We start from the raw sequence: 50,232 nt of genomic DNA, 5'->3' as shown, positions 1-50,232 counted from the left end.
GCACTGACGGCGCCGGCCCTGTGGATCCTGGTCGCGGTGGCGCTCGTCTTCGGTGCCGTGGACGCGCTGTTCGTACCCGCTGTCGGCGCCCTCCCGCCCCGGATCACCACCCCTGACCAGCTGGCCCGGGTCACCGGCATGCGCTCGCTGTCGATGCGCCTCGGCCAGATCGCGGGCCCGCCGATCGGCGGCCTGGCCATGGGACTCGGTGGACCCGCGGCCGCCTTCACCGTCGCCGGACTGCTTTTCGCGCTGTCCCTGCCGCTCCTGCTGACGATACGGACGCAGTCCCTCGTGGCGAGCGACGCCGAGCGGTCGCAGTCCGGCACCGTCCGGCAGGACCTGCTCGACGGCCTGCGCTACATCCGCCGCCACCGCCTCATCGGTCCGCTCGTCGCCGGCGGCGCCGTCTACGAACTCGGGCTCATCGGCACCCTCAACGTCGGCATGGTGCTCCTCAACGCCGAACGCGGCTGGGGCCCTTCCGGCTACGGCTGGATCGCCGGCAGCTTCAGTACAGGAGCCGCGGCCAGCGCCTCGCTGCTCGCCATCGCAGGATGGCTGCCCCGTGCCGGCCTGGTGATGACCGGGACACTGCTCGTGGGCTGCGCGGGCGCGGCCACCATCGCGCTGGCGCCCACCCTGTGGCTCGCCGCGGTGCTGGCTGCGGTCATCGGACTGTGTGCGGGTGTCTTCGGCAGTCTGGACAACGCCCTCATACAGACCGCGGCGGACCCTGCCTATCTCGGCCGGGTCACCTCCGTCGTCATGCTCACCATGGTCGGTATAGCCCCCCTCAGCTACCCGCTGGTCGGCGCTGCCATCGGAGTCTGGGGCTCCGCCCCCGTGTTCGTCGGCTGCGGCATCTTCGCCAGCCTGGGCGTGGTCATCGCCCTGGCCTCCGACGCGGTGCGCCACGCCGAACTGCCCCGGCAGCGGCCGGGCGTGACCGCCTGAGCGACCCGACCGCAGCCCGGGGACCAGCCCTCAGCAAGGGCCGGTCAGCGTCCCCCGATGTTCGCGGCGCTCGCGGCGGTGATCGCGGTGTTCGTCATCGGCGCTGCGGCAACCGGTGCCGCCGCGCGTCAGCCCTTCGGGGGCCGGCACTTGACAGAGCGTCGGGCCGTCCAGGACAGTCCATTACGCAAATGGTTTTCATCTTCGTTAACCATCCCCCAGTGCGCACCCGCGCGCTCCGCGAAAGAGGACACCCATGTCGCTCGACGTCTCCCCCGCCCTCCTCGACCAGGCCCGCACCGGCCACGTGGACGAGGCCGACTTCCTCGACACCGTCCGCAGCTCGCTCCCTTACGCCTACCAGGTCGTCGCCGGGCTCAGCACCGAACTGGCAGCCGGCGAGGCCGAGTTCACCACCGACAACACCACGCCCAGCGACGGGCAGCGCGCCCAGCTGCTGCGTGCGCTGGCCAGCAACGCCATCCGGGGCAGCCTGGAGGACCACTTCGGGGTCAAGCTCGCCTTCGTCAACTGTCACCGCGTCGGCGCCTTCCGGCCCGGTGCCGAGGACAGCGAGGCGTACCGCGAGTTCACCTCGCTGCACAACCAGATCCGCAACCAGAGCCCGGAGCTGCGCAGCTGCTGAGCCCCCGGCGGTCACGGCGGGCCCCCGCCCCACCGGCGGGGGCCCGCCCCGCGCGTGGCCCGGCGTAACGCCCCGTTGCAGTCCGGTGTCCGGATCGCGCGTCGATCCTGTGGCACCGCGCACGGTCTGCGTACGTTCGACGGGCACCACCCGACCGGCCCGCCCCGGGCCGCCCGATCCCACGCGGAGCCGCCACCATGCCGCCCTCCCCCCGCCCGCTGCGGAAACTCGGCTTCCTGACCATCGGGCTCTTCGACGAGGCCGACCCGCGCCGGGGCCACGAGTCCACCCTGGAGCTGATCACCCTCGGCGAGCAGCTCGGCTTCGACAGCGCCTGGCTGCGCCACCGCCACCTCCAGTACGGGATCTCCTCCCCCCTCGCCGTCCTCGCCGCCGCCACCCAACGCACCAGCCGCATCCAGCTCGGCACCGCCGTCACCCCGCTCGGCTGGGAGAACCCGTTGCGCCTCGCCGAGGACCTCGCCACCGTCGACGTGCTCTCCGGCGGTCGGCTCAACCCCGGCTTCAGCGTCGGCCCGCCCGTCCACTACGAGCAGGTGCGCGGCGCCCTCTACCCCGACACCGGCGAGGACGAGGACTTCGGCTACCGCCGGGCCGAACGGCTGCTCGCCCTGGTTCGCGGCGAGGACGCCTCCGACTTCGCCGGCACCGAGGGCATCGAGGAGTACTCGCGCCGGGTCCAGCCGCACTCCCCCGGCCTGGTCGACCGGCTCTGGTACGGCGCCGGCAGCCTGCGCTCGGCACGGTGGGCCGGCGAGCAGGGGCTCAACCTGCTCACCAGCAGCGTGGTCAAGCCCGAACAGACGGACTCCGCACCGGACTTCGCCGAGATCCAGGCCGAGCAGATCCGCACCTTCCGCGCCCTGCACCCCGACGGCGAGCGTGCCCGGGTCTCCCAGGGCCTGGTGCTCATCCCCACCGACAGCGCGACCCCCGAGCAGCGGGCCAAGTACCAGGCCTACGCCCTCGCCCGTACCCCGCGCACCCTCACCCCGCAGGGCCCGAACCGGCTGCTCTTCGCGCCCGACCTGGTCGGCAGCTGCGAGGAGCTCGTCGTGCGGCTGCACGCCCACGCCGGGTTCCGGGAGGTGGACGAGGTCGCCGTCGCACTGCCGTTCACCTTCGAGCGCGAGGACTACGTGCAGATCCTCACCGACCTGGCCACCCGGCTCGGGCCCGCCCTCGGGTGGGCACCGTCGGCAGCCGGGCAGGGCTGAGCGGCTGACCCGTCGGTGCGGCGGAGGGGGCCCCGCCGGCGGGCCCCCTACCGTCGCGGGCACGCATCCGTCGCCGGCCGTGATCCTGCTTTCGCTGACCCCGGCCGGCTTCGAGCGCTTCTTCATCGAGGCGGCCGCCCTCGCCGCCTCCGGGCGCCCGGACCGCCGGCTGATGGAGTCGCTGCCGGCCGGGTACGACCAGGAGCTGGTCGACGGAGAGCCCTGACAAGGCCTGGTCAGATGACTAAGCGCTTGCTTACACTCGGGTCCTTGCCCTGCTGAACCCGAGTACGCCCCAGGAGACGCCATGACCGGAGTGAACCGCCAGATCCGCCTCGCCCGCCGACCGGTCGGGGAGGTCCGGGCGGAGGACTGGGCGCACGGCGAGGAGCCCATGGGCGTGCCGGGCGACGGCGAGTTCCTGGGCCGGACCCGGTACATCTCGCTCGACCCGGCCATGCGGGGCTGGCTGGACGACCGCCCCTCGTACCTGCCGCCGGTGGGCCTGGACGAGGTGATGCGCGCCAACACGGTGGTCGAGGTCGTCGCGTCCAACCACCCGAAGTTCCAGGTCGGCGACCACGTGGTGGGCGCCTTCGGCGTCCAGGGGTACGCGGTGTCGGACGGCAAGGGAGCACTCAAGGTGGATCCCGCGCTCGCGCCGCTGTCGACCTACCTCGGGGCGCTCGGGATGCCCGGGATGACGGCCTACTTCGGGCTGCTGGAGGTCGGGGCGCTCAAGGAGGGCGAGACCGTGGTGGTCTCCGGCGCCGCCGGGGCCGTCGGCACCCTGGTCGGGCAGATCGCCAAGGTCAAGGGCTGCCGGGTGGTCGGGATCGCGGGCGGGCCGGAGAAGTGCGCGCTGCTGACCGACGAACTCGGCTTCGACGCGGCGATCGACTACCGGGCCGAGGACGTCCGCAAAGCGCTGCGCACCCACGCCCCGAACGGCGTCGACGTCTACTTCGACAACGTCGGCGGCCCGGTCCTGGACGCCGCGCTGACCCGGCTGGCGATGCACGCCCGAGTGGTGATCTGCGGCGCGATCAGCCAGTACAACAACGAGAGCGCCGTGCAGGGGCCGTCCAACTACCTGTCGCTGCTGGTGCGCCGGGCCCGCATGGAGGGCTTCGTGGTCTTCGACTACGTCCGCCGGTACGCGACGGCGGCCGCCGAGATCGCGGGCTGGATCGGCGACGGCCGGATCAAGGTCAAGGAGCACCTGGTCGAGGGCACCGTGAACGACTTCCCGGAGACCCTCGGGATGCTGTTCCGCGGCGAGAACACCGGCAAGCTGGTACTGCGCCTGGCGTGAGGACGCTCCTCGGGCGGCGCCACCCCGCGCGGCCGCCCGAGGCCCGATCAGAACAGCGGCCCGACCTCGATCCGACGTCCGGCGCGATCTTCCACTCGTCGTCGCTCTCGGCCAGGCCGCCCAGCAGGCGGAGGATCTCCGCCGCCCCGTGCTCGGCGGCGGCGGCGGCGATCCGGGCGAGGTAGGGGACGGCGTCCGTGCTGGCGGGGAACACCGTGCCCTGGTGGAGGATGCACGAGTACAGCTCGGAGATCGCTTCCTCGGCGTCGCCGCCGCCCTCGGCCAGGGCCCGCAGCAGGTCGGGCAGGTCCTCGGCGGGACCGTAGGCGTGCGAGACGGAGGCCCAGGGGTGGGCGTCGAGGCCGGCGAGGGCGTCAGCGGGATCCATGGGCGTGATCTTCGCAGCCGGTTCTGACAAGCGCCGCCAGCGGCTCGTGATGTGCCGCAGGCAGGCCTCGGGGTGCTCCGGGTAGCGGTGCCGGTGCCCGACCGGCTGCAGGTCCTGCCAGCGGGTGCGGTGGACGCCGTGGTCGTCGAGTTCGAGCACCGCCGAGCCGGGCCTGGCGGCGAGCTCACGACCGTCCGGTCCGGGGCCCCTCACACCTGGGTGACCGGACGCCTCAGCCGCGAGGCGGCAGGACCTCGATGATCTCGGCGATTCCGACGGCAGGCCGGGCCTCGTGCATCGTGATCACGTCACCGGGCTCCAGGTGCCGCCACTGCTCGGGCCGCAGCGGAGCGAGCCGAACGACCGCCGTCTCGCCAGGGCCGAGTTCCGGCGCGAACTCCACCCAGAGCCGCGCGATGTCCAACCCTCGTCGTCCGTCTGCGGTGCGGCTGCCGATGTCCCACAGAGGCCTGAGCCGGCCGTCCCCGGAGAAGGCGCTCCGGCGGCCGCCCTCGTCGGTTCCCGACAGATTCAGCGTCGCGCGGATGGTGCCGTGCCTGACTTCCCAGCCCCGCCACTCACACCAACGGCGGGTGCGGTCCAGCATCATCTGCCGGGCGGCCTCGGCGAGCATCTCCCAGAAGGCGATGGACACGGGCTGGACGTCCGCGATCTCCAGGAGCACGTCGAGCGCCATCTCCCATTCCTGGAAGCCGATCTCCTCGCGGACATCCCCGACTGTCTGGCCGTTCTCTGCCACGGCGTCCTCGGGCAGCAGGTCGACGGCCCGTCGAAGGAGCGTGAATGCGTCATCCATGCGGTGGATTGTGACCTGGGCCCGGGCCCGTTGTCACAGGCGGCAAGGCGGACCTCAACGCACCGGGCCGCTTCGGCTTCGCGTCCTCACGGGCGGACCGCGAGGCCGTCCAGGGTGAGATCGAGCAGGCGCTCTGCCTGCTGTCGGTGTTCGGCTCCCGCCGAGGTGAGGGCGATGCCTTCGAGGGCGGCGCCGATGTCGGTGGGCCTGATGTCGGTACGGATCGTCCCGGCCGCCGCGCACGCGTCCATGAGTGAGGCGATGGCGGCCTGGATCATCTCCCGGCTGTGACCGTAGGGGTTGCCCCCCGTCGCGGCGATGGCACGCAGGGCGTCGATCATGCCGTACTTGGCGGTGACGTAGTCCAGGAAGAGGCGTGTCCACGCGCGCAGGGCTTCGTCAGGCGACTTCTGCGCGAGCAGGGCGGGGGCCGCGTCGCACAGCTGGGCCACCTCGTTGCGGTAGACCGCCTCGACCAGAGCCTCCCGGGTGGGGAAGTTGCGGTACAGGGTCGCGCTGCCCACGCCCGCCTCCTTGGCGATGCGCTCCATCTGGGCGTCCAGTCCCTGCGTCGTGAACACGCGCACGGCAGCGGAGAGGATCTTCTCCCTGTTGCGCCGGGCGTCGGCCCGCAACGGTCGGTGTGCTTCGTCGGCCATCGGTGTTCGCCGTCCCCTCTCAGGTGCCCTTCACGTTGCCAAACGGAGGCACCCCCACTTAGCCTGAAATAACTGGGGTCGCCCCCGTTTTCACTCTAGGTCAACGCACGCGCGTGCGCACACCCAGGAAAGGCAGCTGATCATGTCGGGCATCCGGGGCAAGGTCATCGCGATCACAGGCGCCAGCAGCGGTATCGGTGAAGCAACCGCGACCCACCTCGCCGGAAAGGGCGCCCGGCTCGTGCTCGGTGCCCGCAGGGAGGACCGGCTGACCACGGTCGTGGACCGCATCACGGCCGACGGCGGCACCGCCACCGGCGTCATCGTCGACGTCACGCGCCGCGAGGACCTCCAGCGCCTGACGGACACGGCCGTCGACCGCTACGGCCGGCTCGACGTCCTCGTCTCCAACGCGGGCACCATGGCCGTCTCACCGTTCGACGACCTGCGCCAGGACGACTGGGACGCCATGGTCGCCACCCACATCACCGGCCTGCTCAACGGCATCGGGGCGGCCCTGCCCGTCTTCCGCCGGCAGCGTTCCGGCCACTTCGTCAACGTCGGCTCCACCGCGGCCTACGTCGTCAAGCCCCCGCAGGCCGTCTACGCGGCCACCAAGACGGCGGTGAAGGTGCTCACCGAGGGTCTGCGGCAGGAATCGGGGCCCGACCTGCGCGTCACCCTCGTCTCGCCCGGCTTCACCGACACCGAGGGCATAGGCAAGGGAGCCGGCCCCGAGGTCGCGGCCGCGATGATCCGGCAGCGCGACGCGATCGCCATGCCGCCCTCCGCCATCGCCTCCGCAATCGGCTACGCGATCGAGCAGCCCGACGGCGTCGACGTCAGCGAGATCGTCGTCCGGCCCACCGCGCAGGCCTGACGAGGCCTCGGGAGCCGCACGACGCACGTCGGCCACCTGCTCGCCGAGCTCGCCGCCCGGGACCGCGCCCACCTGGTGATCACGGCCCACCGGGCGGCGCCGGTGGACCAGGGCGTGTCCGACGATTCCCACCGGGCGCGCGGCGCCTATCGTCGGACACGCCCGTACCGAGCGCTCGGGTCGGAACCTGATGCCTCACAGCCGCCGGACGCGCAGCACGCCGGTCATCATCGGCAGGGTGAACTCACCGTGGGCGGTCTCCGGTTGACCCGCGAGGAACGCGCGGATCCGGCCCAGCGCGGCCTCCCGTTCCGGCTCCGGCATGACCAGCATGCCCGCACGCGTCCCGAGGGTCTCGACCAGGGAGTCGGCGGTGCGGCGCTGTCCGTGCGGGAACAGGGCCTGCTCCGGCGAGCCGAACCGGGCAGCCGCACCGTTCTTCGGAAGGTGGGCGCCGGCCGTCTCGACCCGCCAACTCGCGGGCGTGTCACGCGGACCGATGGCCGCGCTCCCGCTGACCCGCGCGAGCCCGGCGACCCACTCGGCCCGGTCGTCCATGACGTTCCACAGGCCGGCCAGGACGCCGCCGGGGGCGAGCACCCGGGCGATCTCCGGTCCCGCGGCGGCCATGTCGAACCAGTGCATGGCGTTGCCGCTCAGTACGGCGTCGACGGAGGCGTCCGGCAGCGGGATCGCCTCGGCGCTGCCCGACAGGGCACGGACGGCCGGCAGCGAGCGGCGCAGCTCGGTCAGCATCGCCGGGTCGGGCTCGACGGCGATGACCTCGACGCCCATCGCGATCAGCGTGGCGGTCAGCTTTCCGGTCCCGGCACCGAGGTCGAGCACGCGCGGGCCGGGCGCGGGGTCGAGCGCCCAACGCACCGCGTCCTGCGCGTAGTCCGGACGGTGCTCCGCGTACGCGGCCGCCGCCGCTCCGAACGACGAGGCGTGAAGTAGCCGTTGATCGTTATCCACACGGTCACGCTAGCGGCGCCGCCGACGGTCGGCCACCCCCTTCCGCACTTCGGTGACGGTCACCCGATGACGCAATCGCCCGCACGACGCCGCCCGGGCCGTAGCAGTCCGGTGACATGGAACGTTCAATTCCGTCAATTGTTCGTACTACCTTCGATTCTGCACGCCGCCCCATGGCTTCCCGGTCCCCGTCCGAGAGGGAGCAGGCAACGCGCGCCCTCACTTGTACTGCGCTCAGGAGAACCCGCATGCCCCTCTCGACGACCCGCCGCACGACCGCTGTCCGCACCCTGGCCGGCACTGTCCTGACCGCCGCACTGCTGGTGCCCGCCGCGACGGCTTGCAGTTCCACGTCCGACGCGCCCAAGAGCACCACATCAGCGGCCGCGCCCGCCACGACCACGCCGGCCACCACGCCGGCCGCGCCCGACACCCACGACACCACCGCCCCGGCCGCCACGCCCAGCGCGCACAGCACCGCCGCACCCACCGCAACTCCCGGCACCCGCAACACCACCAAGCCGGCAACCACGACCAAGCCGGCGGCCTCGGCCCGCACCCAGACCCTGGTGGACGGCAGCACGGCCGAGATCCGCGACCTCGGCGCCCAGCGCTTCCAAGCCAAGATCGTGAACGGCGGCCAGGTCCTCGCCACGCTGGAGACAACCGGCACGGACGCCGGGCTCGACGCCAACGACATGTTCGTCGTGCTCTCGATGGACGGAACGGTCCACTCCTGGATGGGCGGAGGGCACCAAGGACCGGGCACCTTCAACCTCGCGGGCGGCTGGACGGCCAAGGTCACGAAGGTCGGCGACCTCCGGTACCGCGCGGAGATCATCGGCCACGACAACGAGGTGGACGGCACGCTGGAGGCGGACCAGCACGACGCCGGCGGGGTCGCCAACGGCGTCTACCTCGTGCTCACCGCCGGCGGTGAGATCAGCGCGCACACCTGATCGCCTGAGCGCCTAGAGCCAGCCGCGCTCGTCCGCGACGCGCAGGGCCTCGGTGCGGTTGCGGGTACCGGTCTTGGCGATCGCGGAGGAGAAGTAGTTGCGGACCGTGCCCTCGGACAGGTAGAGCTTCCCGGCGATCTCGGTGACACCCGCACCCGAGCGGGAGGCGTCGAGGACGTCCCGCTCGCGGGCGGTCAGCGGGGAGGCGCCGGCGGCGAGGGTGGCGGCGGCGAGTTCCGGGTCCACCACCCGCTCCCCGGCCGCGACCCGGCGGATGGCGTCGGCCAGCACCTCCGCCGGGGCGTCCTTGACCACGAAGCCGAGCGCGCCCGCCTCCATGGCGCGGCGCAGGTAGCCGGCGCGGCCGAAGGTGGTGAGGATCACGACCCGGCAGCCGGGGGCCTGTTGGGCAAGGACGGCGGCGGCCGCCAGGCCGTCCAGCCCGGGCATCTCGATGTCCAGCAGGGCGACGTCCGGGTGGTGCTCGCGGGCCGCGTCCGCGACCTGGTCGCCGCGTCCGACGGCGGCGACCACCTCGAAGTCGTCCTCCAGGTCCAGCAGGGCGCGCAGCGCGGTGCGGACGAGCTCCTGGTCCTCCGCGAGCAGCAGGCGGATCGTCATGTCGTCCTTCCGGGGCGGGAGTCGGGCTGCGGGACGGTGACCAGCAGTCGCCACCCGCGCGGGTCGAGCGGGCCGGCCTCGACCGTACCGCCCGCCGCGGCGACCCGTTCCCGCAGCCCGGTCAGGCCCTTGCCGTCCGCGATACCGCCCCCGCCCCCGCCCGTACCGTCGTCGCGGATCTCCATCGAGGAGGCGGTGAGCACCACCGAGCAGCGGGCGGCCCGGGCGTGCCGGACCACATTGGTGATGCCCTCGCGGAGCACCCAGCCGAACAGCTCCCGGTGCTGCGGCCCGACCGCGTCCGCCGCCCGGGGCAGATCGGCCACCACCCCGGCGGCGCGCAGCAGTTCGCGGGCGCGGGCCAGTTCGCCGGTCACGGTCACCTCGCGGTAGCCGGTGACGGCGGCCCGGACGTCGGCGAGCGCCTGGCGGGACAGCGTCTCGACGGCCGCCATCTCCGCCACCGCCTGGTCCAGATCCTTGCCCGCCATCCGTTGGGCGAGGCGGGACTTGACGGTGATCGCGGTGAGCGAGTGTCCGAGCAGGTCGTGCAGGTCGCGGGCGATCCGGTTGCGTTCGGCCTCGGAGGCGAGCCGCGCGACCTCGGCCCGGGCGGCGACCAGGGCCTGGTTGGTGGCGGCGATCTCGGCGAAGGCGCCGCAGGTGAGCGCGGTGAACAGCAGGGCCAGCGCCTGGAATCCGCCGGGGCCGGTGTGCCAGGCGGGCACGGCCCAGGGCACCAGCAGCGCCGCCAGCGTGCCGACGGTCACCGCCCGGGCGGCGTACTGACGCCACCCCACCGCGACCGCGGAGACGATCACGGTGGCCAGGTAGAAGGCGTCCCCGTGGGCGAACGGCAGCGCGGCCAGGAACAGAACGGTCATCACCGCCAACAGCAGTTTGATCCAGTTCAGTTGACGGCTCCCGAGGGCGACGGCGAGGAGCACGTAGCAGACGCAGAACGCGACCACCACGGCGTACCCGGCGAGCGCGGCCGTCCCGGTGACGTCGCCGGTCAGGGCCACGGCGGTGAGCGCGGGGAAGACCAGCATCCCGGTACCCAGCAGGAGCCGGCGCCAGCCCCCCGCCCAGGTGTGGGCGGGGCTCGGCGTGGACTCACGGTCGAGGTCGGTCACCCTCACGTCCCCCTCTCAGAGCGTGGCGAACAGCGCACGCAGCCGCCGTCCGTTGATCACCACGGCCACACCCAGCAACGCGAGGCCGCACAGGCCCTGTTCGATCTTCATCCAGACCGGGAAGGCGCCCGGCACGGCGATGATCGCGACGATCGCGGCGATCATCACGGCCGAGAGTATCCGCAGCCGCCGGAAGGCGCCGCGGGAGCCCCCGGCCGCGCGGACGGCGAGCAGCAGGGTGACGGCCGCACTCGCCACGACGATCGTGCCGCGGATCCACACCGCCGGGGTCACGACGTCGGTGTGGGAGCGGAAGGCGAAGGCGGCCGCCAGCGTCAGCACGCTGAGGCCGAGGTAGGCGGTGACGAGCCGCCGCACGGTGCGGAAGGCCTGACGGGTGTCGGGGTGGTGCAGGTCGGTGGAGGTCATGCCCTCATCGTGGCCGCCGGCCCGGCCCCCTGGCAGTGTGCCCGCACACCTCCGCACCATGACAATTGTCAGCCCCCGGCCCGGGTCACCTCGGGGTCCAGCAGGCGCACCATGTGCAGCTTGGCGACCGCCTGTCCGGCGACCATGACGGCCCGCGGTTCCCGGCCCCACACCTCGAAGCCGCAGGAGATGTAGAGCCGCAGCGCCGGTTCGTTGCCCTCCGAGACGGTCAGCAGCACCTGGCGCAGCTCGCCGTCCTCGACGGCCAGCCGCAGCACGTGCCGCACCAGGGCGCGGCCGATGCCCCGGCCACCGGCCGCGCGGGCCACCGCCATGCCGTACAGGGTGGCCTTGTGCCGCTCCTGGCCGCGCTGTGTCACCCGGAGTCCGGCGGTGCCCAGCAGTGTGCCGCCGTCGTCGAACGCACCGAGCAGGGCGCCCGGCCCGTTCTCGGCCTCGGCCAGGCGCTGGAGCGTGGCGGCCATCGGCTTGGCGCACTCCTCGGCGTAGCCGGAGGTGAAGGCGCTCGGGGTCTCCCGCAGGGCGGTGAGCCGGAAGGCCCGGTACGGTTCGGCGTCCGCGGGGCCGAGGCGACGGACGGTCACGGGCTCAGCCGAGGCGGACACGGGTGCACCTCGTCAGGTAGGGCATGGCGATCTCGTCCCGGCCGGCCAGGTCGGGGTGGGTGGCGAGCAGCTGCTCGACGTCGGCCAGCAGCCGTGCGCGCTCGGCCTCGGGCAGGGCGATGACGTAGCTGCGCGAGGCGACCATGTCGACGATCCCGGCCGGGGTGGTGGGGTGCTCCCAGCGGATCTCCAGCCGCTCCGGCGGGCCGAACGGGGCCGGCAGGAGCGGTGCGGTGTCGATCTGCTGCCGGGTGGAGCGGTGCATCAGCGCGCCGAGTTCGGCGGCCCAGGGCTGGGACTCGTCCCGGACGTTCCACACCAGGGCGAGGGTTCCGCCGGGGGCGAGCACCCGGGCGATCTCGGGTACGGCCGCCGCCTGGTCGAACCAGTGCCAGGCCTGGGCGACCACGACCGTGTCCACGCTGCCGTCCGGCAGCAGGATCCGCTCGGCCGAGCCGGCCCTCACGGCCGCCTTGGGCACCGCGGCGGCGAGCTGGGCGCGCATGCCCTCGTCGGGTTCGACCGCGACCACGTCCAGACCGGCCTCGACCAGCAACCGGGTCAACTTGCCCGTCCCGGCGCCGAGATCGAGCACCCTGCGGGCTTCGCGCGGCACCGCGGAGCCGATCAGCGCCTGGGGGTAGCCTGGGCGCCCGTGCTGGTAGGAGGCGACGGCGACGCCGAAGGAGCGGGCCCGCAGTCGCCCGGCCCAGCGCCGGGTCGCGCCCTGACGGGTCATGCCGCAGGCCCGGCCGATCTCCTCCCAGGTCGCCTCCCTGCCGCGCCGCAGCTCCTCGACCAGGCCGGTGCGCCGCTGCTCCAGCGCCGCGATCACCCCCGACAGCCGTCGTAGGCCGTCCAGTCCGCCCCCGTCGGCCACGTCATCCGCCACCCGCTGACCGAGATCATCCGTGTTCATGGCCCCGCACTGTAGGGATCGGACACACGAACCGTCAACACTCATTGCCCACCGAGGCAACAGATGTTGCGCCAACCCGACGACGGGCCCCAGGTCCCCCACACGGGTGACGGCGAGCGAACGGGAGCGCCCATTAGCACGAACTCACCGCCACTCGCGGCGACTTGGGCCGGAAACCCTTCACATGAGCGAATCCCGGCCGGGTTGCCGGTGCGGGCGCGCCGAGGCGAGAAACCTGGTGGCCGGGCGGTGGCCGACCCGGACTTCGACAGGCGTGCGAGATGTCTGACATGACCGGCAAGTTGCGACAAGTCGGTTGACGGACAGTATTTTTGAGTTTCGGTCAGACTTGTCCTGAACTTGGCTATGCTGCAGCACCACGCCTCCGGAGCCGGTCGTCGCCCGTCCCCGTTCTGTTCCGATCGTTTGAGGATGCCGAATGCTTCGAGCTGGATCGTCACCCACCAGACGGCGCCCCGCGCCTCTGCTCGGCTGGCTGCTGCCCACCGCCGTCATGGCGGCGGCGGTGGGGGTCGCCGCGGTGGTGGTGTCCGTCGGAGCCCGGGCCGAGGTGCTGTGGTGCGGGGCCACCGCCACCGTCCTGGTGGCCGTGGTGACCGCCGAGTCCGCCCGCCGGGGGCGGGCCCTCGCCGAACTGCGCAACGAACACACCCGCCGGGTGGACGAGTTGCAGCGCAAGCTGGCCGGGCAGGACGACGAGATCGAGCGGCTGGCCGCGGGCGAGCTGCGCAGGCTGGTCCGCGGCGCCCGATACGGCTCCTCGATCGACGTACTGCTCAAGCCCTTCCAGCAGCCGAACGCACTGCTCTCCCGCAAGTTCCGCGAGTCGCTGGAGACGGTGGTCCGCGGCATCGCCCAGGCCGTCGACGACGAGGTCAGCCGGCGCGACTCCGCCGAGCGCGCCTTCGTCAACCTCGCCCGCCGGGTCCAGGCGATCATCCACCGGCAGGCCAAGGACCTGCGGGAGATGGAGGACCGGCACGGCAACGACCCGGCGGTCTTCGACGACCTGCTGCGCCTGGACCACGGCAACGCCCTGGTCGGCCGCCTCGCCGACTCCATCGCCGTGCTCTCCGGCGCCCGGCCCGGCCGCCAGTGGACCCGGCCGATCGCGCTCTACAGCGTGCTGCGCGGCGGCATGTCCCGGATCCTGGAGTACCAGCGGGTCGACCTCCACCCGGTCGCCCAGATCTCGGTGACCGGCCCGGCCGTCGAACCGCTGATCCACGCGGTGGCCGAGCTGCTGGACAACGCCACCCGCTACTCCCCGCCGCACACCCACGTCCATCTGAGCGCCTCCGAGGTGCAGAGCGGGATAGCGATCGAGGTCGAGGACGGCGGCCTCGGGCTCACCGACGAGGCCCGCGTCCGCGCCGAGCGCTCGATGCGCGAGGCCATGGTCTCCAAGGACTTCGACGACCTGACCGAGTCCCCCCGGCTGGGCTTCGCCATCCTCGGCCGGCTCTGCCAGGCGTACGGCTTCCAGGTGTCGCTGCGCCGCTCCGCGTACGGCGGCGTGCGCGCGGTGCTGGTCGTACCGCAGGAGCTGCTCACCACCGCTCCCCCGACCGGGCGGGCGCACGGCATCGGTGCCTTCTCCGGCCCGCGCCCGCTCCCGCCGAACCCGCCCCGGCACGCAGCCCCCTCCCGGCCCTGGGGCGCCCGGACCGCCCCGGCCGCCGCGCCGTCCGCCGGGGTCGGACCGTCCTACGGCTCGACCAACCCGTGGGGGTCCCCCACCCCGGGGCCCGGGGACGACGAGGTGATCGTCACCGAGCGGACGGCCAACGGCCTGCCGCAGCGCCGGCGCCACCGGCTGACCGGCCGGGCCGCCTTCGCCACGCCCCCGCGCGGCACCGCGCAGGCCGGCGGCCCCACCGCGGGACCGGCGGCGGGCCCGACCCCGGCCACACCGGCGCCCCGTCCGGCCAAGAAGGAGCCCGGCCTGTGGCTGGAGGCCTTCATGGACGGCTACAAGGGCACCGGCCCGTCGGCGGGTTCGGGCGGACAGACCAGTGCCGGACAGACCAGTGAAGAGACGGCAGGGAAAGGCGAGCAGTGATTCCGCACCGCAGCAACATGGACTGGATCCTCAACGACCTCGCACACAGCGTCCCGTACGTGCGCCACGTCATCGTGCTGTCCGCCGACGGTCTGCGGATCGCCCAGTACGGCGCCGACCCGGACACCGCCGACCGCCTCGCCGCCGCCTGCGCCGGGCTGCAGAGCCTGGCCGCGGCGGTCGGGCACGAGTTCCCGCACGGCAACGGCGCGATGCGGCTGGTCGTCATCGAGGTCGACGGCGGCTACTTCTACCTGATGTCGGCCGGCGACCGCGCCTACCTCGCGGTGCTCGCCGACGAGGGTGTGGACGCCGGGCTGGTGAGCCACCAGATGCGCGACCTGGTGGACCGGATCGGCGAGCACCTGTCCACGCCGCCGCGCAACCCCGAGGCGGTCGCGTGAACCGGCCGGTCAGGACAGGCCCCGACCCGCACGGCGCCCGGGCGGGCACATGAACGAGCACAGTGAGGCAGTGACATGACGGCCGACCAGGGCGGCTGGGACGGACCAGAGCCCGATCGCCTGTACGTCATCACGCGGGGCCGCAGCGGCCCCTCCGGGCCGGGCGTCTTCGACCTGGTCACCCTGATCGTCTCCCGCGCGGAGCCGACGCCCGCCATGCAGCCCGAGCACGCGGCCATCCTGCGGCTGTGCCGCTCCCCGCTCTCGGTGGCGGAGGTCTCCGCCTACCTCGAACTGCCCGCGAGCGTGGTCATCGTCCTGCTGGCGGACCTGCTCGACGACGGGCACATCGAGGCCCGCGCCGCGATCCCGGCGGCGGAACTCCCAGACCGCGCCCTGTTGGAGGCGGTGATCCATGGACTTCAGCGGCTCTGACACGGTCGTCGGCCCGGCGAGCGCGGACCTGCTGCCCGACAGCGTCACCACGGCGGTCAAGGTGGTGATCGTCGGCGGCTTCGGCGTGGGCAAGACCACGCTGGTGGGCTCGGTCAGCGAGATCCGCCCACTGACCACCGAGGAGACCATGACCCAGGCCGGGGTCGGCGTGGACGACCCGACCGGGGTCGAACGCAAGACCTCGACCACGGTGGCCATGGACTTCGGCCGGATCAGCATCAGCGACAAGCTCGTGCTGTACGTCTTCGGCACCCCCGGTCAGGAACGGTTCTGGTTCCTCTGGAACGGCTTGTTCGAGGGGGCGCTCGGCGCCGTGGTGCTGGTCGACACCCGTCGGCTGGAGGTCAGCTTCGAAGTGATCGGGCGGCTGGAGGACCGCGGCGTGCCCTTCGTGGTGGCCGTCAACGGCTTCCCCGAGGCGCCGAGTTACGCGCTCGACGAGCTGCGCCAGGCGCTCGACCTGCCGGCCGAGGTGCCGATCGTCGCCTGCGACGCGCGCAGCCGCGAGTCCAGCCGGGACACCCTGATGGCGTTGATGCACTACCTGTACGAACTCGCCGCCCCGCCCGCCCGCTGACTCCCCCCGACGTCCTTCCGTACCTCGTGACCGGAGAATCCGTGACCACCCCGTTCCCCGACGACGCCGACCACGTCCCACCGCCCGGCTGCCCGGCCCACGGGCGGGGCATCGAGCCGATCGGCCCCGGCGGCCTGCGGCGCCTGTACGGCCCGGAGGCCGAGGCCGACCCGGCGGGCCTGTACGAAAAGCTGCGCGCCGAGTACGGCGAGGTGGCGCCGGTGCTGCTGCACGGCGACCACCGGGCCTGGCTGATCCTCGGCCACGGCGCCAACATCACCGCGCTGCGCACCCCCTTGCTGTTCTCCCGCGACTCCCGGCTCTGGAGTGCCTTCCGCAAGGGCGAGGTCCCGGCGGACTCCCCGCTGCTGCCGGTGATCGCCTGGCAGCCGATCTGCGTGTTCGCGGACGGCGAGGAGCACCGGCGGCTGCGCGGCGCCGTGCTGGACGGCCTGAACGGCTTCGACCGGCGCGGCGTCCGCCGCCACGTCCGGCGCTTCACCACCGACCTGGTCCAGGCGGTCGGCACGACCGGCCGGGCCGAGCTGATCTCCCAGTTCGCCGAGCACCTGCCGATGCTGGTCATGACCAAGCTGATCGGCATGCCGGACGAGTACGGTCCGCAACTGGTGGACGCCGCCCGGGACCTCCTGAAGGGCACCGAGACGGCGATCGCCAGCAACGAGTACGTGGTGGCGAGCCTGCGCCGGACCATCGCGGTCAAGCGCGACCACCCCGGCGACGACCTGACCAGCCGTCTGCTGGCGCACCCGGCCGGGCTGACCGACGACGAGGTGATGGAGCACCTGCGGGTGGTGCTGCTCGCGGCCAACGAGACGACCGTCAACCTGATCGCCGACTCGCTGAAGATGGTGCTCACCGACCCGCGCTTCCGCGCCCACCTGTCCGGCGGCCAGATGACCCTGGGCGAGGCACTGGACCAAGTGCTCTGGGACTCCCCGCCGATGTCGGTGGTGGCCGGGCGCTGCGCCACGGCCGACACCGAGCTCGGCGGGCAGCAGATCAAGGCCGGGGACTTCCTGCTGCTCGGCCTCGCGGCGGGCAACGTCGACCCGGTGGTCCGGCCCGACCTGACCACCCCGCTGTACGGCAACCGCTCGCACCTGTCCTTCGGCGCCGGGCCGCACGAGTGCCCCGGACAGGACATCGGGCGGCACATCGCCGAAGCCGGCATCGACATCCTGCTCACCCTGCTGCCGGACCTCCGACTGGCCGTCCCGGAGGAGGAGTTGACCTGGAGCTCGGCCTGGATCTCCCGCCATCTGACGGCGCTGCCGGTGGAGTTCACCCCGCGCGAGATCGAGCCGGACCCGGAGTCGGTGGCGGAGGCCGAGCTGGCGGCCGAGGAGCGGGCGGCCCGCGCGGCGGCGGCGCTCCAGGCCGCCCAGCGGGCGGCGGCCCCGTCGGCTCCGCCGGCGGCGGCCGTTCCGGCGCAGCGGCGCAGCTGGTGGGACGCACTGACCGGCCTCTTCCGGCGCTGAACCCGCCCGGGGCTGGTGCCCGGCGCTGAGCCCCGGGGCGGGCGGGGGTTGACCACCTCCGCCTGCCCCGGGGCTCAGTCGTCGTCCCCGCCGTCGCCGTCGGTGCGGCGGCGGTGCAGGGTGAAGGTGTCCACCGGGGTGAGGTCCCCGTGCGGGCCGTCGAAGGTGTAGTAGGTGACCCGCATCGTGGTGGTGCCGCCGTTCCGGTCGCCGGGGTCGACCTCGAAGGCGGCGAAACCGTGGGTGTGGGTGCGGTCCTGGTAGGCGGCCCAGGGGGCGTCCTCGGTGAGCCAGACCGACTCCCGGTACGGGGCGCCCGGGGCCGGCTTGTCCTCCAGGCCGATCACCACCCGGCCCTGGGGGCGCTCGAACAGGTCGTCCTGGGTGGTGGCGGCGTTGCCGCCGGCGCCGATGACCATGTGGACGGTGCCGCGGCCGGTGTCGGCGAGGTGCGGGTCGGTGCCGGTGGGCACCGGGGTGCGGGTGTCGTTGGGCAGGGTCCCGCGCACGGGGTGGGAGCGTTCGTAGTAGTGCTCGTGGCCGCTGACCACGAGGTCGACCCCGTAGGCGTCGAACAGCGGGCCCCAGGCCTCGCGTATGCCGAGGTCGCTGCCGGAACCGTGCTTGGAGCTGGAGATCATCGGGTGGTGCATGCAGACCACGATCCAGTCGATCGCCCGGTTGCTCCGTGCCGTGCGCAACTCCCGCTCCAGCCATCGCTGCTGGGCGCCGCCCGAGTAGCCGCGCAGATAGGTCTCGCCGGAGTTCTGGATGGCCACGTCGTCGTTGGCGAGGCTGATGAAGCGCACTGAGCCGACCGTGAAGGCGTACCACATGCCCCGGGTCCGCTCGTCGCGGTCGGCGGTGGAGTCGGGCAGGTCGTAGTAGGTCTGGTAGCCGAGGGCGCCGATCGGGCCGTTGCCGCTCTCGTTCTCGTGGTTCCCGGCGCAGGGCATCCACGGGCGCAGCCGGGTCGAGCGGCTGTTGTTGATGAACCAGTCGGCCCAGGTGGCGGTGCGGCTCTGGCCGTGGCGGCCGCTGTAGGAGGCGTAGCAGAGGTCGCCGTTGAGCAGGTTGAACAGTGGGCCGACGCGCTCGACGGCGGCGACGATGTCGGCTGCGTGCGGGGAGCCGATCTGGCTGCTCGTGTACACCGGGTACTTGCCGAGCGGCGAGGGCATGCCGTCGGGGAAGACGACGTGGCGGCGGAGGTTGGGGGTGGCCTGGTCGCCGAAGCTGGTGAAGGTGAAGGGGGCGCGGCCGCGCGGGGCGGTGGTGAAGCTTCCGGTCTCGGGGCTCGCGCCGTCGTGGCCCGCGGTGTACAGGTAGGTGGTCGCCGGGCGCAGACCGGTGAGCCGGGCGTGGTGGACGTACACCTCGTCCTTGCCGAGGGCGTCCCGGTAGGTACGGGTCTCGGCCTCGACGACCCGGCCGTGGCCGCCGCCGGGCGAGCCGAGTCGCACCTGCGGGCGGCGGACGGACTGCGGGGTGATCCAGGAGACGGTCATCTCGGTGGCCGGGTCGGTGCCGAACTGCAGGTGCGTGCCGCTCACGCTGGGCGCCCCGATCCGGTGCGGGGTGGCCTGCAGCAGCGGACTCGCGGGTCCGTCGTCCGGTGCGTCGGCGGCCGCGGCCGGATGGGCGGCGGCTCCGCCCGCGACCAGGGCGGCGCCGGCCGCCGACGTGCCCTTGAGGATGGACCTGCGTGCGATCGTCATGGCGCTCCGTCTGCCGAGTGGGGGTTCGGGACCCGCAGCACTGTAGCGACATGGGCATGCAAAGGCGATCGGTTTTCTGACGGGCGCTCATGTCGCGCACAGGCACGGGCGGGTGGGACGGCACCGCACCGCCGACGGACACGCCCCGGCCCCGGCGGCCGGGGCTCCGCCGGGGCCGGGGCGGGCCCAGTGGTCAGTGATCAGGGGTCAGGGGTCGAAGGTCAGGGGTCAGGGGTCAGGGGTCAGGGGTCAGGGGCACTGCTTCCAGGCGAGGTGGTAGACGGTGTTGATGCTGCCGTCCGTCGAGTCCATCGTCATGAAGCTGGTGGTGCGGGCCGGGTCCGAGGTGCCGGCGCCGACCCGCAGTTCGGTGTTGACGTTGAAGTTGCGCTCCTCTCCGCAGGGGGCGAAGACCAGTGCGGCGACGTCGACGGTGTCGGTGGCCTGCCAGTTGTCGTCGGTCGGGCCGTTGAAGCGGTGGCTCTGGTAGGCGGTCTCGGGCTGGCCCTGGAAGTAGTAACTGGCCCGCTCGACGCCGGTGGCCCCGTTCTCCAGGTGGGCGAAGCCGCGGTAGTCGGCGGAGGCGATGGCGTAGGTGAAGCCCTGGGGGACATGCACGCGCAGGTTGAGCTGACAGTTCTTCCGGAAGTCGGTCGGCTTGGAGCCCATTCCCACCTGGGCGAGGTAGCTGCTGTAGGTCACGGTGAAGGCGGTGTTGTCCGGCGACACGGCCACCGCGGCCGTGCCCGCCGGACACCCGGAGCCGTTGACCGTCGCGACGTCGATGACGATCCGGTCCGGCGGGGTCGGGAGCGAGTCGCCGCCGAAGGCAGAGGTGCCGACCAGCGAGGCGGTGACGGCGGTCGCGACGGCCAGTGTGCGGAGCAGCATGGGCTTCCCCTTCGATCGTCCACGGAGCCGGGGACGGCGCGGTGTCAGGCCGAGCGCATCGCGCGCCACCCCGGTCGGATTTGACGTGGATATGTCAGCACATCGAGCGCACCGTGTACAGGGGGTGACACATGGTCACGAAATCCGGGCCGGCAGCCCCCCGGGTGACCTGCGGGCGTGGGGGCGGCGGCCGGGCGGACGCGAGCCCGCATAGTCGGAGGATTGGTCAGACTTTCCGATCGTGAGACGAGCCGACGATGTCCCTGCCCCGCCGACGGACCGCCGCCACGGCCCTCGCCCTGCTACTCGCCCTCCCGGGCTGCGGCGCCCCGCACGCACCCGAGCCGCCCGCACCCACCTCCGGCGCCGCCACACCGACCCCGACCGGGCCGAAGGCCTTCACCCTGGTCGCCACCGGCGACGTGCTGCCGCACACCGAGATCATCCAGCAGGCCAAGGAGGACGCCGGTGGCACCGGCTACGACTTCACCGCCATGCTGGCCGGCGTCAAGCCGCTGATCGGCGGCGCGGACCTGGCGATCTGCCACATGGAGACCGTCTACGGTGCCGACGGCGGCCCGTACACCGGGTACCCGACCTTCAAGTCCCCGCCGCAGGTCGCCAAGGCCCTCAGGGAGACCGGGTACACGTCCTGCGACACCGCGTCCAACCACACCCTGGACGACGGCCCGGCCGGCATCCGCCGCACCCTCGACGCCATGGACGCCGTCGGCCTCGCCCACACCGGCTCCGCCCGTACCGCCGAGGATGCCGGGCGGCCCGCGCTGCTGCGGGCGGGCGGCGCGACGGTGGCCCAACTCGCCTACACCTACGGCACCAACGGCATCCCGCTGCCCAAGGACGAGCCCTGGGCCGTCAACCTGATCGACCGGGACCGGATCCTGGCCGACGCCCGCGCCGCCCGGGAGAACGGCGCGGACCTGGTGGTGGTCAGCGTCCACTGGGGCACCGAGTGGCAGGACACCCCGAACGAGCAGCAGCTCACCCTGGCCCGCGAGCTGTCCGCCGCCGGGCAGGGCCCGGGCCGGCCCGACATCGACCTGATCCTCGGCACCCACGCCCACATCCCGCAGGCCTACGAGAAGATCAACGACACCTGGACGGTCTACGGCCTCGGCGACCAGCTCGCCGGGCACATGTTCACCTACGACGGCGCCGAGGACCCGCGCGGCAACTGGAGCTCCGTCGCCCGCTTCACCGTCAGCCCGCCGGCCGGGCCCGGGCAGCGCTGGACGGTGAGCCGGGCCGAGTTCGCCCCGCAGATCACCGACCTGGGCCCGCCCTACCGGGTGCTCGACCTGCGCGAGGCCGTCCGCCGCAACCCCGGCCGCGCCGACTGGGCCCGCGCGCTGGAACACATCCGTACGGTGGTGCTCAGCCGCGGCGCCGGATCGGCGGGGCTCACCATGGCGCCGTAGCCCGGCGCAGCGGCTCGGGCGTGTCGTGCGGATCTCCGCCGGGTCCGCGGCGCCGGGGCGCGCCTACGGCTTGCGGGCCAGGCCGCCGTACACCGAGACCTCGGAGTCGGCCACGGTCGAGGGCTCGCCGAGCTCCGGGTGCCACCGGTTGATCAGGACCACGCCCGGGTCGTCCAACTCCAGCCCCGTGAAGAATCGTTCCACCGCCGCACGCGAGCGCACATGGACCTCGATCCCGGCCTCCGCGTAGCGGCGGGAACCGACCGCGACCTGGTCGGGCGCATTGTCGGCGGTGCCGGCGCTCAGCGCCAGGAAGCTGCCGGAGGGCAGGGCGTCCAGGAGCCTGCGAACGGGTGGGTGCGCGGCCTCGTCGGAGAGGAAGTGCACGATGTTGATCAGCGTCAGCGCGACCGGCTCGGTCAGGTCCAGCGTGGCCGCCACCGCCGGGTCGGCCAGGAACTTCTCCGGCTCGCGCAGGTCTCCCTCGACGTAGGCGGTGCGGCCCTCGGGCGTGCTGGTGAGCAGCGCGCGCGAGTGGGCCAGCACGATCGGGTCGTTGTCCACGTAGACCACCCGGCAGGACGGGTCGACCGACTGGACTATCTCGTGCAGGTTGGGCGTGGTCGGGATGCCGGTGCCGACGTCCAGGAACTGCCGGACGCCGTACTTCCCGGCCAGTCGGCGGACCATCCGGTGCATCACGGCGCGGGCCGCGGCGGCGCCGTCGCGGGCGCCGGGCAGGTCGGCGAGCAGCCGGTCGGCGACCTCGCGGTCCGCCGGGAAGTTGGTCTTGCCGCCGAGCAGGTAGTCGTAGACCCGGGCCGAGTGTGCCCGGTCGGTCCGCAGGTCCACCTGCCGCGGCTGGTCGAACTCAGCCTCCGTCAGCCAGCTGTCCGGTCCGTTGCTGTCCACAGTCGCCCTCCCCGTTCGGCGTTCGTCCGGCCCACTCAACCACAGGACGTGATCGTCCGTCAGGCGGTTCCCGGTGTCCGCTGAACGTCGGCTTCCGCCTCCCTGACGGCGGAAGCGAACGAGGGCACCCGCATAGCCGTCAGGAGGGCGAACGCCGGTCCCGTGGTGCAGACCGTGACGTAGGCGGGGATCACGCCGAGCCCGTTGTGGTGGCCCAACCACTCGGCGAGCAGCGGGAAGGTGCCGCCGAACGCGGCGATGGTGGCCGCGTTGACCACGCCGAGGCCGACCGCCCTGACCTCGGTCGGGAACAGCAGGCCGGTGAACACGTTGAGCGTGCCGAGCACGGTCGCCACCAGCATCCCCAGCAGCACCGCCACCAGCTGGAACGACAGCCAGCCCCCGCGCAACCCGGCCAGCAGGAAGCCGACCAGCGGGATCGGCAGGCCGAAGCCGAGCCGGGCGACCGGCAGCAGGCCGAAGCGGTCGGCGGCCGCGCCGGTGAGCAGCATGGTGACCAGCACCACGCCGAGCACCACGGTCATGAAGGAGGCCGCCTGCTCCTTGTCGATCACGTGGTAGGCGGCGGCGTACTGCGGCAGGTAGACCAGCGCGAAGTAGTAACCGACCGTGCCGCCGAGGGTGTTGAGGAAGACGGTGAGCACGGCCCAGCGGTGTTCGCGGAGCATCCGCGGGAACGGCTGGCGCCCGCCCTGTCGCGCCTGGGCCCGCGCCCGGGCGCGGTGGAACTCGGCGCTCTCGGGTGCCGTCCGCCGTACCCACACCGCGCCCAGTCCGAGCAGTGCGGCGGCGACGAAGCCCCAGCGCCAACCTCCGTTCTCCAGGCCGGACTTGCCGATGGTGTGGATCAGCAGGGTGAGCACGCCGAAGGAGAGCAGGGAGCCGAGGATGATCCCGCCGTAGGAGATCGAGCTGAACGCGAAGCGGTGCCGCGGCGGGGCGGTCTCGGTCACGTAGGCGGCGACGCTGGGTGCCTCGCCGCCGAAGGCGAGCCCCTGCACCACCCGCGCGGCGACCGCCAGCACCGCCGCCCAGGCGCCGACCGTCCGCTGCCCCGGCAGCGCGGCGATGCCCAGGCTCGCGACGGCGATCACCGCCATGCCGAGGCTGAGCGCGAACCGCCGCCCCCGGGTGTCGCTGAGCCGCCCGATCAGGTAGGAGCCGACCGGCCGGGCCACGAAGCCCACCGCGAAGGTGGCGTACGCGCCGAGCACCCCGCTGACCCCGCCCTTGCCGTGGCCGAAGAGGTCGGCGGCGAAGTAGGGCGCGAGCACGGCGTAGATGTTCCAGTCGAAGGACTCGACCACCGACCCCACCGTCGCCGCCGCCAACTCCCGCCGCCGTCCACCGGCTTGCGCCTCGTCACGGGCGGGAGCGGTATCGATGCGATCTGTCATGACGTCAGCATGGCACCGCTGGGCGAGTGGCGGAATCGGGTGCGGCTGGCCCGTTCGGGCCGTCGCGGGGCGGGGGCTGGGCGCGAGCACGGGATACCCATGTGACTAGTGTGACTGGCTGGTGATATTTGTGTGCGGTGCATTCGATGATCATTCGAACCTCGCGGCGCGCCCTGCCCGTCGCCGTCTCCGCCGCCACCGCCGTCGCCCTCCTGGCCGGCTGCACCAGCGGGACCTCCTCTTCCTCCACCTCCGCCGGCGCTTCGACGTCCGCTTCGGCCACCGCTTCGGCCACCGCGACTCCGACCGCCACACCGACCCCGACGGTCAAGCCCACCGGCGCCAACGACCCTGCGCTGAAGACCTTCTACGGCCAGCAGCTGGCCTGGGCGCCGTGCCAGGACAAGGGCGACCAGGCGGACGACGACCAGGCCGACACCTCGGCGCTGCAGTGCGCGACCCTCAAGGTCCCGCTCGACTACACCGCCCCGGGCACCGGCACCCTGGACGTCGCCGTGGTCCGCAACCCCGCGACCAAGGCGGACCAGCGCATCGGCTCGCTGGTCCTCAACCCGGGTGGCCCGGGTGGCTCCGGCGTCGGGATGGTCAAGGGCGGCCCAAAGCGCTTCGACGGCCCGCTGCACGACCGCTTCGACATCGTCGGCTTCGACCCGCGCGGCGTCGCCGGCACCAGCCCGCTCAAGTGCCTGGACGACAAGACCCGGGACGACTGGCTCGACACCGACGAGCCCGGCCCCGACCACGGCAAGCAGCTGGCCGACGCCTGCCAGGCCAAGTACGCCCAGGTGCTGCCCTTCGTCAGCACCCGCAACACCGCCCGCGACATGGACGTCCTGCGCGCCGCCCTCGGCGACCAGAAGCTCAGCTACCTCGGCATGTCCTACGGCACCTACCTCGGCTCGCTCTACGCCGAGGAGTTCCCCGACCGGGCCGGCCGACTCGTCCTGGACGGCGCCACCTCGCCCTCCACCCCCCTGATCCAGCACAACATCGAGCAGCAGGCCGGCTTCGAGCGCTCGCTGAAGGCCTTCGCCGCCGACTGCGCCGCCAAGAACCCGTGCCCGCTCGGCAGGGACCCCGACCAGGCGGTGCAGAAGCTCGCCGACTTCCTCGACGGGCTCAAGGACAAGCCGCTCAAGACCACCAAGGGCCGCACCCTCACCTCCACCACGGCCTGGACCGGCGTGATCAGCCGCCTCTACGGCGGCGAGAAGGCCTGGAGCGGCCTGCGCAACGCCCTCGGCTGGGCCATGGTCCGCGGCCAGGCGGACGACCTGCTCGCCCTCGCCGACGGCTACAACGGCCGCGACAAGGACGGCCGTTACGAGCCCTCTGCGGACGCCTACACCGCCATCCACTGCGCCGACGGCGCCACCGACGTGCCGTCCGGGGACCAGCTGAAGGCCGCCCTCACCGACCTCGCCGCCAAGGCCCCGCTGGTCAGCAAGCACGACCCGACGGCCGCCCTGTTCGACCCGGACTGCCGCATCTGGCCGTTCCGCTCGACCGAGAAGCCGCACGCCATCAAGTCCGCCGCGGCCGCCCCGATCGTGGTCGTCGGCTCCACCGGCGACCCGGCCACCCCGTACGCCTGGTCCGAGAAGCTCACCGGCGAACTCGGCAACGCCGTCCTGCTCACCCGCGAGGGCGAGGGGCACGTGGCGTACGACCGGAGCGCGTGCATCCGCGAGGCGGTGAACGCCTACCTGCTGGACGGCACCGTGCCGGCGGCCGGGACGCGCTGCAAGACGGACTGACCTCCGAACGCCGGGGCTGAGCGGCGGGGTGTGGAGGCGCGATTGAGTACGACTACTCATGTGCGTCCCCGGCCCCGCCGCCTCCACGGCGCGCTGCGCCGGTACTCCTGACCGCAGGCCGACACCCCCTGCCCCCTCCCCCGAGCGGGGCACGGGGTGTCGGCTCACCGCCGGCGTGAAGCCGCCGACGCCTTTCCCGGACGTACTGTCAGCAGCCCGGGCTCTCCCCCGTGTGTCCTGTCAGTTCCAGCCCGTGTCGCGTGTTCGGCGACGGTGCCACCGGAAGTCCCCTCCTGCGTCTCCCGGTAGACCGCCCCTGTGCGGGTGTCCGGCTCCCACGCTTCCAACGCTGCGCATCCCCCAGCTCCCAGGTTGGTGTCGGCGAACCTCCGCTGCGGTGACGATCATAATCGCCAGACGGCATGACGCGCACCCCTCGGACCCGGCCTGACCGGCGAACCTGGGGCGTGCCCTGGTCGCCGGTCAGGCTTCTCCTCATCAGGGAGCGGCGTCGGCTATCGGGTCTCCGCGACGCGGAGCTGTCGATAGGCAGTCGCGACGGCGAGCATCCAGGCCACCTCCTCGCGCGGGGTGCGGCCGCCCGTGGTGGCGGCGAGCGCAGCCGGCGGGGGCGGGGCGGGGAGGTCGCGCGCCCGGTGGTCGACGGCGCTGCGAAGCCAGCGGGCCTCGACCCGGGCGAGGTCCCCGTCGGCGGCGTCGACCGCGACCGCGCCCCCGACGCTCGGGCTGTCCTCCCGCAGGACCAGGACGGCGTCCCGGATGGCGAAGGCCCGGTGGGCGAGGTCGACCGAGCGGTCACCGGGGGTCAGCAGGTCGCGCAGGCGGCTGCTCGGGGTGCCGAGCACCACCTGCGGGACGGCGGCCACGACGTCCGACCAGAGCGGGTGGAGCCGCCACAGGGCGTACTGGTCGCGCAGGTAGCCGACCAGGGTGCGGGCGGGCGGGATGGTGACGCCGAGCACGAACAGGACGATCATCAGGGCGGGCAGCACTTCGCTGGTCGTGCTCTGGAGCGGCATCGGCTTGCCGTTCGCGTCGAACACGGTCGAGTCGCCGTTGCTGAGGACGAAGTAGTACCGGTAGAGCGTGTAGACCACGCCGGTGGCGCCGGCGGCGGCCAGGCAGGTGATCCCGGCGCGCAGGGCTCCGCGCGGGACGCTCGCGCGGTTGGTCCAGAACAGGACGGCCGCCCGGGCGGCGGCCATCGCGAAGACCGTGTTGAACACGCACAGGTAGAGCTTGACCCCGGGTTGGCTGTAGTGGGCGTCGATGCCGAAGGCACCGTCGGCGTCGTGCGGGAGGGCGAAGACGAACAGCAGGGTCAGCACGACGGCCGCGACGCAGGTGAACAGCAGCCGGGCGCGGGCGGCGCCGGGACGCTCCGGGCGGTGGCGGACGGCCTGGACGTACTCCAGCACGAAGTAGGCCGAGGCGATCCCGGTGAGGTGCTTGAACAGCTGGGTCACGTCCCGGATGCCGGTGAGGTGCCCCAGCCCGCTCTCGATGAAGGCCGGGCGGACGCTGAGCCCGAGGGCGATCGTCGTGAAGGTGGCCCAGAGCGCGCGGTTGGCCCGGGTGGTGAAGGCCGAGGGCGTCCGCCAGAGCACGATGCCCCAGGTGAGCGCGGGCATCAGCCAGGTGAACAGCAGGCGCATCAGGTCTTCCTCCACCTGGGCGGGCGTATCGGGTGCAGCAGGCTCGCGGCCAGGTGGCCGGAGAAGGGGCTCGGATCGGCGGCGGCGCCGAGTTGGTCGGCGAGCAGCAGCGCGAGCATCTCGGCCTCCTGCTCCTCGGCGGTGTGGTAGCTGGTGCGGCCCGCGCCCATCAGCTCGGCGATGAGTTCGGGCGTCAGGTCGGGCAGCAGCGCGGTGAGCCGGGAGAGTTCGAGGGTCCCGGTGTGGCCGCACAGGACGTGGCCGAGCTCGTGCAGCTTGATCAGGTCCTGGTGGGCGGGGCTGGTGCGCTGCTCGTAGTAGACGACGTCGACGCTGGGCAGCGCGATCCACAGGCCGCAGGGCAGGTCGGGGCCGAGGGCGGGCAGCGGCTCCAGGACGATCGGGCGCCCGCGCTCCCGTTCCAGCGCGGCGCGGAAGCCGTCGACGGTGAAGGGGTCGGGCAGGTTCAGACCGGCGAGTCGCCGCTCGCAGCGTCGGCGCAGGCCGCGGGGGAAGGCCATGGCGGGGGGTGTTCCTTAGAACCGGGGGGCGGGCGGGTGGGGAGCGGGTGTCGGGGGGATGGTGCGGTGCTCCCGGGTCATTCTCCGTCGGTCGGGCCCGCCTCCTGCCCGGCGGCGTCCTGCTCGAGCTTGCGGAGGTTGTCGGCGAGGGAGAGCAGGACCCGCAGGCTGCCGTCGGAGAGCGCGGAGGCGCGCTTGACCAGGTTGACCACCCCGTCGTTGCCGAGGGCCTGCTTCAGTTCGCGGATCCGCTCCAGCTGGTCGAGCTGTTCGTCGACCAGGGCGGCCTTGGCGTCGTCCAGGAAGTAGCCGGCTCCCGCGCTGATGCCGAAGCCCCGGCCCAGCCAGTCCAGCGTGTCCACGGTGGGGTTGGAGGCCTGGCCCTTCTGGTTCAGGCCGAGGTGCAGGTTGCGGATGGTGTCGCGGGAGATGACGTCCCGTCCCGCCAGACGGTTGATCCGCTCGGCCAACTCCCGGTAGGCCGGCGGGCGTCCCCCGGACCTGGCCGCCTCCCGGGCCATCAGCCGCTCCAGCCTGGCGGCGATCGCCGAGGCGCGGCCCACCGGCTGGTCCGGCCCGCCCCCGGCGCCGTGTGCTGCTGCCGTCACCTTCGTCCCCCGTCGTCAAGGCGCAGCAACGATACCGTCGGTACTCCACCAATCGGTAGCGGGGCGCGGAGTCCGGCGTGGTCAGCGACCGGGGTGGTGGACGAAGCGATAGGTGTCGCGGTCGAGTTCGGTCACCTGCACGCCGATCGCGGCGGGGACGGCGATGCCGGCCCGCAGGACGGCGAGCACCCGGGCGGTCAGTTCGGCACGCTGCTCGGCGGTGCGTCCGGCCAGGATCTTGACCTCGACCAGGACCACGGCCTCACCGCTCGTACCGTCACCGACCGTGTGGCCCCCGGCGGGGCGGAAGACGGTCTTGCACTCGGCCACCGTGGTGTCGATCACCTCGGTGATCGCCTGGTGCAGCCGGGCGGCCAGGCCTGCCCGGTCGAGGGCGAGTTCGGCCGAGTGGTCGACCAGGATCTGCGGCACGGGTTCCTCCGGGGAGTGCGGACGGGCGCCGCCGACCCTACCCTGCCCGGCCACCGTGCCCGGGACGGCAGCGGGCCCCGGCCTTGCGGGCCGGGGCTCCAGGGCCCGTCTTCGGGGCACAGGGGGGTCAGCAGCCGAAGTTGATCAGACGGAAGGTCGCGTAGTGGTCGCCGGTGTAGTAGTCCTCGTGGTAGCGCTGGCCGGTGACGACCCGGCGGGTGCCGCGGGTGGGCGCACCGGGGGTGACCACGGTGTACTCGTGGTAGTAGCCGTAGCGCTGGGAAGGCAGCACTCTCTCCTTGTTGGTGAACACCACGCCGTCCTGGCGGTACGGGAAGGGCCCGCCCCGGGCGATCAGGTTGAGCGTGGTCCGGGCCTGGGACGGCAGGGCGGAAAGGCACACCTGGCCGCTCACCGCGGCGTTCGCCTCGGTGGCGACGACGACGGGCGCGAGGGTGACCAGGGCGACGGTGGCGGTGGCGGCAACACGCTTCCACGCGCGTAGAGTTCGGGTCATGCCAACCAGGATGGCGAGCCCCGGGGCCTGCCGGAAGCCCCGTTCGGAGTCTTCATCTCGGGTCAACTCGCCGTATCCGTTGAGGTCTTGAGCAGGTCAACGGACCGCTCAGCCGCCGTCGTAGTCGGTGGCGGCCAGCACCGCCAGCCGACGGCGTCCCGCGTCGAGCGCGACGAAGCCGAGGTCCATGTCGTCCCGGTTGAACCACTCGCCGGCCGCCGTGAAGCCGTACCAGGCGCAGTCTCCGGCCCGCCGCGCCACCTCCGGCGCCGAGGAGTCCGGCCCCGCGCCCGCCAGGGCCGCGAGCGAGCGCCAGGCCGCCAGCCGTCCGTAGGCGCCGTACCACCAGTCGTCCTCGCGGCCGCCCCCGGTCGAGGCGGCGATGAAGAGCTGGCGCCAGGCCTCCGCGGCCGTGGTCGGGACGACCGTCGGCCGTTCGACACAGCCCAGCGGCAGCGCGGCCAGCGTCCCCGGGAGGGTCTCGGGCCCGACCGGACCATCGGCCTGGAACACCGCCGCCTCCACCCGCCCGTCGTACCGCCCGGCCCAGCGCTCCACGGCGGCGGTCAGCCCGGGCTCGTCCTCCCCCACCTCGACCGGGACGTCGGCGGAGCCGGTGAGCGGTGTGCCCTTCGGCAGCCCGTACGCGTGGCCGTACCCGACCCCGCCGCGCCAGTAGCGCGGCATCGCGGGCGTGCCCTCCAGCGGGTCGAGCGTCCAGGGCAGCCAGGCCAGCGGATGCTCCGCCCAGTACGGTGAGGCCTCCGCCCAGGCCCGCGCCTCGGGCAGCCTCGCGACCGGCGCGCCGCGCAGCACCAGCTCGTGCAGCAGACAGGCTCGCAGCTCCTCCGGCGCGGTCCCGGCATCGAGGGCGGCCGCGAACACCCCGGCCAGCGCGGCCGGCCGCTGATGCTCGGCCAGCACGGCGGCGGCCCGGCGGACCGGGCGGCCGCCGCGTGAGCGGGTGGCCAGGCCCAGCCGGAGCGCGCGCTCGACGTGCGCGCGCCCGGGCCGGGTGGCCACGTCCCAGAGGATCCGGTCGAAGAGGAACTGGTGCTCGGCGCCCGCGTGGCCGGAGCTGTAGCGGGCGTGCAGCGCGGCGCCGAACTCCGCGAGGTACGCGGTGTCGCCGCCCGCCAGGTGCGCGTCGAGGAGCCGGCACACCTCGCCCACCTCGTGCGACCCGGCCAGGCCGTCCATCAGTTGCTTGATCGTCTTCGCCATGAGGGCGAAGCCTAGAGGCAGGCCCCGGGCGCGCCCGGCGTCAGCCGCGCGGCAGCACCAGGGACTGCACCGTCGGGAGCTTGCGCCAGTCACTGGACACGATGCTGGCGTGCGCCCTGGCCAGTTGCTCGGTGCGGGCGCGCGCCTGGTCGACGGTCGGGTCGGTGGCGCTGATCTGCGGCGCGACGTTCTGGGCGTCCGTCATCACCAGCAGGTAGTGCGAGCGGTCGTACCAGGCGGTGTCGATGCCGTTGAGGTAGGTCGCGGCGTCGCCGTCGAAGACCACGAACCACGGGCGGATCCCGGCGTCCGCGCCGGTGTACTTGCCGCGCGGGTCGCCGGCCGCCGCGCCGTGTACGGCCGGGAAGAGCTGGGCCTGCCCGATCCGGCCGGCCGCCGCCAGGTCGCGCAGGTGCCGCCCGTACTCGACGTCGGTGTGCAGGGTGTCGAAGGGGTTGCTCTCCTCGACCGTGCCCGGGATCGCGTAGAGCAGCACCCGCCCGGCGAGCACCGACCGGCTCGGCCAATTGCCCGCCCGCACCGCCTCGTCGACGCTGGCGTACGAGCCGCCGCCGGGCTTGGCCAGCAGGTCGGCCGGGCGCAGCACCGCGTCGCCGAGGTGGGCGGCGATCAGGGAGTCCAGCGCGTCCGGGCCCATCCCGAGGTTGGCGGCGAAGCCGCCCTTCAGCTCCAGCTTGACCACCAGCGGTCCGGCGCCCGGGTGGGCGCCGAGCCAGACCCGGATGTCGTCGAGGCAGTGCTCCAGGTTCTTGTTGGCGCCGCCGGTGTAGAGCTGGTCCGGGGTGTCGGCGGCGGTGCAGTTGTTGGAGTTGCCGAGCGGGTTGGAGTGGCTGACCTTCCACTCCTGGGTGATGACGTCGGTCCAAAGGTCCAGCTCGATCATCCCGGTGCCGGTGTCCAGCCCCTGGGCGAGGTACGGGTAGGCGGCCGGGTCGTAGGTGTTGTGGAGGCCGGCGGTGGTGGCCGAGCCGAACGGCAGGTCGCCCGTGCCGGCCTCGGCGGCGCCCGCCGCGCCGGTCGGGAGCACGGCCGAAGCGGCGGCGAGCAGGCCGGCCGCCAGCAGGCTTGCCAGGGTACGGCGTACGGTCATCGGAATCGTTCCCCCCGGGTCGGTTGTGTCGGCCGCCCATGGCGGGCCGCCGGAGGAAGCATCGCCCTCCGGGGCGTGCTCCTCGTGAAGAAGGCACGACAATAGCGTGACGGTTTCACCACCTCCGCCCCGACCTCCACCCCTCCACATCCGCCGCGCCACGCCCCGGCGATGACGGAGCGTCACGTTGTCGGACCTGCGCGCTAGCGTGGCTCGCGAGCACCGCACTGACGAGCGCCGAGCAGCGGAGGCAGCCCCATGTCCCTGGTCCGGGTCCACAACTTCTCGATCTCCCTCGACGGCTACGGCACCGGCGAGGGCCAGAGCCTCGACCAGCCCTTCGGCCATGCCACCGACCGGCTGCACGGCTGGTTCTTCCGCACCCGCGCCTTCCGACGGATACACGGCCTGGAGGGCGGGGAGACCGGCGTCGACGACGCGATGGCCAACGCCTGGGGCGACGGCATCGGAGCGGAGATCATGGGCCGCAACAAGTTCGGCCCGCAGCGCGGCCCCTGGCAGGACGAGGACTGGCGGGGCTGGTGGGGCCCCAATCCACCGTTCCACACCCCGGTGTTCGTGCTCACCCACCACCCTCGCCCCAGCCTGGAGATGGAGGGCGGCACGACCTTCCACTTCATCGACGCCACCCCCGAGAAGGCGCTGCGGCAGGCGCGGGCGGCGGCCGGCGGCCGGGACGTGCGGATCGGCGGCGGCCCGAGCACCGTGCGGGCCTTCCTGGCGGCAGACCTGATCGACCACCTGCACGTGGTCGTGGTGCCGATCGTGCTCGGCCGGGGCGAGTCGCTCTGGGCCGGGCTCGAAGGGCTGGACCAGCGCTTCGACAGCGAGGCGGTGAGCAGCCCGAGCGGCGTCACCCACCTCACCTTCACCCGCCGGCAGGACTGATCGGCGGGGCCGACGGGAAACGGGTGGCCTCCCCGCACCCTCGGGGAGGCCACCCGTCCACTCCGTACCGGATCAGACCCGGTCGGCGGCGATCAGCACGTACTGGAAGGAGCCGTCCTTGTAGGACTCGATGAACGCCTCCTCGATGCCGGTGACCAGCGAGGTGGTGTTCCGCAGCTCCCAGTAGGGCAGGGTGTCCGGGGTCAGGTCGATGACGGCCTGCGGCACCAGGCGGTTGTCGGCCATGGCCCGCAGGTACTCCCGGCGGGAGTGGATGTTGCACTCGAAGTGCGCGTTGATCTGCGAGACCCACTTCGACGGCTGGCCGTACTTCGGGTTCCAGCAGCCGGTGATGGTCACGTACCGGCCGCCGACCGACAGCACCCGGGAGTGCTCGGCGAACAGGTCGTGCAGGTCGACGTACATGCTGGACTCGTTGTTCCAGGAACCGGCCGCCGAGCCGTTCTCGAGGGGCATGTCGAGCATGTTGGCGACCCGCGAGCGGACGAACTCACCCATGCCCAGCTCGGCGGCGCGCTTGTTGCCGAATTCGGCCTGCTGGGTGGAGAGGGTCAGGCCCTCGACCCGGCAGCCGAAGCGCTGGTGGGCCATCACCATCGAGCCGCCGCGGCCGCAGCCGGCGTCGACCAGGGTCGAGTCGGCCCTGATGTCGCCGAGGTGGTCCAGCAGCACGTCGGCCTGGGCGGACTCCAGGCGGTGCAGCTCGGCGATGACCTTCTTCTCACGCTCGCTGTCGGCCGGGTCGCCGATCGCCGCCCGGTCGATCGCGCCGATGCCGTAGTGGTGGTGGTACAGGCCGTCGACATCGCCCAGGCGCAGGTTGACCGGGCGGGCCTCGTGGTCCCAGTAGCGTGCGATGTCGCCCTGGTAGGGAGTCGCCGGTCCGGGAATGGCGCCGCTGGGGGTGGTGATGTCATCGGTCAGGAACATGGGTCAACTCCAGTTTTCTTACGGGTGGTTACCGAAAACGGGGGCTGCCGGACACGGTGGTTACCAGAAGTCGGGCAGCGTGTAGCGGTGGGTGTTGGTCTGATGCCAGTAGTGGTTGCCGTCGAGCCACGCGGCCACACCGCGCAGGAAACGTACGAGAGTCGGCACCGGGCAGGCGACGGCCAGCGCGGCCGCCTCGGCCTCGAAGGCGTGCATCAGCTCGTTGTGGACCTCGATCGCCTTCAGGTAGCCCTCCTGGCGCGAGATGCCCTCACGCTCGGAGATCACCACGGGCAGGTTCAGGTGCAGTCCGGGGCTGGACAGCTCCTTGGTGTACGAGTACAGGTCGTTGACGATGGTGGTGGCGTTGCCGGCCAGCGCGATCACCCGCTGCATGGCGGGCAGCGCGTGCAACTCGACAGGCAGCTCGTAGCCGCCGACGGTGTCGGTGATGGTCGGACAGGGGCGGAAGTTGTTGAACTGGCGCATGGCCAGGTACTCCCACACCTGCGGCACGTGGCCGGTCTCCGACCAGGCCGCCTCGGCCAGGTATCCCATGTGCAGCCGCGCCATGTCGTGCCGGAAGCGGTCCGCCTGGGAGGGCGTGGAGGCGCTGACGAAGTAGTCCATCGCCGAGCGGTACGAGCGCCGGGGCGCGTCCTCGGAGAGCGAGGCCTCCCAGGCGGGGTGGTACTCCGGCGTGGTGTGCAGCGGGTCCAACGCGGTGTGCGCCAGCAGCAGGCGGCTGCCCAGGCCGATCGGCGAGCCGCCGAGGTCCTCGCAGTAGCAGTCGTCCACCGCGTTCTCGGCGACCATCAGGCGGGCCGCGAGCATCAGGTGGTCGATGCTGGGCGCGTCCGGGTGGCAGGCCACCATGTAGCGCCCGGTGGAGAACCCGTCGAAGTCCTTCTCCCACTCCGGCGGGTAGAGCTCGATCTCGTCGATCGCCCAGGCCTTGATCTTCAGGCTGAGCGCCTCCACCCGGGCGGGGTCGGGCTCGGCGATCGGATGGTGGTAGAGACCGGGGACGGGGTCGCCCAGCTCGGGCTTGCCGCCACTCGGCGCCTCGGCGGCCGGCGCCAGGTCGGGCGGCCCGGGCACGGGCGGCGCCTGGACCTCGGGGGCCTTGGCCTCGGGCAGGGCGGTCTCGGGGACGGCGGCCGCCGCGGCCTCCACGACCGGAGGCCTCAACTGCAGACCGGAGGTGCCCAGCCCGCTGGGGCCGCGCAGGATCCGATCGATCGCGGTGGTGTTCATGCGCCCTCCACCGGAACGAGGGCGTCCGCGGGCGGTGAGTCCGATCTGATGCGCAGGGGCATGGAGCCTCCTCTGAGAAGGGGTCGCACGATGTGACGGGTCGTCATCTCGCCCGCCGCGCAGGGGAACTCCGGGCCGCGGGCCCCGTCTCGCTCGGTCCCCAACCGTAGGCGCGAAGGCGCGTTCCGGATCCCCACGGACGATCTTCTACACCCGATAAGGTGAACGTTCATGCCGACGGCGTGTGGACGCGGCCTTGTCATGCATCGCAACGCCCCGCGCCTTGACCTTCCTCACCGAGCCGGTCTTCGCCGATCGCCCTCATCCCGCGTCAACCGACTGCGATCACCCGTGTCCTGAACCCGTCGACCACGTTGAGTCGGTCCTCCTCGGTGCGGCCGGTCACGGCTACCCGCGTAAGGGGGAGAACAATGAGCTGGGCGCCGTGGAGGACACGGGGCCAGGAAGGAAGAGCAGCGCATGGAGAGCCAGGCCCGCAGCCGCACCGCACTCGTCGAGGACCTCATGGAGCGCTTCCCCGACGTGCCCCGGGAGGCGGTGATCAAGGAGGACCTGCTGCGCGGCGGCATGGCCTTCGACGAGTCGGCCCTCAGCGGCAGCTCCGGCGCCAACGGGGGCGGTGAGGTCAAGCCGAAGTCGTACTTCATCTTCTCCTTCGACCACCGCACACTGCCCGAGTTGGGCGCGGCCGCGCTCAACCGGCCGCCGGAGGAGGTCGTTCTGACCGGCGGGCCGTACGGGCTGCGCCGCACGGTGGTGTCGGTCCGGGTCAACCCTGACTCGCCGTACCGGGTCGGTGCGGGTGAGGACGGCACGCTCGGCCTCTACCTGGACGGCACGCGGATCGCCGACGTCGGCCTGCCGCCGATGCCGGACTACTACCGGCACGCCCTGACGAACGGGAAGTCGGTGATGGAGGTCGCGCCGACCATCCAGTGGGGCTACCTGATCTACCTCACCGTGTTCCGGGTCTGCCAGTACTTCGGCGCCAAGGAGGAGTGCCAGTACTGCGACATCAACCACAACTGGCGCCAGCACAAGGCGGCCGGCCGCCCGTACACCGGGGTCAAGCCGGTCGAGGAGGTGCTGGAGGCACTGGAGCTGATCGACAGGCACGACACCACCCGCGTCTCCCAGGCGTACACCCTGACCGGCGGGGCGATCACCTCGCAGGTCGGCGGCCGGGACGAGGCCGACTTCTACGGGCAGTACGCCAAGGCCATCGAGGAGCGCTTCCCCGGCCGTTGGATCGGCAAGGTGGTCGCCCAGGCACTGCCGCGCGACGACGTACAGCGCTTCCACGACTACGGTGTGCGGATCTACCACCCCAACTTCGAGGTGTGGGACAGGCGGCTGTTCGAACTCTACTGCCCCGGCAAGGAGCGCTACGTCGGCCGGGACGAGTGGCACCGCCGGATCCTGGACTCCACCGAGGTGTTCGGCGCGGAGAACGTGATCCCCAACTTCGTGGCGGGCGTGGAGATGGCCGAGCCGTTCGGCTTCACCACGGTCGACGAGGCGATCGCCTCCACCCGGGAGGGCCTGCGCTTCTTCATGTCGCACGGCGTGGTCCCGCGCTTCACCACCTGGTGCCCCGAGCCCACCACCCCGCTCGGCAAGGCCAACCCGCAGGGCGCGCCGTTGGAGTACCACATCCGGCTGCTGCAGACCTATCGGGCCACCCTGGAGGAGTTCGGCCTCTCCTCCCCGCCCGGCTACGGCCCGGCCGGGCCCGGCAAGGCGGTCTTCTCGGTCAGCTCCTTCATGGACTCGCTGCCCGGCTGAGCGCCCACCTCGACGGCGTCGCCCCGTGGGAGGGGTGGCGCCGTCGGGCTGTCAGCGGGTCAGGGACCGAGTTCCTCGGCGGCGAGCGCGCGGCGAGCGCGATGCCCTAACTGCCGGCCAGCGGGCGGACGGTGAGGATCTGCTCGGCCCGGCCGACCGGGCCGTGGACGTCGTGCAGCACGGTGCTGGTGACGCCGTGCCCGGCCGGGCCGAAGGTGACGCTGGTGTCCAGGCCGGTCCAGCGGCCCTCGGGGCGGCGGTGGAAGTGGACCGTCAGATCGGTGTTGGGGAACATCCACTGGGTGGGGTCCTGCCGGACGGCGATGCCGTTGGCGGTGTCGACCAGGGCGATGAAGGAGGCATGCGGGCTGCTGGGCTCCCCCGCGACCAGCTCCAGCGGGGTGGAGATCCAGGCGGCGGCGCGGCCGGGCGCGGTGGAGCGACGGCGGACGTCGATCGAGGCGATGTAGCCCCCGCCCCACCGCCCGCTCATCGCCCAGGGGTCGAACTCCTCCGGCGCGGGCAGCCGTTCGTCGTGGCTCCCGGCGACGGCGGTGGTGTCCAGCTCGGCCAGGTACCAGGCCCGGGCCCGGACCACCGCGCGGCCACCGATCGTCGCCACCGCCTCGACCAGCTCGATGGTGCGACCCGGCCGGACGGTCTCCACCGTGATCTCGCACTCGTCGAGGGCGATCAGGCCGAGTATGTCGTAGCTGATCCGGGCCAGCGCCAGCCCGTCGGCGGGGCGGTCGGCCCGGTAGCGGTCGATCGCGTGGGCGATCAGGCCGCCGACCGGGCTGAAGTGCTGCTCGTCGGGGTGCCAGGCCCCCTGCGCATGGGCGGTCGGCTTGTAGCGTCGCTCGCCGGTGCGGTGGTAGTAGCTGTCGGGCGCGGCGGTGGGGGTGGTCAAGGTGCGCTTCTCCTCGGGCCGGATCGCGGGGTGCCGGGCGGGCGCCGCAGGACTCCGGCGTCCGCGATCACGATCGTATGAGGCCGAACCGCCCCGGGGGCTGTGATGCGCCCCACACCGGCCGCGCCGCACGCCTCCGAGGCTCAGTGTGCGGCGAGCGGGTAGTGATCCGGAGAGGTCGGCGGCGCAAAAATGCCGATAAGATGACGCCCGGTGTGCCGGGAAGTCTGGTCGGCTCGGGGGACGACTGCGGCGATCGGGCTTCGGCGACCCCGAAGGTTGCGATGGGTCGTTTCTGCAGATGCACGCCGTGGGGATCGTTCTCGTCCTGGTCGTCCTCGCCACCAGTGTGGCCACCTTCGCCCGGCGGTGGCGGGTGCCCGCGCCCTCGCTGCTGGTGCTGGCCGGGCTCGGCGTCGCGCTGATCCCCGGGGTGCCCGCGCTGCACGTACCGCCGCAGATCATCGGCATGGTGGTGCTGCCCCCGCTGCTCTACGCCTCCGCCGAGGAGCTGTCGCTGCGCGACCTGCGGATGGTCTGGCGGCCGGTCACCATCCTCTCCTTCGGCCTGGTCTTCGCCTCCGCCGCCGCCGTGGGCTTCGCGGCTGTCGCCGTCGCCGGGCTGCCGCCCGCGATGGCCTTCGTACTCGGCGCCGTGCTCTCCAGCACCGACCCGGTGGCGGTCACCGCGCTCGGCCGCCGGCTCGCCCTGCCCGGGCGGGTCCAGGTGCTGGTGCAGGCGGAGAGCCTGTTCAACGACGCCACCTCCCTGGTGCTGTTCAAGGTCGCCGTCGGCGTCGCGGTGGCGGTCGGCGGGACGGTCGACCTGCCCGCCGCGGGCGGCGAACTGGTGCTGCTCGGCGGGGGCGGCAGCCTGGTCGGCGCGGCCGTCGCCGGGCTGGTCTGGCTGCTGCGCCGCCGCACCACCGACCCGGTGCTGGAGACGGTGATAGCGCTGGTCACCCCGTACGCGGCCTACGTACTGGCGGAGTCCGCGCACACCTCGGGCGTCACCTCGGTGGTGGTCGCCGGGGTGCTGCTCGGCCGCTCCACCCACCGGCTCACCGACGCGCACATCCGGCTGCAGGTGCACGCCGTGTACGCGGTGGTGGTGTTCCTGCTGGAGAGCGTCGTCTTCTCCGTCGTCGGTCTGGAACTGCCCACCCTGGTCCGGGAACTGCCGGCCGGCACCGGCTGGTGGCCACTGCAGTCGGTAGCGATCGCCACGATGCTGATCGCCGTCCGGGTGCTCTGGACCCTGCCGCTCACCCGGGCCGTCAAGCCCAACCGGGGGCGGCTCTCCTGGCGGGTGGCCGGGGTGGTCACCTGGGCCGGCACCAGGGGCGTCATGCCGCTGGCCGCCGCGCTGTCCATCCCGCTGTTCACCGAGGGCGGCGACGCACTCGCCGGACGGCCGCTGGTGCTGGTGCTCACCGTCTCGAACGTCGTACTCACCCTGGTCGTCCAGGGTCTGACCCTCGCCGCCGTGGTCAACCGCTCCGGGCTCGCCCTCGAACCCGAGCACACCGCGCGCGAGGAGGACGACGCCCGCGACGAACTCAACCGCGCCGCCCTCGACCACGTCGAGGGCCTGGCCGAGCTGGAGGCCGTCCCGGACACCGCGGTCGACCGGGTCCGCCGCGCCCTGACCGCCCGACTCGACCGCACCCCCGAGGCCCCCGACGGCACCACCGCCGACGACGCCTACCGCCAACTGCGGCACGAGGTCATCGCCGTGCAGAACACCCGGCTGCACCGCCTCTACGAGGAGCACCGGATCAGCGACACCACGCTGCGGGTGCTCCAGCGCGACCTCGACCTGGAGCAGGCGGCACTGGGGCGGAACTGATCGGGCGTCGGTCCGCCGTCCCGCAGGCCGTACCCCGGCCTTCCGGCTGTCGGGGGCTGCCGTCACACTGACGCGAGCACGAACAGGCACCACCGAACGGGGGCACCATGGCGAAGAGCCACAGCGCCGATCAGAAGAGCGGCAAGAAGAAGAAGCGACCACTCGCCGCGGGTGTGTCCCGGCCGGCCAAGCCCGTCCGCAAGCGCCCGCGCAAGGACGCTCCGCTCGCGCCGCGCACGGTGCGTCGGACGGCGGTCCTGGTCGGGGTGCTCGCACCGCTGCTGATCATCGGGCTGCTCGGGCTCGCCACCGACCCCGACTACCAGGTCGCCTGCACGGTCCTCGCCATCCTGGTCCTGATGGCGTCCGTCGTGGGACTGATGCTGATCCGGAGCACCGGATGGGTGGTCTGGCCGGCCGTCCTGCTGGGCGTGCCGCTCCTGGTGATCCCCACGGCCGCCATCCGCGCGCAGCTGATCGCCGATCGCGGAGTGGAGACCAGGGTGGTCATCACCTCGGCGCACAGCGGCAAGGACAAGATGGGCAAGGTGAGCTGGACCTGCGGCATCCGGCGCGAGGACAACCAGCCCCTGCCGCACGGCACGATCGAGGGCATCGGCTGCTCGGGTACGTCCGTCGGCACCACCGCGACCGTCCTGGTCGACCCGGACGGCTGGGCCCCGCCGGCCACCCGGGACGAGGACCTCTCCTTCCGCAGCGCCGGTGTCTACGTCACGGGAGCCGTCGCCGTCCTGTGGGCCGCGCTCACCTTCGGCGCCGCGCACCGCACCCTGCCGGGGAAGGGCGGGCGGGGCGGCCGGAAGGGCCGCAAGTAGCGGATATGACCGCTGACGAACCCTTTGCCTGTGGAACTGCCTGTTCAGGACCGGCGCGTGGCGCTAGTGTGCCGCCGTGAACGAACTGATGTTCCGGGGGAGGGACCTGTTCCGACCCTCATGGTCGCATCTGTCGCTGCTGCTCCTCGTGTTCGCCGCCCAGGTGACCGTCGGCGTCCTGAAGCTCGGCGTGGCGGCGATGTTCTGGATGATCGGCGGAACCCTCGTGCTGGTCATCCCGGCCACCCTGGTCGCCTGGCGGTCCTGGAGCAGGGTCGGGGCCGACGGCGTCACCGTCTGCTGGGGCATCGGAAGCGGCCGCACCTACTCGTGGTCGGAGATCCGGTGGATCGACGTGCGGGAGACCAAGGGCAACGGCACCCGCTCCTACGCGGCACGGATCTTCCTGCTGAACGGGCGCCGCCGCTCGCTGCCGGGCCTGCAGACCAGCACGCTGTACCCGATCGAGGAGTTCGAGGCGAACTTCCAACGGGTGCTCGACTGGTGGGAGTCGAGCACGCCCGATGCCGCCGAGCGGGTCAGGCCGGGCAAGCAGGCGCGGGACTGGATCACACCGCAGGTGGCCGGCGCGCTGATCGCCGTCGTCTTCATCGCCGTCACGTTCGTCGTCGTCGCGGCGCGACGGTGAGGATGCGCTGAGCCGGCCTGACCGGAACCGTTGTGATCGGGTGCGTCGCCGGCCGGGCCGGGGACGCACCCGCCGTCATCTCGCGGCCAGGCCGTCGAGCAGGGCGAGGGCGTCCTCGACCGAGCCCGCCGGGTCGGTGACGGGGTAGAGGACACCCCGCACGGTGCGGGTCGCGTCGAGGACCAGGGTGAGCCGCTTGAGCCGGTCGACGCCGGCGGCGCGGAAGGTGGGCAGCCGCAGCGACGCGGCCAGCTCCAGCCCGGCGTCCGACAGCAGCGGGAACGGGATCCGCGCGTGCTCGGCGAACGCGGCCAGCTGGTCCGGGCGCTGGGTGCTGACGCCGTAGACGGCGGCGTCGCGGGCGGCGAACTCGCCCATCCGGTCCCGGTAGGTGCAGGACTCCAGCGTGCAGCCGGCCGCGCCCGGGATCTCGCCCCAGCCGGGCGGGTGGCCCATGACGCCCGGTGCGAAGGCGCCCGGGAAGCAGTACAGCACCGTCCAGGTACGGTCCGCGGCGACCGGGTCGACCAGGCCGCCGGAGGCGGCTGCGAGCTCCAGGGCGGGCAGCCGGTGGCCCGTCAGCGCCATGACCCGGCGGGCCTCGGCCGAGTCGGCGGTACTGGTGCCGGTGAGCGAGCCGTCGCCCAGGATGTGCCGCCCGCCCCAGTCCTGCAGGGCGACCAGCACCGGCAGCAGGCCGCGCCCGGTCTCGGTCAGGTGGTACTCGTAGCGCGGCGGGTGCGGGTGGTAGAGCCGCTTCTCCAGCACACCGTCGGCGACCAGCGCCTTGAGTCGCTCGGTGAGCACCTTCCGGCTGATGCCCAACCCGTTCTGCAGCGCGTCGAACTGATGCGTTCCGCGGGCGATGTCCCTGATCAGGAGCAGGGTCCAGGTGTCCCCGACCACGCTCAGCGCCTGGGAGATCGCGCAGTCGGGGTCAGCCGCTTCGGTGTGCCGCATGAACATTGATTATAGTGAGTTCCCAAAGGGAACTCACTCGGTGGCGGCGAAGGGGTGGACGTGACGGCTGAAACGGTGGACACGGCGAGAACGGTGGACGCGGCACGGCCCGGCGGGCGGCGCGACGGCGGGGCGGGGGCGTTCTGGCGCTACTGGACCGCCTCGACGGTCAGCCGGCTCGGGGACCAGGTGACGACGGTGGCCCTGCCGCTGATCGCCGTGGTCACCCTGCACGCGTCGGCGTTCGAGGTCGGCCTGATCACGGGCGCCTCCTACGTCGCCTGGCTGCTGATCGGACTGCCGGCCGGCGTGCTGGTCCGGCGGCTGCCGCTGCGCGGCACCCAGGTCGCGATGGACCTGGTCCGCGGCGTCGCGGTGGCCTCGGTGCCGGTGGCGGCCGCCCTCGGGGTGCTGGGGCTGCCGCAGCTCGTGCTGGTGGCGCTGCTGGTCGGCTTCGCGAGCGTGGTCTTCGACGTCGGCAACTCCACCTTCCTGCCCACGGTCGTCCCCAAGGAGCAGCTGACCTCCCGGAACAGCCTGGTCTCCGGCAGCATCGCGGCCACCGACCTGGCCGGGCCCTCACTGGGCGGTGTGCTGGTGGAACTGGTCGGCGGCGCGGCCTCGATGCTGCTCGACTCGGTCAGCTACCTGGCCTCGGCGGCGCTGCTGGGCAGCCTGCCGCGCATCGAACAGCCGGCTGCCGGACCGGCGGGCGGCGCCGGGATGCGTGAGCAGATCCGCGAGGGCTGGCAGTTCGTCACCCGGCACCCGGTGATCAGGCCCTGTGTGGCCGGCGCCACCGCGGTGAACTTCGTCTGCGGCGGGCTGATGGCGCTCACCCCGGTGTTCCTGGTCCGCACCCTGGACGCGCAGGCCGCCGCGGTCGGCGCCCTGATGGCCACCGGCGGCCTCGGCAGCCTGCTCGGCGCCGCCGTCACGCCCCGGCTGGTGGCCAGGGTCGGCGGCGCCCGCGCGGTCTGCTGGGCCGCGGTGGTCGCCACCGCCTTCGCGCTGCTGATCCCGGTGGCCGGGTCCGGCTGGGGAGCATTGGTCTTCGCCGTCGGCAACGCCGGGTTCGCGGCCGGGGTCGTGGTCTTCAGCATCGTGACCCGCACCCACCGGCAGACGCAGACCCCACCGGAGCTGCTGTCCCGGGTGATGGCCACGGTCCGCTTCGTCTCCTGGGGCGCGATCCCGGTCGGCGCCCTCGCCGCCGGTGCCGCGGCCGCTGTGTGGGGACCGCGCACGGCGCTGCTGCTGTTCGCGCTGAGCAGCCTGGCCAGCCCCGCGATCCTGCTGGCGAGCCCGGTCCGCCGGATGCGCGAGCTGGCCTGAGCTACCGGAATCCGGGCGGTTTCACCGGTCGGCGGGCGGCGGGCCCAGGGCGTGTCTGACGATTCGCGCCCGGCGGGAATCGTCAGACACGCCTGAGGAGGTCCTGCCAGGCCCGCCGGCCGGCCGGGGTCACGGCGAGGGCGCGGCCGGTGCCGATCCGGGTGAGCCAGCCGGCGGTGAGGGCGTGGTCGCACAGCGCGGCGCCCACCGCGCCGCCGAGGTGCGGGCGGCGCTCGGTCCAGTCCAGGCAGGCGCGCACCGGCGGGCGGCGCGAGCCGCGCGGCAACGTGATGCCGAGCTCGGTCAGCCAGTCGCGGCCGGCGGCGGTCAGGCCCGGGTCCGGGCCCCAGTCCAGCAGGCCGCGCCCGACCAGCGCGTCGGTGACCGCCAGCGCGAGGGCGCCGGCCAGGTGGTCGTAGCAGAGCCGGGCCCGGGCCAGGGCCTGCTGTCGGCCGGAGGCGGCGAGCGTGCGCGGTCGGACGGCCTGCCGCGGGGCGAGGTCGGCGAGGCTCTCGATCAGCGTGACCACCCGGCGGTCGGCCAGCCGCAGGTAGCGGTGGCGGCCGTGCCGTTCCTCGGCCAGCAGCCCGCCGCCGACCAGCAGGTTCAGGTGCGAGGTCGCGGTCGAGGGCGCGACCCCGGCGTGGCGGGCGAGTTCGTTGGCCGTCCACGCCCGGCCGTCGAGCAGCGCCAGGCAGAAGGCGGCCCTGGTGCCGTCCGCGAGAAGTCCGGCCACGGCGGGCAGGTCCACGCCCACATCCCGGTCGGCGGGTCGGTCGTCCATGCCCTCGATTGTCGCCGGGAACGCTTCGACACCCGTCGAAGCGTTCCCGCCGTAGCGTTCCCCGGTCCGCCGGGCCGCCCGTGCCCCGCGCTCTGGAGGAGCCATGCCCGCTGCACACCCGACCACCGCCGCCTCGCCGCGGCCCGACCTGGTCGTCACCGACTCCCCCGCGGCCGCCGACCTCGCGCTGGTCTCCGACGCGCTGGACCGCTTCAACGTCGAGCGGACCGGGGTCGACGACCGGAGGCCGCTCGCCGTCCTGGTCCGCGAGCCCGGGACGCACCGGTTGCTCGGCGGGCTGACCGGGCGCACCTCGCTCGGGCTGTTCTTCGTCGACCTGTTCTTCCTGCCGCCCGAGCTGCGGGGGAACGGGCTGGGCGGCGCGATCCTGCGGCGGGCCGAGGCGGAGGCCCGGGCACGCGGCTGCCGCTCGGCGGTGCTCTACACGATCAGCTTCCAGGCCCCCGGCTTCTACCGGAAGCACGGGTGGACCCGGCTCGGCGAGGTCCCGTGCGATCCGCCGGGCACCACCCGGGTCTTCATGACCAAGGAACTCGCCCGGCCCGCGGAGGCGCCGCCCGGGGCGGGTCTTGTGGGTTTCGTCGGATCGGGCAAGGACCCGCAGGAGACGCCCTACAGTCCGCTCGGCCAGTTGTAGCCGCTCGGCACGGTGACGGTGGCGTTCTCGGCCGCCGTGCCGTACACCAGGGCGATCTCGTCGTGGGCGTGCAGCAGGATCGCCGCCGGGTCGCCGCCCACCGACTTGCCGTCGACGTACGCGGTCAGCGTGTGGGTGGCGTCGGTGCGCAGCCCGCCGAGGTGGTCGGCGGAGGCGGAGACCTGCCATTCGGTCAGGAACTGGCCGAGGCTGAAGTCGGCGTTGACCGGCGACTCGACGTGGATCACGCCGGTGGTGTCGTGGGTGTGCAGGGGGCTGATCCGCTGCGCGCTCTCGTCGACGCCGATCAGCGCGGGCACCGTCACGGGTTGTCCGTCGGCGTACACGTCGAGGTGCGCGTGGATGTGCAGGGCCGTGCCCTCGGCACCGAGCATCGGCAGGCCGGCCGTCTTCACGGCCGCCGCGACGTCGGCGGGCGCGTCCCAGGGCGGCGGGGTGGTCCGGCCCTCGGCGGTGGTACGCGGTTGCGCCGGAACACCGGAGGGCGGGGACGAGCCCTGGTTCGTCGCGATCACGACGGCGATCCCGCCGACCACGACGGCCAGCACCAGGCCGATCATTCCGCGCACCAGCCACCGCCGGCGCCGCGCGCGACGGGCCTCCGCGGCCCGGAGCGCTGCGGCGCGGGCCCGTCGTCCGGACGGTCCCGGGTTCTGCGCTGACATGGGTGCGGGCCTCCTCGATCGAGGTAGCTGCCCTTTCAGCCTGGCAGAGTCCGCCCCTCCCGGCGCGTCGAGCCCGGAGGCTGCCGGAGAACGCCGCGGCCCCGGCCCCCCGGGAAGGGGGTCGGGGCCGCGGCTTGTCCGGCTCAGGCCTGGGTCAGCGCTGGCCCGGGTAGCCCTGCTGGCCCGGCTGGCCCGGGTAGGGCACGTTCGGGACCTGCGGCGGGTAGGGCTGGCCCTGCGGCGGGTACGGCTGCCCCTGCGGGGCCGGGTAGCCCTGCGGGGCCGGGTACGGGTTCGCCGGCGGCTGCGGGTAGGGCTGCTGCTGCGGGTAGGGCTGGCCCTGGGGGGCCGGGTACGGGTTGGCCTGCGGCTGCTGCGGCGCCGCGTACCCCTGCTGCTGCGGGATCACCGGCTGGCCCGGCATCGGGTGGCCCGGCATCGGCTGGCCCGGCATCGGGTACGGCTGGCCGTGCGGCGTCTCGAACGGCTGCGAGGACGGGTCGATCGACCCGGGCGGGAAGGCCGCGCTCAGCTGGTCCATCTCGGCGCGCCAGATGCGGTGGATGTTCAGGCGCATCGGCTTGGCGTCGCCCGGCATCTGGAGGTACATCGAGCTCCAGATGCTGGCCCGCTTGACCCGGCTGACCGGGAAGGCGTTGCGCGGGAAGGCCGCGACGACCTCGCCGGGGCGGTTGGTCCAGCGGTTGGCCGTGTTGACCACCACGTGGGTGTTGGTGAGCGTCAGGAAGTAGTACCGGCGGGTCAGAATGATGATCAGGCCGAGCAGCGGGATCTCGCCGAAGATGCCGTTGAGCCACGGGCTGGGGCCGCTCTCCGCGTGCACGCAGGCGATGAAGGTCTCCCCAGGAGGCGCCACCTGCGAGAGCTTCTCGATGACCTGGGCTTTCTGCTTCGCCCGGAGAATTGCCATGTTTTCTGTCCTCTTACCCCGTCTTGTCCGCCGACTCTCTGCGGCGGGAAACCGGCTGAGGTTAGCAGGTGGTGATGACACGTCGAACACCACCGTGTGCGGGGACGGCCACGCCCCGCCGGGCCGGAACCCGGCGGGGTCAAGTCGGCATTCGAACCACCCGAACGTGCCGGGGGCCACGGGTGTTCACCGATGACCGCGCATCAGCGGACCGTGGTGACGGTGAAGCCCCGCGGGGCCCGCAGGTGGACCGCGCCGGTGTGGTCGGTCTCCACCCCGATCGGCAGCCCGGCCACCGTCAGCCCGCCGATCCGCAGCGACTCGTAGCCGACCGGGAGCTGTGTGCGCACCCGCAGCCGGCGGTTCGGCGCGTCCGCCTCCAGGCCGAGCAGTGCCTGCAGGACGAGCACGGCGGAGGCGGCGGCCCAGGCCTGCGGGCGGCAGGAGGCCGGGTACGGGACGGGGCGGGCGTACCGGGCGCGCGGGTAGCCGGCGTACAACTCGGGCAGCCGGTGGTCGAACGCCGCGGCGGCGCGCACCAGCCCGGCAGCCAGCGGCGCGGCGGCCCCGTGCAGGCCTTCGCGGGCCAGGCCGTGCACGGCGATGGCGGTGTCGTGCGGCCAGACCGAGCCGGTGTGGTAACCCAGCGGGTTGAAGCCGGCCGCGTCGGCGTCCAGGGTGCGCAGGCCGAAGCCGCTGTCCATGCCGGGGGCGGTGAGCCGGCGGGCGACCAGGGCGCTCTCCTCGGCGTCCAGCAGGCCGGTGCCGAGCAGATGGCCCAGGTTGGAGGCGATCGAGTCGACCGGGTGCTTGTCCCGGTCGAGGGCGACGACGGGGTAGCGGCCGTGCTCGTCCTCGGTCCAGAAGCTCTCCCGGAAGCGCTCGCGCAGCCGCTCGGCCCACTGCCGCCAGTGGTCGGCGCCGGGGCGGCCGAAGGCCTCCAGCAGCGCGGCCGCCTTGACCGCCGCCTCGTGGGCGTAGGCCTGGACCTCGCTGAGTGCGATCGGGGCGTCGGCGATCCGGCCGTCGCGGAACCGGATGCTGTCCGAGGAGTCCTTCCAGCCCTGGTTGGACAGGCCGCGTCCGGTGCTGTCCACGTACTCCAGGAAGCCGTCGCCGTCCGCGTCGGCGTACCGCTCCAGCCAGCCGAGGGCGGCCTCGGCGTTCGGCAGCAGTTCCTCGACCTCGTGCTCGGGCAGGCCCCAGCGCCAGGCGTCGTGCAGCAGCGTGAGCCAGAGCGGGGTGGCGTCGGCGGTGCCGTAGTAGCAGGGCGGCAGGCGGGAGCCGGTGTCGAGGTGCTGCTCGTCCCGGCGGACCTCGTGCAGGATCTTGCCGGGCTGCTCCTCGATGGCCGGGTCGACGCCGCGGCCCTGGCGGCGGGCCAGGGTGCGCAGCGTGCCGGCGGCCAGCCCGGTGCCGAGCGGGAGCATCATCCGGGCCGCCCAGAGCGCGTCGCGGCCGAACAGGGTGAGGAACCAGGGCGCTCCGGCGGCGAGGAAGGTGTCGGCGGGGCGCAGCGGGTCGGTGAGCAGCAGGCCGCGCAGGTCCTGGTGGGAGCGGGCGATCCAGTGCGCGAGGTGGTGTTCGCGCCCGGTGACCTCGGGGGTGTTCCAGGGGGCCGCGCCCGGCTCGGCGGCGGTGCCGACGGCGGGGGCGGGGAAGAGGTCGCCGTCGCGGTGCTCGGCGGTGCACTCCAGGACGGCCTGCCAGCTCTCGCCGGAGGCGAGTGCGAGCTCGAAGCCGAGGGTGCCGGTGGCGGCGTCGAGGTGGTCGGGTTCCGGGGTGACGGTCAGGGCCGCGGTCAACGGGCCGTGGCTCCAGCGCAGTCCGGCCCGCTGGGCCTCGGGCCGCAGGGGGGTGCCGGTGCGGCCGGCCTTGACGGTGTCCATGGCGGCGAAGTCGCTCTCGGCGCGCAGGTCCAGGCGCAGCCGGGCGGTGAGGTCGCCGGCGTTGCGGACGGTGTAGCGCTCGACCAGGCGGCCGGGGTGCAGCTCGCGGCGGCGTTCCAGGGTGGTGGCCGGGTCGGCGGTGCGCTCGGCGAGGCCGCGCAGCACGGTGACGAAAACGGTGTTCCCGTCCGCGCCCCGTGCGGTGGCGACGGGGGTGTTGGGGATGCCCGCGACGCCGACCTCCAGGCGGGAGAGGATCCGGCGGTCGCCGTGGTAGAAGCCGTCCGCGCCCTCGGCGATCCGGCCGTCGGGGCGGGAGGCGCAGAAGCTCGGGGCGGCCACGGAGAGCCGGGTGTCGTGCAGGAACGGCTGCAGCTCGATCGCTGGCATGATCTCCTCATCCTCGTTCTGGGGCTTGACAGTTGCTTCCACCCGGGCGCAACCTTTCTGCCGTTGGAGCGTTCCAAGACATTAACCCGACTGCTGGAGTCGATGGAACCCCGTATTGGAACGATCCAAGATCTTGTCGATGGAGACAGAACCTAGGATCACCGTTATGCATGCACACTCATCGCCCAGGCCGAAGGCGAGGTCCGCCGTCACCCTCGAAATGGTCGCCGCCCGGGCCGGCGTGGGCCGACAGACGGTGTCCAACGCGATCAACTCGCCCGAGCTGCTGCGCCCGCAGACGCTGGAGCGGGTCCGACGCGCCATCGACGAGCTCGGCTACCGCCCGCACCGGGCCGCGCAGGCGCTCAAGACCAGGGCCAGCCGGCTGATCGGCTACGGCATCCGGTCCAGCAGCACCGGCGTTCCGACCCCGGTCCTGGACCAGTTCCTGCACTCGCTCTCCGAAGCCGCCGACCGGGCCGGCTACCGGGTGGTGCTGTTCGCCGTCGCCCCCGGGGACGACGAACTCAACAGCTACCAGCAGCTGCTGGACGAGCACGGCGCGGACGGCTTCGTGCTCAGCGGCACCGACCGCGGCGACCGCCGCCAGGGCTGGCTGCACGAACGCGGCGTCCCGTTCGTCGCCTTCGGCCGCACCTGGTCCGGCAAGGACGTCGGCGACTGGGTCGACGTCGACGGCGCCGCCGGGACGTCGGCGGCCGTCCGGCACCTCGCCGGACTCGGCCACCGAAGGATCGGCTTCCTCGGCTGGCCCAAGGGCTCCGGGGTCGGCGACGACCGCGCCCGCGGCTGGCAGAGCGCGATGCGCGAACTGGGCCTGTCCACCCGGGGCCGCCGGGTGGAGAGCCCGGACGACCCGGAGCGCGCCACCGAGGCCGCCGGGAAGCTGCTCGCCGCCGGCGTGAGCGCCGTCGTGGCGGCCAGCGACACCCTGGCCACCGGCTGGTACCAGGCGCTGCGGCGCGAGGGCCGTTCCCCCGGCCCGGAGGCCGCCGTCATCGGCTTCGACGACTCACCGCTCGCCCCCCTGCTGTTCCCGTCGCTGACCAGCCTCGCCCAGCCGCTCGACGCGGTCGGCCGCGAATGCATGCGGCTGCTGCTGGAACGTCTCGGCGACCGCGCGCGGCCGACCGAACACGTCCTACTGGAACCGGAGTTGGTCCTCCGCGAAAGCATGTGACGCCCCTCCCGAACCGCCTCCGCTCCCCCACCCACCTCGCAAGGAGATTCCGCATGGCCACCTCCCGCACCCTCGCCGCGGCCGCCGTCTGCGCGGCCGTCGCCCTCGGCGCCGTCACCGGCTGCTCCTCCTCGGGCGGCTTCGGCGACTCAACGGCCACGCAGGACTCCGGCGGTAACCAGAGCCTGACCCTGCTGATCGCCACCTCCGGCGAGGCCGAGACCGCCGCGGTGAAGGCCGCCACCGCGGCCTGGGCCGGGAAGACCGGAAACACCGTCACCGTGCAGATCGCCAGCGACATCAACCAGCAGCTCGGTCAGGCCTTCGCCGGCGGCAACCCGCCGGACCTCTTCTACGTCAACTCCGACCAGTTCGCCAACTACGCCAAGGGCGGCTCGC

General features: G+C 73.0%; 51 protein-coding genes (1 of these 51 only partly in view). 23 read left to right on the top strand and 28 right to left on the bottom strand.

Annotated elements, in window-relative coordinates; genetic code table 11:
- The 5 genes from ACH4E7_RS11505 to ACH4E7_RS11485 all read left to right on the top strand — a co-directional run.
- A partial coding sequence (locus ACH4E7_RS11505) for an MFS transporter (RefSeq protein WP_396248808.1) occupies positions 1-957 on the top strand: 957 nt, incomplete at its 5' end.
- Positions 958-1,213: 256 nt separating this feature from the next.
- Entirely contained in the window at positions 1,214-1,603 is a 390-nt protein-coding gene (locus ACH4E7_RS11500; RefSeq protein WP_396248807.1) for an SCO5389 family protein, read from the top strand.
- A gap of 197 nt (positions 1,604-1,800) precedes the next feature.
- Positions 1,801-2,841, top strand: a complete 1,041-nt coding sequence (locus ACH4E7_RS11495; protein WP_396248806.1) for an LLM class flavin-dependent oxidoreductase — start codon at positions 1,801-1,803, stop codon at positions 2,839-2,841.
- A 79-nt stretch (positions 2,842-2,920) separates the two neighbouring features.
- Positions 2,921-3,067, top strand: a complete 147-nt coding sequence (locus tag ACH4E7_RS11490; RefSeq protein WP_396248805.1) for a hypothetical protein — start codon at positions 2,921-2,923, stop codon at positions 3,065-3,067.
- An 81-nt stretch (positions 3,068-3,148) separates the two neighbouring features.
- Positions 3,149-4,156 (top strand): NADP-dependent oxidoreductase, encoded by a 1,008-nt coding sequence (locus ACH4E7_RS11485; RefSeq protein ID WP_396248804.1) that lies wholly within the window; start codon positions 3,149-3,151, stop codon positions 4,154-4,156.
- Here the strand turns inward: ACH4E7_RS11485 and ACH4E7_RS11480 are convergent.
- The 3 genes from ACH4E7_RS11480 to ACH4E7_RS11470 form a co-directional block, all read right to left on the bottom strand.
- Positions 4,053-4,757: a hypothetical protein gene (locus tag ACH4E7_RS11480; protein WP_396248803.1), complete on the bottom strand. Its 705-nt coding sequence runs from the start codon at positions 4,755-4,757 to the stop codon at positions 4,053-4,055. The genes ACH4E7_RS11485 and ACH4E7_RS11480 overlap by 104 nt on opposite strands.
- Positions 4,758-4,776: 19 nt before the next feature.
- Positions 4,777-5,361 carry a hypothetical protein gene (locus tag ACH4E7_RS11475; protein WP_396248802.1) on the bottom strand — a complete coding sequence of 195 codons (585 nt, stop codon included), beginning with the start codon at positions 5,359-5,361 and terminating at the stop codon, positions 4,777-4,779.
- A gap of 86 nt (positions 5,362-5,447) precedes the next feature.
- On the bottom strand, positions 5,448-6,020 hold the full coding sequence (locus tag ACH4E7_RS11470) for a TetR/AcrR family transcriptional regulator (RefSeq protein ID WP_396248801.1): 573 nt from the start codon (positions 6,018-6,020) through the stop codon (positions 5,448-5,450).
- A gap of 142 nt (positions 6,021-6,162) precedes the next feature.
- Between ACH4E7_RS11470 and ACH4E7_RS11465 the strand changes: the two genes are divergently transcribed.
- Positions 6,163-6,900, top strand: coding sequence for an SDR family oxidoreductase (locus ACH4E7_RS11465; protein ID WP_396248800.1), 738 nt, complete (start codon positions 6,163-6,165; stop codon positions 6,898-6,900).
- A gap of 195 nt (positions 6,901-7,095) precedes the next feature.
- On the opposite strand, the gene ACH4E7_RS11460 is transcribed toward ACH4E7_RS11465, so the two are convergent.
- The gene (locus ACH4E7_RS11460; RefSeq protein ID WP_396248799.1) at positions 7,096-7,875 is read right to left on the bottom strand and encodes a class I SAM-dependent methyltransferase; all 780 of its coding nucleotides are present in this window, start codon (positions 7,873-7,875) and stop codon (positions 7,096-7,098) included.
- Positions 7,876-8,123: 248 nt separating this feature from the next.
- Here ACH4E7_RS11460 and ACH4E7_RS11455 point away from each other — a divergent pair, with 248 nt between their 5' ends.
- Positions 8,124-8,834: a hypothetical protein gene (locus ACH4E7_RS11455; RefSeq protein WP_396248798.1), complete on the top strand. Its 711-nt coding sequence runs from the start codon at positions 8,124-8,126 to the stop codon at positions 8,832-8,834.
- Positions 8,835-8,846: 12 nt separating this feature from the next.
- Here the strand turns inward: ACH4E7_RS11455 and ACH4E7_RS11450 are convergent, their stop codons facing one another.
- From ACH4E7_RS11450 to ACH4E7_RS11430, 5 genes are all read right to left on the bottom strand, one after another.
- Positions 8,847-9,455, bottom strand: a complete 609-nt coding sequence (locus ACH4E7_RS11450; RefSeq protein WP_396248797.1) for a response regulator — start codon at positions 9,453-9,455, stop codon at positions 8,847-8,849.
- Positions 9,452-10,591 carry a sensor histidine kinase gene (locus ACH4E7_RS11445; protein ID WP_396248796.1) on the bottom strand — a complete coding sequence of 380 codons (1,140 nt, stop codon included), beginning with the start codon at positions 10,589-10,591 and terminating at the stop codon, positions 9,452-9,454. The genes ACH4E7_RS11450 and ACH4E7_RS11445 overlap by 4 nt, the downstream gene beginning before the upstream one ends.
- Positions 10,592-10,606: 15 nt before the next feature.
- A complete protein-coding gene (locus tag ACH4E7_RS11440; protein ID WP_396248795.1) occupies positions 10,607-11,020 on the bottom strand; it encodes a hypothetical protein in 414 nt (137 codons plus the stop codon).
- 68 nt (positions 11,021-11,088) lie between these two features.
- The gene (locus ACH4E7_RS11435; protein ID WP_396248794.1) at positions 11,089-11,625 is read right to left on the bottom strand and encodes a GNAT family N-acetyltransferase; all 537 of its coding nucleotides are present in this window, start codon (positions 11,623-11,625) and stop codon (positions 11,089-11,091) included.
- A gap of 4 nt (positions 11,626-11,629) precedes the next feature.
- Positions 11,630-12,565: a class I SAM-dependent methyltransferase gene (locus ACH4E7_RS11430; protein WP_396248793.1), complete on the bottom strand. Its 936-nt coding sequence runs from the start codon at positions 12,563-12,565 to the stop codon at positions 11,630-11,632.
- Between the two features lie 439 nt (positions 12,566-13,004).
- Between ACH4E7_RS11430 and ACH4E7_RS11425 the strand changes: the two genes are divergently transcribed.
- The 5 genes from ACH4E7_RS11425 (at position 13,005) to ACH4E7_RS11405 (ending at position 17,587) form a co-directional block, all read left to right on the top strand.
- The gene (locus ACH4E7_RS11425) at positions 13,005-14,648 is read left to right on the top strand and encodes a sensor histidine kinase (RefSeq protein ID WP_396248792.1); all 1,644 of its coding nucleotides are present in this window, start codon (positions 13,005-13,007) and stop codon (positions 14,646-14,648) included.
- 17 nt (positions 14,649-14,665) lie between these two features.
- A complete protein-coding gene (locus tag ACH4E7_RS11420) occupies positions 14,666-15,052 on the top strand; it encodes a roadblock/LC7 domain-containing protein (RefSeq protein WP_396248791.1) in 387 nt (128 codons plus the stop codon).
- 75 nt (positions 15,053-15,127) lie between these two features.
- Entirely contained in the window at positions 15,128-15,487 is a 360-nt protein-coding gene (locus ACH4E7_RS11415) for a DUF742 domain-containing protein (protein WP_396248790.1), read from the top strand.
- Positions 15,468-16,085, top strand: a complete 618-nt coding sequence (locus tag ACH4E7_RS11410; protein ID WP_396248789.1) for a GTP-binding protein — start codon at positions 15,468-15,470, stop codon at positions 16,083-16,085. The genes ACH4E7_RS11415 and ACH4E7_RS11410 overlap by 20 nt, the downstream gene beginning before the upstream one ends.
- Before the next feature lie 41 nt (positions 16,086-16,126).
- Positions 16,127-17,587: a cytochrome P450 gene (locus tag ACH4E7_RS11405; protein ID WP_396248788.1), complete on the top strand. Its 1,461-nt coding sequence runs from the start codon at positions 16,127-16,129 to the stop codon at positions 17,585-17,587.
- Positions 17,588-17,661: 74 nt separating this feature from the next.
- On the opposite strand, the gene ACH4E7_RS11400 is transcribed toward ACH4E7_RS11405, so the two are convergent.
- Positions 17,662-19,305 carry a purple acid phosphatase family protein gene (locus ACH4E7_RS11400; RefSeq protein WP_396248787.1) on the bottom strand — a complete coding sequence of 548 codons (1,644 nt, stop codon included), beginning with the start codon at positions 19,303-19,305 and terminating at the stop codon, positions 17,662-17,664.
- 249 nt (positions 19,306-19,554) lie between these two features.
- Positions 19,555-20,196 carry a DUF4360 domain-containing protein gene (locus tag ACH4E7_RS11395; RefSeq protein ID WP_396248786.1) on the bottom strand — a complete coding sequence of 214 codons (642 nt, stop codon included), beginning with the start codon at positions 20,194-20,196 and terminating at the stop codon, positions 19,555-19,557.
- A gap of 257 nt (positions 20,197-20,453) precedes the next feature.
- On the opposite strand from ACH4E7_RS11395, the gene ACH4E7_RS11390 reads away from it, so the two are divergent.
- Entirely contained in the window at positions 20,454-21,635 is a 1,182-nt protein-coding gene (locus ACH4E7_RS11390) for a CapA family protein (protein WP_396248785.1), read from the top strand.
- A gap of 63 nt (positions 21,636-21,698) precedes the next feature.
- Here ACH4E7_RS11390 and ACH4E7_RS11385 read toward each other — a convergent pair whose 3' ends face one another.
- The gene (locus ACH4E7_RS11385; RefSeq protein WP_396248784.1) at positions 21,699-22,547 is read right to left on the bottom strand and encodes an SAM-dependent methyltransferase; all 849 of its coding nucleotides are present in this window, start codon (positions 22,545-22,547) and stop codon (positions 21,699-21,701) included.
- 59 nt (positions 22,548-22,606) lie between these two features.
- Positions 22,607-23,965 (bottom strand): MFS transporter, encoded by a 1,359-nt coding sequence (locus ACH4E7_RS11380; protein WP_396248783.1) that lies wholly within the window; start codon positions 23,963-23,965, stop codon positions 22,607-22,609.
- 146 nt (positions 23,966-24,111) lie between these two features.
- On the opposite strand from ACH4E7_RS11380, the gene ACH4E7_RS11375 reads away from it, so the two are divergent.
- On the top strand, positions 24,112-25,743 hold the full coding sequence (locus tag ACH4E7_RS11375) for an alpha/beta hydrolase (RefSeq protein WP_396248782.1): 1,632 nt from the start codon (positions 24,112-24,114) through the stop codon (positions 25,741-25,743).
- A 515-nt stretch (positions 25,744-26,258) separates the two neighbouring features.
- On the opposite strand, the gene ACH4E7_RS11370 is transcribed toward ACH4E7_RS11375, so the two are convergent.
- The 7 genes from ACH4E7_RS11370 to ACH4E7_RS11340 all read right to left on the bottom strand — a co-directional run bounded on the left by ACH4E7_RS11370 (position 26,259) and on the right by ACH4E7_RS11340 (position 31,832).
- A complete protein-coding gene (locus ACH4E7_RS11370; RefSeq protein ID WP_396248781.1) occupies positions 26,259-27,434 on the bottom strand; it encodes an MAB_1171c family putative transporter in 1,176 nt (391 codons plus the stop codon).
- Positions 27,419-27,940, bottom strand: a complete 522-nt coding sequence (locus ACH4E7_RS11365; RefSeq protein ID WP_396248780.1) for a hypothetical protein — start codon at positions 27,938-27,940, stop codon at positions 27,419-27,421. The genes ACH4E7_RS11370 and ACH4E7_RS11365 overlap by 16 nt, the downstream gene beginning before the upstream one ends.
- A 77-nt stretch (positions 27,941-28,017) precedes the next feature.
- The gene (locus ACH4E7_RS11360; protein ID WP_396248779.1) at positions 28,018-28,548 is read right to left on the bottom strand and encodes a hypothetical protein; all 531 of its coding nucleotides are present in this window, start codon (positions 28,546-28,548) and stop codon (positions 28,018-28,020) included.
- An 81-nt stretch (positions 28,549-28,629) separates the two neighbouring features.
- Positions 28,630-28,980, bottom strand: coding sequence for a 5-carboxymethyl-2-hydroxymuconate Delta-isomerase (locus ACH4E7_RS11355; protein WP_396248778.1), 351 nt, complete (start codon positions 28,978-28,980; stop codon positions 28,630-28,632).
- Between the two features lie 127 nt (positions 28,981-29,107).
- A complete protein-coding gene (locus ACH4E7_RS11350) occupies positions 29,108-29,497 on the bottom strand; it encodes a ribonuclease domain-containing protein (RefSeq protein WP_396248777.1) in 390 nt (129 codons plus the stop codon).
- A gap of 108 nt (positions 29,498-29,605) precedes the next feature.
- Positions 29,606-30,721: a DUF6183 family protein gene (locus ACH4E7_RS11345; protein ID WP_396248776.1), complete on the bottom strand. Its 1,116-nt coding sequence runs from the start codon at positions 30,719-30,721 to the stop codon at positions 29,606-29,608.
- 40 nt (positions 30,722-30,761) lie between these two features.
- Positions 30,762-31,832, bottom strand: coding sequence for a phosphatidylinositol-specific phospholipase C domain-containing protein (locus ACH4E7_RS11340; RefSeq protein ID WP_396248775.1), 1,071 nt, complete (start codon positions 31,830-31,832; stop codon positions 30,762-30,764).
- Between the two features lie 258 nt (positions 31,833-32,090).
- Here ACH4E7_RS11340 and ACH4E7_RS11335 point away from each other — a divergent pair, with 258 nt between their 5' ends.
- Positions 32,091-32,741, top strand: a complete 651-nt coding sequence (locus ACH4E7_RS11335; RefSeq protein ID WP_396248774.1) for a dihydrofolate reductase family protein — start codon at positions 32,091-32,093, stop codon at positions 32,739-32,741.
- A gap of 72 nt (positions 32,742-32,813) precedes the next feature.
- Here the strand turns inward: ACH4E7_RS11335 and ACH4E7_RS11330 are convergent, their stop codons facing one another.
- The gene (locus tag ACH4E7_RS11330; RefSeq protein WP_396248773.1) at positions 32,814-33,692 is read right to left on the bottom strand and encodes a geranyl diphosphate 2-C-methyltransferase; all 879 of its coding nucleotides are present in this window, start codon (positions 33,690-33,692) and stop codon (positions 32,814-32,816) included.
- Between the two features lie 60 nt (positions 33,693-33,752).
- Positions 33,753-34,994, bottom strand: coding sequence for a family 2 encapsulin nanocompartment cargo protein terpene cyclase (locus tag ACH4E7_RS11325; RefSeq protein ID WP_396248823.1), 1,242 nt, complete (start codon positions 34,992-34,994; stop codon positions 33,753-33,755).
- Positions 34,995-35,429: 435 nt separating this feature from the next.
- On the opposite strand from ACH4E7_RS11325, the gene ACH4E7_RS11320 reads away from it, so the two are divergent.
- On the top strand, positions 35,430-36,755 hold the full coding sequence (locus ACH4E7_RS11320; RefSeq protein ID WP_396248772.1) for a radical SAM protein: 1,326 nt from the start codon (positions 35,430-35,432) through the stop codon (positions 36,753-36,755).
- A gap of 106 nt (positions 36,756-36,861) precedes the next feature.
- On the opposite strand, the gene ACH4E7_RS11315 is transcribed toward ACH4E7_RS11320, so the two are convergent.
- Positions 36,862-37,665: a thioesterase family protein gene (locus tag ACH4E7_RS11315; RefSeq protein WP_396248771.1), complete on the bottom strand. Its 804-nt coding sequence runs from the start codon at positions 37,663-37,665 to the stop codon at positions 36,862-36,864.
- A gap of 301 nt (positions 37,666-37,966) precedes the next feature.
- Here ACH4E7_RS11315 and ACH4E7_RS11310 point away from each other — a divergent pair, with 301 nt between their 5' ends.
- From ACH4E7_RS11310 to ACH4E7_RS11300, 3 genes are all read left to right on the top strand, one after another.
- Positions 37,967-39,514, top strand: a complete 1,548-nt coding sequence (locus tag ACH4E7_RS11310; protein ID WP_396248770.1) for a Na+/H+ antiporter — start codon at positions 37,967-37,969, stop codon at positions 39,512-39,514.
- A 107-nt stretch (positions 39,515-39,621) separates the two neighbouring features.
- Positions 39,622-40,350: a hypothetical protein gene (locus ACH4E7_RS11305; protein ID WP_396248769.1), complete on the top strand. Its 729-nt coding sequence runs from the start codon at positions 39,622-39,624 to the stop codon at positions 40,348-40,350.
- Positions 40,351-40,426: 76 nt separating this feature from the next.
- Entirely contained in the window at positions 40,427-40,999 is a 573-nt protein-coding gene (locus ACH4E7_RS11300; protein WP_396248768.1) for a hypothetical protein, read from the top strand.
- Between the two features lie 75 nt (positions 41,000-41,074).
- Here the strand turns inward: ACH4E7_RS11300 and ACH4E7_RS11295 are convergent, their stop codons facing one another.
- Positions 41,075-41,959 (bottom strand): winged helix-turn-helix transcriptional regulator, encoded by an 885-nt coding sequence (locus ACH4E7_RS11295; RefSeq protein ID WP_396248767.1) that lies wholly within the window; start codon positions 41,957-41,959, stop codon positions 41,075-41,077.
- Between the two features lie 60 nt (positions 41,960-42,019).
- Between ACH4E7_RS11295 and ACH4E7_RS11290 the strand changes: the two genes are divergently transcribed.
- Positions 42,020-43,294, top strand: coding sequence for an MFS transporter (locus ACH4E7_RS11290; protein WP_396248766.1), 1,275 nt, complete (start codon positions 42,020-42,022; stop codon positions 43,292-43,294).
- Between the two features lie 82 nt (positions 43,295-43,376).
- Here the strand turns inward: ACH4E7_RS11290 and ACH4E7_RS11285 are convergent, their stop codons facing one another.
- Positions 43,377-44,078, bottom strand: a complete 702-nt coding sequence (locus tag ACH4E7_RS11285; protein ID WP_396248765.1) for an ArsR/SmtB family transcription factor — start codon at positions 44,076-44,078, stop codon at positions 43,377-43,379.
- Between the two features lie 103 nt (positions 44,079-44,181).
- On the opposite strand from ACH4E7_RS11285, the gene ACH4E7_RS11280 reads away from it, so the two are divergent.
- Positions 44,182-44,736 (top strand): GNAT family N-acetyltransferase, encoded by a 555-nt coding sequence (locus ACH4E7_RS11280; RefSeq protein WP_396248764.1) that lies wholly within the window; start codon positions 44,182-44,184, stop codon positions 44,734-44,736.
- Here the strand turns inward: ACH4E7_RS11280 and ACH4E7_RS11275 are convergent.
- From ACH4E7_RS11275 to ACH4E7_RS11265, 3 genes are all read right to left on the bottom strand, one after another.
- On the bottom strand, positions 44,712-45,422 hold the full coding sequence (locus tag ACH4E7_RS11275; protein ID WP_396248763.1) for a hypothetical protein: 711 nt from the start codon (positions 45,420-45,422) through the stop codon (positions 44,712-44,714). The genes ACH4E7_RS11280 and ACH4E7_RS11275 overlap by 25 nt on opposite strands.
- Before the next feature lie 154 nt (positions 45,423-45,576).
- The gene (locus ACH4E7_RS11270; protein WP_396248762.1) at positions 45,577-46,353 is read right to left on the bottom strand and encodes a hypothetical protein; all 777 of its coding nucleotides are present in this window, start codon (positions 46,351-46,353) and stop codon (positions 45,577-45,579) included.
- Between the two features lie 203 nt (positions 46,354-46,556).
- Positions 46,557-48,632, bottom strand: coding sequence for a glycogen debranching N-terminal domain-containing protein (locus tag ACH4E7_RS11265; RefSeq protein WP_396248761.1), 2,076 nt, complete (start codon positions 48,630-48,632; stop codon positions 46,557-46,559).
- Between the two features lie 166 nt (positions 48,633-48,798).
- On the opposite strand from ACH4E7_RS11265, the gene ACH4E7_RS11260 reads away from it, so the two are divergent.
- Together ACH4E7_RS11260 and ACH4E7_RS11255 are read left to right on the top strand one after the other, a co-directional pair.
- Positions 48,799-49,833, top strand: a complete 1,035-nt coding sequence (locus ACH4E7_RS11260; protein ID WP_396248760.1) for a LacI family DNA-binding transcriptional regulator — start codon at positions 48,799-48,801, stop codon at positions 49,831-49,833.
- Positions 49,834-49,886: 53 nt separating this feature from the next.
- A protein-coding gene (locus ACH4E7_RS11255) for an extracellular solute-binding protein (RefSeq protein ID WP_396248759.1) crosses the window boundary here: on the top strand, positions 49,887-50,232 show its 5' portion. The gene runs 908 nt beyond the window's last position; the window shows 346 of its 1,254 coding nt (coding positions 1-346); the start codon lies at positions 49,887-49,889; its stop codon lies beyond the right edge, outside the window.

Source organism: Kitasatospora sp. NPDC018058 (assembly GCF_044327205.1).
In the GTDB taxonomy this organism is placed as follows: domain Bacteria; phylum Actinomycetota; class Actinomycetes; order Streptomycetales; family Streptomycetaceae; genus Kitasatospora.
The sequence above is the reverse complement of the archived record's forward strand: the minus strand, read 5'-3'. Positions and strand labels throughout refer to the sequence as shown.

Bases quoted from the DNA above. Each gene is read 5' to 3' on its own strand.
- ACH4E7_RS11500 (WP_396248807.1), top strand. From the start codon at position 1,214: ATGTCGCTCGACGTCTCCCCCGCCCTCCTCGACCAGGCCCGCACCGGC.
- ACH4E7_RS11495 (WP_396248806.1), top strand. From the start codon at position 1,801: ATGCCGCCCTCCCCCCGCCCGCTGCGGAAACTCGGCTTCCTGACCATC.
- ACH4E7_RS11485 (WP_396248804.1), top strand. From the start codon at position 3,149: ATGACCGGAGTGAACCGCCAGATCCGCCTCGCCCGCCGACCGGTCGGG.
- ACH4E7_RS11475 (WP_396248802.1), bottom strand. From the start codon at position 5,361: ATGGATGACGCATTCACGCTCCTTCGACGGGCCGTCGACCTGCTGCCC.
- ACH4E7_RS11470 (WP_396248801.1), bottom strand. From the start codon at position 6,020: ATGGCCGACGAAGCACACCGACCGTTGCGGGCCGACGCCCGGCGCAAC.
- ACH4E7_RS11465 (WP_396248800.1), top strand. From the start codon at position 6,163: ATGTCGGGCATCCGGGGCAAGGTCATCGCGATCACAGGCGCCAGCAGC.
- ACH4E7_RS11455 (WP_396248798.1), top strand. From the start codon at position 8,124: ATGCCCCTCTCGACGACCCGCCGCACGACCGCTGTCCGCACCCTGGCC.
- ACH4E7_RS11450 (WP_396248797.1), bottom strand. From the start codon at position 9,455: ATGACGATCCGCCTGCTGCTCGCGGAGGACCAGGAGCTCGTCCGCACC.
- ACH4E7_RS11440 (WP_396248795.1), bottom strand. From the start codon at position 11,020: ATGACCTCCACCGACCTGCACCACCCCGACACCCGTCAGGCCTTCCGC.
- ACH4E7_RS11430 (WP_396248793.1), bottom strand. From the start codon at position 12,565: ATGAACACGGATGATCTCGGTCAGCGGGTGGCGGATGACGTGGCCGAC.
- ACH4E7_RS11425 (WP_396248792.1), top strand. From the start codon at position 13,005: ATGCTTCGAGCTGGATCGTCACCCACCAGACGGCGCCCCGCGCCTCTG.
- ACH4E7_RS11420 (WP_396248791.1), top strand. From the start codon at position 14,666: ATGGACTGGATCCTCAACGACCTCGCACACAGCGTCCCGTACGTGCGC.
- ACH4E7_RS11415 (WP_396248790.1), top strand. From the start codon at position 15,128: ATGACGGCCGACCAGGGCGGCTGGGACGGACCAGAGCCCGATCGCCTG.
- ACH4E7_RS11410 (WP_396248789.1), top strand. From the start codon at position 15,468: ATGGACTTCAGCGGCTCTGACACGGTCGTCGGCCCGGCGAGCGCGGAC.
- ACH4E7_RS11400 (WP_396248787.1), bottom strand. From the start codon at position 19,305: ATGACGATCGCACGCAGGTCCATCCTCAAGGGCACGTCGGCGGCCGGC.
- ACH4E7_RS11395 (WP_396248786.1), bottom strand. From the start codon at position 20,196: ATGCTGCTCCGCACACTGGCCGTCGCGACCGCCGTCACCGCCTCGCTG.
- ACH4E7_RS11390 (WP_396248785.1), top strand. From the start codon at position 20,454: ATGTCCCTGCCCCGCCGACGGACCGCCGCCACGGCCCTCGCCCTGCTA.
- ACH4E7_RS11380 (WP_396248783.1), bottom strand. From the start codon at position 23,965: ATGACAGATCGCATCGATACCGCTCCCGCCCGTGACGAGGCGCAAGCC.
- ACH4E7_RS11375 (WP_396248782.1), top strand. From the start codon at position 24,112: ATGATCATTCGAACCTCGCGGCGCGCCCTGCCCGTCGCCGTCTCCGCC.
- ACH4E7_RS11365 (WP_396248780.1), bottom strand. From the start codon at position 27,940: ATGGCCTTCCCCCGCGGCCTGCGCCGACGCTGCGAGCGGCGACTCGCC.
- ACH4E7_RS11350 (WP_396248777.1), bottom strand. From the start codon at position 29,497: ATGACCCGAACTCTACGCGCGTGGAAGCGTGTTGCCGCCACCGCCACC.
- ACH4E7_RS11345 (WP_396248776.1), bottom strand. From the start codon at position 30,721: ATGGCGAAGACGATCAAGCAACTGATGGACGGCCTGGCCGGGTCGCAC.
- ACH4E7_RS11340 (WP_396248775.1), bottom strand. From the start codon at position 31,832: ATGACCGTACGCCGTACCCTGGCAAGCCTGCTGGCGGCCGGCCTGCTC.
- ACH4E7_RS11335 (WP_396248774.1), top strand. From the start codon at position 32,091: ATGTCCCTGGTCCGGGTCCACAACTTCTCGATCTCCCTCGACGGCTAC.
- ACH4E7_RS11330 (WP_396248773.1), bottom strand. From the start codon at position 33,692: ATGTTCCTGACCGATGACATCACCACCCCCAGCGGCGCCATTCCCGGA.
- ACH4E7_RS11320 (WP_396248772.1), top strand. From the start codon at position 35,430: ATGGAGAGCCAGGCCCGCAGCCGCACCGCACTCGTCGAGGACCTCATG.
- ACH4E7_RS11310 (WP_396248770.1), top strand. From the start codon at position 37,967: ATGCACGCCGTGGGGATCGTTCTCGTCCTGGTCGTCCTCGCCACCAGT.
- ACH4E7_RS11305 (WP_396248769.1), top strand. From the start codon at position 39,622: ATGGCGAAGAGCCACAGCGCCGATCAGAAGAGCGGCAAGAAGAAGAAG.
- ACH4E7_RS11295 (WP_396248767.1), bottom strand. From the start codon at position 41,959: ATGCGGCACACCGAAGCGGCTGACCCCGACTGCGCGATCTCCCAGGCG.
- ACH4E7_RS11285 (WP_396248765.1), bottom strand. From the start codon at position 44,078: ATGGACGACCGACCCGCCGACCGGGATGTGGGCGTGGACCTGCCCGCC.
- ACH4E7_RS11280 (WP_396248764.1), top strand. From the start codon at position 44,182: ATGCCCGCTGCACACCCGACCACCGCCGCCTCGCCGCGGCCCGACCTG.
- ACH4E7_RS11275 (WP_396248763.1), bottom strand. From the start codon at position 45,422: ATGTCAGCGCAGAACCCGGGACCGTCCGGACGACGGGCCCGCGCCGCA.
- ACH4E7_RS11270 (WP_396248762.1), bottom strand. From the start codon at position 46,353: ATGGCAATTCTCCGGGCGAAGCAGAAAGCCCAGGTCATCGAGAAGCTC.
- ACH4E7_RS11265 (WP_396248761.1), bottom strand. From the start codon at position 48,632: ATGCCAGCGATCGAGCTGCAGCCGTTCCTGCACGACACCCGGCTCTCC.
- ACH4E7_RS11260 (WP_396248760.1), top strand. From the start codon at position 48,799: ATGCATGCACACTCATCGCCCAGGCCGAAGGCGAGGTCCGCCGTCACC.